Genomic DNA, 57,524 nt, shown 5'->3' with positions numbered 1-57,524 from the left:
CGCCGCCGCCAACCCGGACACGTTCGAGGCCCCCAGCCAGGCGTCGCGGACCGGGTTGCCGTCCAGCGCGCTGGCGAAGTGCCCGGCCACCGGCAGACCGGCACCCGCGTCGATCGCCGCGGCGACGCCCTCGCCGGGCAGGCCGAGCAGCCGCGCGCAGCCGGCCGCCGCGCCCGCGACGCCCCAACTGCCGTGCGGATGCATGCCGGCCCGCAGGGTGGTGGCCCGGCCGAACCGCGCCGCCACCTCGTACGCCGCGAGCAGCGCCGCCATCGTCTCCGGACCGGAGGCACCCAGGTCGGCGGCGAGCGCCAGCACGGCCGGTAGCCCGTGCGCCGCCGGATGGCCCTTGGCGTACTTGTGCCCCTCGTCGAGTTCGAGCCGGGCCAGCGCGGTCGCGTTGAGCCAGGCCGCCGCCTCGACGGTGGTGGTCGCGCCGCCGCCGACCAGCGGCGCGGGCCCGGGCCCGGGGCGCCAGGCGGCGGCCAGGGCCCGCTGCTCGGCCTGCCGGGCGCCGACCACGGTCACCCCGAGCGAGTCGAGCAGCACCAGCCCGAGCCGGCCGCGGACGGCGTCCGGGACGTCGGCCCAGCGCAGCCCGGCGGCCCAGGAGCCGAGCCGGGCCACGGCCGCCACGGTGGAGGTCATGCTAGAGCCCCAGGTACGCGGCGCGGACCCGGTCGTCGCGGGCGAGTTCGGGTCCCGGGCCGTCGAGGACCAGGCTGCCGCTCTCCAGCACGTACGCCCGGTCGGCCAGGTTGAGCGCGTGCGCGGCGTTCTGCTCGACCAGCAGCACCGAGACGCCCCGGTCCCGGATCGCCTTGATCGCGTCGAGCACGGTCCAGGTCAGCTTCGGCGACAGCCCGGTGGACGGCTCGTCGAGCAGCAGCAGCCGGGGACCGGCCATCAGCGCCCGGCCGATGGCGAGCATCTGCTGCTGCCCGCCGCTGAGCGTCTCGGCGGCCTGGGCGCGCCGCTCGGCGAGGATCGGGAACAGGTCGAAGACCTCGCGCAGCGGCTCGTCGAGCGGCTTGCGACCGCGGGTCCAGCCGCCCATGCGCAGGTTCTCCTCGACGCTGAGCGGTCCGAACAGCGCCCGCCCCTCCGGCACCTGGAGCAGGCCCCGGCCGACCAGTTCGCTGGGGCGTACCCCGTCGGCCCGCCGGCCGTCGAACGTGATCGTGCCCGCGGTCGGCTTGACCAGCCCGGAGATGGTCTTGAGCGTGGTGGTCTTGCCGGCGCCGTTGGCACCGACGATCGCCACGATCTCGCCCTCCTCGACCCGCAGGTCGAGCTCGTGCAGGATCTGCAGGCCGTGGTAGCCGGCGCTGACTCCGTCAAGCGTGAGCATGCGGGTCCTCCCCGAGGTACGCCTCGATGACCCGCGGATCGCGGGTCACCTCCTCCGGTGCGCCCGAGGTGAGCACCCGGCCCAGATCGAGCACCAGCACGGAGTCCGACAGCCGCATGACGGCGGCCATGATGTGCTCGACGAAGACCAGCGTCACGCCGTCTTCGGTGCGCAGCCGTTCCAGCAGCTCCATCACCGGGGCCCGCTCGGCGGGCACCAGGCCGGCCAGCACCTCGTCGAGCAGCAGCACGCGGGGTTTGCTGGCCAGCGCCCGGGCCAGCTCCAGCCGCTTGAGGGCCGCGGTGGGCAGACCCTCGGTGGGCGCGTCCCGCCACCGCCCCAGACCGACCTGCTCGATCAGCTCGGCGGCGGCGGTCCGGGCGGTACGCCGGGCGGCGCCGCCGGCCAGCACCGCGACCGTGACGTTCTCCAGCACGGTCATCGAGTAGAACGGCCGCATCAGCTGGAACGTCCGGGTCATGCCCGCGGCGGTCACCCGGTGCGGCGTGTGCCCGGTGATCTCCCGGCCGGCCAGGTGCACCCGGCCGGCGTCCGGCCGCAGCGCGCCCGTGATGAGGTTGAACATCGTGGTCTTGCCGGCCCCGTTGGGGCCGATGACGCCGAGGATGCTGCCCTCGGCGACCTCGAAGCTCACCTCGTCGACCGCGCGGAGCCCTTTGAACGACTTGGAGATGCCGTCGACCCGAAGCAGTGTCATCGCCGGGACCACCTTTGGCGGATCGTGCCGTAGATGCCCTTCGGCAGGAGCAGCACGATGATGATCAACAGGGTGCCGTAGACGATCACGTCGAGGCCGCTGCGCCCCTGCAGGAACTCCAGCGCGGGCGGCGGGTTGCGCAGCATCGTCGCCGTCACGTCGTTGAGCGGGCCCATCACCACGGAGCCGATCACCGGACCCCAGATGGTGGCCACGCCGCCGATCACCGCGGGCAGGATCGCCTGGATCGACACGCTCGACCCGAACGCCAGGTCGGGGTCGATGAACAGGAAGTACTGCACGTAGAAGGCGCCGGCGACCGCAGTGATCGCGGCGGAGAGCGCCATCGTCAGCAGCTTGTAGCGCATCACCGGGATGCCGACCGCGGCCGCCGCGTCCTCGTCGTCACGGGCCGCCTTGGTGAACTGCCCGGCGCGCGAGCGGACGAACTGCACGCTGACCACCAGCGCGACGACGGTGAGCCCGAGCGCGATCCAGAAGTAGTTCGGCGAGGTCGGCTCGAACTGGATCCACCACCACGAGGTGTCCGTGCGCAGCGGCACGTGGTAGCCGACCGCGCGGTTGACGAAGTCGCTGTTGGTCGCCCAGAGCCGGAGCATCTCCGCGAACGCGAAGGTGGCCAGCGCGAAGTAGGCGCCGCGCAGTTTGTAGCGCAGCGCGAGGAAGCCGATCAGCGCGGCGAACGCCGCCGCGATCACCATGCCGGCCAGCATCCCGATCCACGGCGACACCCGGTGCTCGACCAGGAGCCAGGCGCAGGCGTACGCGCCGATGCCGAAGTAGGCCGCGTGACCGAAGCTGAACATGCCGCCGAAGCCGCTCATCATGTTCCAGCCGATGCTCATCAGCGCGAAGATGAGCACCCGCACCGCGACCGAGGCCTGCGCCGCCGGGAGGATCAGCGGCAGCGGCACCAGCAGGACGGCGAGTACCGCGATGGCCACCAGGTGCCGGTTCCACGGCAGCCGGGGCAGCGGCCGGCCGGCCGCCGTCTCCGGCGCCGGCGTGTCGGTGGTGGTCGTCATGCCGACCTCCCGAAGAGTCCCTGCGGGCGCAGGAAGAGCACCAGCACGAAGACGATGAACACCGACAGCAGCGGCGACTGTCCGGGCAGGTAGATGCCGCCGAGCTGCTCGGCCAGCCCGATCACCAGGCCGCCGACCAGCGCGCCGACCACGTTGCCCATGCCACCCAGCACGACCACCACGAAGGCCACGATGTTGAACAGCGAACCGGTGGTGGGCTCGATGGTGACCAGCGGCGCGACCAGCGTGCCGGCCGCGCCGGCGCAGGCGGTGCCGAGCGCGAAGGTCACCGCGTAGATCACCCGGGTGTCGATCCCGACCAGTTGCGCCCCGGTGTCGTTGGCGGCCACCGCGCGGATCGCGGTGCCCAACCGGGTGCGTTGCAGCAGCAGGTAGAGCAGCCCGGCCAGGATCAGCGCGCCGACGAAGGCGAGGATCCGGGACAGGTTGGCCACCGCCTCGAAGATCGGCACGCCGCGATCGCCGGGCAGCGCCACCGAGCGCGGGTTGGCGCCGAAGAAGAGCAGCAGCCCGTTCTCGATGATCAGGGAGATGCCCAGCGTGATCAGCAGCTGGTTCTCCAGCGGCTTGCCCATCGCGCCGGCCAGGATGCCGCGCTGCACCAGCACGCCGAGCAGGAACATCGCCGGCACGCTGGCGGCGAGGGCGACGTACGGATGCAGCCCGGCCTGGGTCAGCCCGAAGGTGAGGAACAGGGCCAGCGCCAGGAAGCTGCCGTGTGCGAAGTTGACGATGTCGAGCACGCCGAAGATCAGCGTGAGGCCCATGGCGATCAGGCCGTAGACGCCGCCGATCAGGACACCGGTGGCCACCGCCTGGACCACGACCACCCCGCTGCCGGAGCGGGCGTAGGCCAGCCCGATGGCGAGCACGACCAGCGCGGCGATCACGCCGATCCGCAGCCACGGCACGGCGCGGGCGGTGGGCGCCCGTACCTCGTCGGGGTCCAGGGTCGCCACGCCGCCGCCGGTGCCGGCGGCGACGTGGCCCTGGTCTGCTGGCGAGGTCACTGGCTCTTGAAGGCGGGGAAGACCGGCTTCGCCTCCGCCTTGTCGGCCGGGAACACCTGCTTCACCACGCCGCCCTGGACCTGCATGAGGATGGGGGTGGCGTTCTCGTTCTCCCCGGTCGGGCCGAACTTGATCGGGCCGTTGCCGGCGATCAGGGTCGGCACCGAGCCGCTGGCGACCGCGTCGCGGACCTTGGTCGGTTCGGCGCTGCCGGCGCGCTCCAGCGCGTCAGCGATCACCTTGACCGAGTCGTAGGCGAGCACCGCGCCGGTGCGGATCTGGTCGTTGTAGCGGTCCTGGTAGAGCTTGGCCAGCGCCTGCATGTCCGGGTTGGTCATGTCGGGGTGGTAGTTGGCGTCGAAGAAGCCCTCGGCCGCCGCGCCCACCTCCTTGGGGAACTGCGGGAGGTCGAACGCGCCGTTGGCGACGCCGTAGACGGCCTTCAGGGCCGGCGGCTTGACGGTCGCGACGGCCTTCGCGGCCAGCACCCCGTCGCGGTAGTAGCCGGCCACCATCAGCACGTCGGCGCCGCTGGCCTTGACCTGGGTGACCTGGGTGGTCAGGTCGGAGACGTTGGCGGCGTCGTAGGCGAGCGCCGGGCCGACCTTGATGCCGGCCTTCTCGGCCTCGGCCTTGAAGGCGTCCCGGATCGCGGTGCCGAACGGGCCCTGCTCGTGCAGCACCGCCACGGTCTTGACCGGCTGGTTGGCCGCCTTGGCCACCTGGTCGAGGAACTGTGCCCCGGCGGTGCCGAGCACCGTGGAGCTGGGCTGCACCCGGAAGGTGAACTTGTAGCCCTGGGAGAGGATCGAGTCGGCGCTGGACACGTCGATCAGCAGCGGCACCTTGTTTCGTTCGGCCACCGTGGACACGTTGGCGGTGACCGCGCTCTGGTAGGTGCCGACCAGGCCGACCACACCGTCCTGGATGAGGCGCTGGGCCTCGCTCTGGCCGACCTCGGGCTTGCCCTGGGTGTCGGCGCTGACCAGCTCCAGCTTCTTGCCGCCCTGCGACTTGATGCCGCCGGCGTTGTTGATGGCCTCGACGGCCAGCTTCGCTCCGTTGTCCATCTGCTGCCCGTCGGCTGCGGCCGCGCCGCTGAGCGGGTGCAGGGAACCGATCTTTATCGTGCCGCCGGACTGCGCGCCACCGCCGTTGTTCGTACCGGCGGGCGCGGATCCGCCGCACCCGGCGAGGGCCAACGGCAGGGCTATGGCGAGGCTCAGGGTCCAGGTCTTCCTCATGTCAGCTCCTGGGGGTGACGGTGTTCCGCCGCACGGAACATCACATGGGGCATGATGCTGGCACCGCCGGTTCACCTGGTCAAGGGTTCGTCGGAGAATCGTTCTCATCCCTGTACAGAGCCACATTGGGGGGTTGACCCCACAGCCCGTCAGTGCTGGAATCGTGTTCCGCTGGCGGAAACATTGCATTGGGAGACGACGACGTGGCAGAAAGTCAGGGCACCGAGGCGGCGAGCCGCGTGGCCGACGTCCTCCTCCTGTTCACCGACGGGCCGGACTTCCTCGGGGTCACCGCGATCGCCCGCAGCCTCGACCTGTCCAAGGCGGTGGTGCACCGGATCCTGCAGACGCTGGTCGAGCGCCGGCTGCTGGTCAGCGATCCGGCCAGCCGCGGCTACCAGCTCGGTCCGGGAGCCGCGGCGCTCGGCGCCCGCGCCCTGCGCGAGTCGCAGCTGCGCACGGTCGCCGTGCCGGTGCTGCGGGAGCTGCAACTGACCACCGGCGAGACGACGACCGTGTCCGCGCGGGTGCACGGCGGCCGGGTCTACCTCGACCAGGTCGAGTCCACCCGGGAGATCAAGATGACCGTCGAGGTGGGCCGCCGGTTCCCGCTGCACGCCGGCAGCTCCAGCACCTGCATCCTGGCCTTCCTGCCCGACACCGAGCGGGAGGCCGTGCTCGCCACCGAACTGCCGTCGCTGACCGGCCGCACGGTGACCGACGCCGACGTGCTCCGCACGCGACTCACCACGATCCGCGAGACCGGGCTCGCCCACTCCGACGGCGAGCGGCAGGAGGGCGCCGGCTCGGTCGCCTCGCCGGTCTTCGGCATCGACGGCACCGTGGTCGGCGCCATCTCGGTCTGCGGCCCGGCGCACCGGGTCGACGCGGCCGCCCGGGAACGCTTCGGTCCGCTGGTCTGGGAAGCGGCCGACCGCATCTCGCGGGCGCTGGGCTGGTCCGGCGGGCTGCCCAAGTGACCCCGCGATCCTGGCTCTACGTGCCGGGCCACCGCCCCGACCGGGTGGCGAAGGCCCTCGCCGCCGGCGCCGACGCGGTCGTCGTCGACCTCGAGGACGCCGTACCGCATGACCAGAAGGCGGCCGCCCGGGCCACCGCGCTGCGGCTGGCCGCCGAGGGCCCCCACGACCGACCGTTGTGGGTACGCGTGAACGACCCGACCGGCCCGTGGGGCGAGGACGACGTCGACGCGCTGGCCGGGCTGGGCCTGACCGGGTTGCGCCTGCCGCGCTGCGAGGACCCGGACGTGGTCCGCGAGGTCGCCACCCGCGCCGGACTGCCGCTGCAACTGCTGCTGGAAAGCGCCGCCGGGCTGGCCCGGGCCGCCGAGCTGGCCACCGCGCACCCGCGGGTCGCCGGGCTGGGGCTGGGCGAGGCCGACCTCTCGGCCGACCTGCGGGTGACCGGCGAGGACGGACTGGCCTGGGCGCGCGGCTGGGTGGTGGTCGCGGCGCGGGCCGCCGGGCTGCCCTCCCCCGTGCAGAGCGTCTACACCGACGTCGCCGACCTCGACGGCCTGCGCGCCAGCACCGAGCGGGCCCGGGCCACCGGCTTCGTCGGCCGGTCGGTGGTGCACCCCCGACAGATCCCGGTCGTACACGAGGTCTTCACGCCGACCGCCGCCGAGGTGGCCGCCGCGCGGGCCGTGGTGGCCGCCGCGGCCCGCGCGGAACAATCCGGCGAGGTGGCCGTGCTCGACGCCGCCGGCCGGTTCGTCGACCCCGCGGTGGTCCGCCGGGCCCGACTCGTCCTCGACCTGACCGACCCGTCCGAACCACCCTCAGGAGGAACGAGTTGACCAACGAGCCGCAGGCCCGCCCGGCGCGCACGGACGATCCCCTACTCGCCGCGGTGACCGCGGGGGTACGGCTCGTCGAGCTCGGGCACCCGCACTTCACGGGCATGCCGTGCTCGCCCAACCACCCCGGCTTCCGGATGAGCCTGATCCGCCGGCACGGCGACATGGTGCGCCCGGACGGCGGCTCGGCGGCCAACGAGATGATCGTGACCGGCGGGCACGTGGGCACGCACGTCGACGCGCTGTCCCACGTCAGCCACGACGGCAGGCTGCACGGCGGCGTGGACGCCGCGGCGGCGCAGACCGGTGGCCGGTTCACCGCACTCGGCGCCGAGCACACGCCCGCGCTGCTCACCCGTGGGGTGCTGCTCGACGTGGCCGCCGTACACGGGGTCGACGTGCTGCCCCCCGGCTACGGCGTGACCGCGGCCGACCTGGCCGCCGCCGCCGAGCGGGCCGGCGCCGAGCCCGGTCCCGGGGACGTCGCGCTGGTCCGCACCGGCTGGGCGCGGCACTTCGACGACGCGACCACCTATCTCGGGCAGACCGCCGGCGTGCCGGGCGCCACCACCGACGCCGCCGAGTGGCTGGCCGCGCGCCGGGTGGTCGCCACCGGTTCGGACACCACGGCGTACGAGCAGATCCGCCCGGGCGCCGGGCACAGCGTCCTGCCCGTGCACCGGGTGCTGCTGGTCGACGCCGGCATCCACATCATCGAGCACCTCAACCTGGAGCAGGCGGCCACCGACGGGCTGACCGCTTTCGTCTTCGTGATGGCGCCGCTGCGCATCGTCGGCGGCACCGGCTCCCCGATCCGCCCCTTCGCGGCGGTGACCCCATGAGCAGCCCGACCGTGGTGCAGCGGCTCGCGGCCGTCGCCGAGGAGGTGCGGCGCGGCGGGCTCCCCGGCGACCTGCGGCAGGATGTGGCCCGCCGGGTGCTCGACCTGATCGGCAACAGCCTCGCCGCCAGCGGGCTGCCGCCCGCCCGGGCGGTCACCGCGTACGTCCGGGCGGCGGGCGGCACGCCGGAGGCGGTGGCGATCGGTACCGGGCTGCGCGTCCCGGCCGCGAACGCGGCCCTGGTCAACGGCACGCTGGCGCACTCGCTCGACTTCGACGACACCCACCTGCCGTCGGTCCTGCACCCCTCCTCGCCGGTGGTGCCGGCCGCGCTGGCGGTGGCCGAGGCGCGCGGCGCGTCCGGGGCCGCGCTGCTCGACGCGGCCGGGATGGGCATCGAGGTCGCGGTCCGGCTCGGCATGGGCGGCTACGACCGGGCGCTGGGCAATTCCGAGTTCTTCGAGCGCGGTCAGCACGCGACCTCGATCTGCGGCGCGGTCGGGGCGGCCGTGGCGGCCGCGATGGTCGGCGGGGCCGACGCCGCGGGCATCGCGCACGCCGCCGGGATCGCCGCGAGCATGGGCGCCGGCCTGCTGGAGGCCAACCGGACCGGCGGCACCGTGAAGCGGGTGCACTGCGGCTGGGCCGCGCACTCCGGGGTGGTGGCCGCCGAACTGGCCCGGCACGGGCTCACCGGGCCGCCGACCGTGGTCGAGGGGCGGTTCGGCTTCCTGCACGCGTTCTGCGGCGAGCGGGCCGACGTCGACGCGGTGGTCGACCGGCTCGGCACGCACTGGGAGCTGCCCGGCATCTTCTTCAAGCCGTACCCGTGCAACCACTTCACGCACGCCGGCATCGACGCGGCGCTGGCCCTGCGCGCGCGGGGCGTCGAGCCGGCCGCGATCGAGTCGATCGAGCTGGGCGTGCCGTCGCCGGTGCTGCGTACGATCGCCGAACCGCCGCAGGACAAGGCGCGGCCGGAGTCCGGCTACCACGCGGCGTTCAGTGGCCCGTACACGGTGGCGGCGGCGCTGCTGGGCGGTGGCGGCCTGGGGCTGGGCCATGACGACTTCACCGACGCGGCGGCGGCGGACGAGGCCCGGCTGGCGCTGGCGGCGAAGGTGCGGTGCGTGGCGGACGCCCGCTGCGACGAGATCTTCCCGAACCAGTTCCCGGCGGTGCTGCGGGTCGTGCTGCGCGACGGCACCCGGCACGAGGAGCGGGTCGACGTCAACCGGGGTGGGCCGGGCAACCCGCTCAGCTCGGCCGAGCTGGCCGCCAAGTTCGCGTCCAACGCCGCCGGGGTGGCCGACCGCGAGGACATCGCGTCCGCCGTGCTGGACCTGGCCGACGCGCCGGACGTGGCCGGCCTGATGGCCCGGGTGCGGGGATGATCGAGCGGCTCGCCGCGACCGCCGCGGCCACCGACTGGGCGGCGGCGCCCGCCGCCGTCCGGGACCGGGTGGTCGACCTGGTCGCGGACACGATCGCGGTCGCCGCGCTGGGCAGCGGGCGGGCCGAGCTCCGCGCGCTGGCCACCGGTTCCGGTGGGTCGGGCGAGTCGACCGTGGTGGGCTCGGCGCGCGGCTGGCCCGCCGCCGACGCCCAGTTCCGCAACGGCAGCGCCATCGCGGCCGACCAGTTGCAGGACGGCCACCGGCCGGCGCGCGGGCATCCCGCGTCGCACGTGGTGCCGGCGGTGCTCGCGCTCGCCGAGGACCGGGACCTGCCGGGCGGGGAGCTGCTGTCGGCGGTGCTGGCCGGCTACGACGTCGGCGTCCGGGTCGGCCGGGCGATGGGCGGCACGCCGAACGGCGTACACGACATCGGCACCTGGGGCCAGGTCGGCGCGGCGGCCGGGGTGGCCCGGCTGCTGGCCCCCGGCGACGCCGCCGCCATGCGCCGCGCGGTCGAACTGGCCGGCTCGGCCGTGCTGCTCAGCGACGCGGCGACCATCTTCACCGGGCGTACCGGGGGGCACGCGTTCCTGGGCGCCTCGGTGCAGCTCGGCGCAAGCCTGGGCGCGGCCGCCGTGGCCGGCCTGGAACCGCTGCCCGGCGCGCTGGACCGGCATCTCGCGCCGGTCGCCGCCCGGGACTGGTCGGGGCTCGGGCCGGACCACGGCCACGAGGTGCTGGGTGGCTACACCAAGGCGCACCCCACCTGCGCCCACCTGCACGGCGTCAACGACGCGGTGGCGGACATCGTCGCGGTGACCGGCCCGCTGCCGGATGTGGAACGCGTCGAGGTGCGTACCTTCGCGCACGCGGCCCGGTTCGCCACGGTCGCCGACGGCGAGCTGGCCGCCCGGTTCAGCGTGCCCACCTCGGTCGCGGTCGCGCTGCTCACCGGCACGCTCGACGAGACCACGCTGACCACGGCGACGGTCTGCTCGGCCCCGGTACGCGACCTGGCCGCCCGGGTCGAGGTGCGGCACGACCCCGAGCTGGACGCCGGCTATCCGGCCGGCCGACCGGCCCGGGTGCGGGTCGTCCGCGCCGACGGCAGCGAGCTGACGGGCGCGGCGGACCTGCCGCGCGGCGACGGGCCCCGGGTCTTCGACCGGGACGCGGTGCGGACCAAGGCCCGGCGGCTGCTCGACCACCGCTTCCCCGGGCACGCCGCGGCGGTGCTCGCCGCGGTCGACGGGCTGGCCAGCGGCGGCACCGCCCGTTCGCTGGGGGCCGCGCTGCGGGCGGCGGCCGCATGATCGTCACCCGGCGCGACGGCGCCCTGCACCTCATCGAACAGGTCGAACACGGCCGGATCGCCGGCGAGCTGGCGGCGGCCTGGGGCAACGACCGGTTCGAGACCCCCACGCCACGTTCGCCGGTACGCACCGCCGCCGCCCGACACGACGAGGGCTGGCGGGCCTGGGACGCCCGGGTCCTCTTCCACGAACTCGACCGCCGACCGCTGCACTTCCTGGAGATCGACGCCACCGAACACGTGCGGCTCTACCGGCAGGGCGTCGAGCGGGTGGCGCTCGGCGACGTGTACGTCGGCGTCCTGGTCGGCATGCACTGGACCGGCCTCTACCGGGGCCGGTGGTCGGCGCCGGGCGCCCGCGGCCGGCTGGACCTCGGCGCCGAGGGCCGGGCCGCGCAGGACACCGCGGTCGACGCCGAGGAGCGGCGGTGGATCGAGGCGAAGCGGCTGGCCTGGACGGACGCCGAGCCGCGGGCCGCGTTCGAGACCCGGCTCTGGCACAACTACGAGCTGCTGCAACTGTGGGACCTGCTCTCGCTCTACCTGTGCGTCATGCCGGCGCAGCCGGCCGCCGAACCCGGGCCGGCCCGGCCCTGGGGTCCGCAGCTGGCCGCCCTGGAGCACCCGGCCGAGGACGTGCTGCTGCCGCCCGTACGCAGGCACCCGTTCGGCCCGGTGGAGCGGATCACCGTGGGCGTACGCCGGCCGGGCGTGCTCTGGCTCGACCCGTACCCGTTCGACCGGCCCGACGTCACGGTCGACGTGGTCAGCGCGGTCGTGCCGGACCGGGCGTACGACCACGCCGGCCTCGCCGCCCGGGTCGGCCGGACGCCGCCCACCGTGACGACCTGGCGCCTCGCGCCGTGGCGCCGATGATGGAGCTGGCCACCGCCCGGGCCGCCGGGTACGCCTTCGTGCACGGCGAGGCCGGCTTCGCCCAGGTGACCACCATCGACGCCGACGGTTTCCCGGTGAGCCGCACGATGACCGCCTTCCTGGAGCCGGACTGGTCGGTCAGCCTGGTGCAGCGGGCCGGCCACCGGCGGCTCGCGCAGTGGCGACGCGACCCGCGCACCCTGGTCACCTGGGTCGGCCCGCCCGCGCCGGGCGCCACCAACGAGCGGCCGCACGTCTTCGACATCGGCCAACTTCCGCCCCGGATGGTGGCCGTGCGCGGGACCGCGTCGACCATGCCCGCGGAGTGGACCGTCGCGGTCTACCGGCGCGAGGTGGCGCGGCAGCGGGCGTCCGGGTTCACCAGGGCTCCCGTGCGCACCGACGACGAAGTGGCCGCCGAGCTGGCGGGGGTGCGGATCGAGCCGGTGCGGGTGCGGCTGGAGGGCTTCGGCGTGGGCGCCGAGTCACATCTGTGGACAGTGAGGAGAGCAACCACATGATCAAGACCATCCTCGGTTACGAGATCGAGGAGGGCGTCAGCCGGGAGGAGTACGAGCGCTGGCTCTTCGAGGTGCACGCGCCGGACCTGCTGACCAACCCGTACCTCGACCGGATCGTCTTCAACAAGGTGCTGCGCCCGGTGCGGCAGGCCTCCGGCGGCACGGCGTCGGTGCCGGAGGGCTACACCTTCTACCGGATCGCCGAGATGCACTACGCCGACGAGGAGGCGTACGCGAACTACCTGCGCTGGTTCGAGGAGCACCCGTTGCCGGCGGAGCGCGGCCCGGCCGGCCGCACGAAGTTCAAGTTCTACCTGGTCACCGAGAGCACCGAGGTGACCCGGGGATGAGCGTCGCCGCCCTGCTGGCCGGGTTCGCCGCGCTACCGCCGCCGGAGGGGTCCCTGGCCGCGTGGGCCGCCCGGGTCGGCACACCGGACGGCGACTTCCCGCTCATCGGCGCCGGCACCCGGGCGGAAACCTACGTGGCGCTGCACTGGAACGGCGAACGGTGCGCGGCGCTCGGTCCGGCGGTCGGGCCGACCCTGGTCGGCCTCGCGGTCGGCGCGACCCGGCGCCGGTCGGTGGCGGACCTGGCGGCGGCCGTCGACGCCGGCCTGGCCGCCGCGGCCGAGCTGTCGGCGCCCACGGTTCCGGTGAGCACCGGTGTGCTGACCGCCACGGTGTGCGCGGCCCGGCTCGCCGGGGTGCCGGACACCGACCTGCCGGCGCTGCTCGACCTCGCGGCGAGCCTCATGCTGATCGGCCCGCCCGGTGTCGCGCCCGGGCACGACCCGGCCGCCGCCTGGCTCGCCCTGCGGGCCTGGGACGCCGGCATAACCGGCATGCCCGGCGGGCTGGCCCACACGCTGGCCGTGGTGGCCGACGGACTCCCCGACCGGGCCGGCGCGGTCGCCGCCGGCCACCCGGTGGGAAGCCGGGAGGTGGCCGCCGAGGTGACCCGGTCCGATCTGGCGGTCGCGGACCTCGTCGAGGCGCTGCCATGATCGTGCTCAACGTGGCCCGGCCGGCCGGCCAGGCCGACCCGGTCGAGCTGGCCGGCGCCGCGCTCGCCGCCGGGCTCGACGGCGTCGCCCTGGCCGACAGCCCACGGCTGTTCCCCGACTGCCTGGTCGAGACCGAGCGGGTGCTCAGCAACACCCCGGCCCGGCTCGCCGGGCCGTGCGTGCTCAGCCTCGGGCTGCGGCACCCGGCCGCGGTGGCCGGCGCCGTGCGTACCCTCGACGCGCACCACCCCGGTCGGGTGCTCACGGTGGTCGGGCGGGGCGAGAGCTCGGTGCGCAACGAAGGGCTGGCACCGCCGTCGCTGCGCGCGTACGAGGCGTCGCTGCGTACCCTGCGCGAGCTGGTGCCGGCGTCGGCGCTGCTGCTCGGCGCCGCCTCCGGGCCGCGCACCATCGCGGCCACCGCGGCCCGGCTCGGCGGCGTGCTGATCGACGCGGGCGCCGATCCGGCCATCGTCGGCAAGGCGGTGGCGCTCGCCCGGTCGGCGCGGCCGGACGTGCCGGTCTGGATGTTCGTCCGCGCGGTGGTCACCGACGACGACGCCGCCGCGGATGCCGCCGCCGCGCCCGTGCTCGGCTCGTGCGCGGCCCGGCTGGTGCAGGCGCCGGACTGGTTCGACGTGCCGGTCGCCCTGCGCACCGGGGTCGCCGCCGTGGCCGACGCACACGACTACCGGCGGCACGGCACCGCCGAGGCCCGCACCGGCCGCGACGTGCCCGCCGGGGCCGACCGGTTCGTCCGCGACCGGTTCGTGGTCACCGGCGAGCGGCAGGCGGTCGCGGCACGGTTCGCCGCGTTCGGTGCGGTCGGCGTCGACGGCGTGGTGCTGGCCGGCGCTCTCGACGGCGTGCTGGACCGCCTCGACGACCTGGGCCGCGCGGTCCGCGACGGCCTGACGAAGGACGGACGATGACCGGAATCGACACCGCGCGGATCGCCGCGTTCGCCCACCAGAGCAGCCTCGACGACCCGCCCGGGGAGGTCGTCGGGTTCGCCCGCGCGCTGCTGCTGGACACCCTGGGCGCGCTGCTCGGCGGCCTGCGCTATCCGGCCGTGCGGGCACTGGGCGAGGCGCTGCGCCCGACGGCCACCGGCGACCTCCCGTTCGGCCGGCTGCTCACCCTCGGCGCCGCCGCGACCTGGCTGGACGCCGACTCGGGCGGGTCGTTCCACCCGCAGGGGCACCGGCTGCCACCGGTGCCGACCGCGCACCCCGCGCCGCACTCGTTGCCGGTGCTGCTGCACGCCGCCGCGGGCGGGATCGACGAACGACGGCTGCTGGAGATCTTCCTGATCGCCAACGAGATCGGCATGCGCTTCGGCGTCGGCACCACCCTGCGGCCCGGCCTGCACCCGCACGGCATCCACGGCCCGATCGCCGCCGCGGTCGCCACCGCCCTGTGGTACGACCTCTCCCCCGCCGCCACCGCGACCGCCATCGAGCTGGCCGGTTCGGTGCCGATGGCCGCGACCCTGGCTGTGCCGATGAACGGCGGCACGGTCCGCAACCTGTGGACCGGGCTGGGCGCCTACCACGGCGCGGCCGCGGCCCGTCGCGCGACCGACGGCGCCACCGGGTCGCCGGCCCTGCTCGGCGAGCTGCTCGACGGCCTGGTCTGCACCGACCTGTCCACCGTCGACCTGACCGCCGGCCTGGGCACCCGTTGGCGGCTGGCCGACAGCTACCTCAAGCCGTACGCCTGCGCGCGCTGGGTGCACCCCGCGCTGGACGCGTTCCGGGCCGCCGTCGCGGGCGTACCGGACCCGGTGCGCGACCGGGGCGGGCTGGCCGCGATCGAGGTCGACACCTTCGCCTTCGCCGCGTCGCTGTCCGCCGCCGAGGTCTCCTCGGACCTGCACGCGCGGTTCTCGGTGCCGGTCAGCCTGGCCACCCTGGCGCTGGACGGCGAACTGGCCGCGGCCGGGTTCCTGCCCGACCGGCTGGCCCGCCCCGAGGTCGGCGCGCTGGCCGCGCTGGTCGAGCTGCGCGAGGAACCGGTCTTCACGGCCGCCCTCCCGGGCGAGCGGCCGACGAGGGTCACGGTCCGCTGGCGGGACGGCGGCACGGCCTCGGCCAGCGTGCGCAACGCCCGGGGCAACCCGGACGACCCGCTGACCATCGACGAGGTGGCCGCCAAGTTCCGGCGCAACGCCGAGGACGTCCTCACCCCGGCGACCGCCGAGGCGGTGGTGACCGGGCTCCTCGACGGTGCCGGCGGCGACACCCTGGCGCGGGTGGCCGCCGAGGTGCTCGGCCCGCGCTGCCCCTGATCCGGGCGGCCGGGCCGGGCACCCGCGGCCAGCCGGTCAGAAGCAGGGCGTCTCGGTGATGAACGGGATGATGCCCCGCGACGGGCTGCGCGCGAACCTGCCGTAGATGCCTCCGCTGTAGGTGATCTCCCCGCCGCCCCAGACCTGCACCTTGTACATGCGTTGCGGGTTCCTGGTGTAGTAGAAGGTCAGGTTGCCGCTGGTCGGGCCGCCGGTGGGATATTCCAGGGTCCGGTGCATGACGGTGTAGCCCTCGGTGCAGTCGATGACGAGGTACCAGAAGATCCCCGACAGCAGCCGCTTGTCGTTGTTCGTGTGCCAGTGGCCGTCGACCTGGATGTAGTCGCCGTTGCGGGTGCCCCGGACGGTGGCGGTCATGTCGTACCGCTGGATGGGGTCGAACTGCCCGTAGTCGGCGAGGATCCAGCTGCTGGTGACCGCGGCGGCCCGGGTGGTGCCGTTGGCCCACTGGGGCAGCGCGGTGACGATGTTCGTCGACGCGCTCTCCCCGGCCGCGTTGATCGCCGTGATCTTGAAGTTGTAGTAGTGGCCGTTGGCGAGGTACCCGGCGGTCATCGAGGTCTTGCTGACCGGGTACGGCAGCTTCTCCCACCAGCCGTTGAGCGAGGCGTCGCGCTGGTAGACGTTGTAGTAGACGCCCGGGGTCGGGCTGGCCGTCCAGCTCAGCTGCACGTCCCCGTCACGGGCCAGGGCCCGCAGGTTGGACGGCGGCTTCGGCAGCGGCGGCATCGGCCGGGCGGTGTCGGTGTTCGACGGCGAACTGGTCCCGGCCAGGTTCGTCGACCGGGCCCGGAACTCGTACGTGGTGCCGTTGTTCAGGTACTTCACCGTGAACGAGCAGCAGGTGCTGACCGGGTACGGCAGGCGAATCCAGGAGCCGCCGACCTTGCGGTACTCGATCCAGTAGTACACGTTGGCCGTGGAACTCCTCGTCCAGCTCACCTTCACCGCGCCGTCGCCCGCGTTGCTGGCCGACAGGTTCGACGGCGGCTGCGGGAAGGGTGGCATCGGCCGGGCCGAGTCGGTGTTCGACGGGTCGCTGTCGCCGGCCACGTTGGTCGCCCGCACCCGGAACTCGTACGTGGTGCCGTTGTTGAGCAGGTTCACCGCGAACGAGCAGCAGGTGCTCACCGGATACGGCAGCCGGGTCCACGAGCCGCCGGACTTGCGGTACTCGATCCAGTAGTACACCCGGGGGGTGGGGCTGGCCGACCAGGTCAGGGTGACCTTGCCGTCGCCGGCGGTGGCCCGCAGGTTGGTCGGCGGCTGCGGGAAGACCGGCATCGGCGTCGCGGCGGCCACGTTGGTCGGGTCACTCTCCCCCGCGGCGCTGCTGGCGGCGATCCGGAACTCGTACCGCTCGCCGTTGGTCAGGTACTCGGCGGTGAAGGTGCAGCAGCCGTCGACCGGGTACGGCATCTTCTGCCAGGACTGGTTGCGGGAGGCGTTGCGGTAGTAGACGACGTACAGCACGCCGGAGGTCGGGCTGGCCGTCCAGGTGAGCCGGACGAAGCTGTCCCCGGCTGTCGCCTTGAGGTTGCTCGGCGGCTGGGGGGCGATGCCGATGGCGGTGGCCCGCGCGGTCGCCGAGGCGGGTCCCTCCCCCGCCACGTTGGTGGCGCTCACCTTGAACTCGTACACGTGGGTGTTGACCAGGTACTGCCAGGTCGCCTCGGTCTGCTCCGTCGGATACTGCGACTTGTGGAAGGTGGCCTCGCCCGCGGTCACGTCCCGCCAGTACACCCAGTAGAGGACGTTCGGGCCGGGCGCGTCCCAGGTGAGCCGGATCTGCAGGCTGCCGGAGGGCACGGCCCGCAGGTTCGTCGGCGCCGTCGGCAGCGCCACCGTGCTGCGGGCCTGCGCCGGGGTCGACGCCGGCCCCTCGCCGGAGAGGTTCTCGGCGGTCACCTTGAACTCGTAGGTGTGCAGGTGGCTGAGGTAGCCCCAGGTCGCGGTGGTCTTGTCGGTGGGGACCTCGGAGCGCTTGAAGGTGGTCTCGCCGGCGGTGACGTCCCGCCAGTAGACCCGGTAGTAGACGTTCGGCCCCGGGGCGTCCCAGGTCAGGGTGATCTCGCCGGTGGACAGCGGCTGGAGGACCAGGTTCGCCGGGCGGCCGGGCAGCGGTGGCATGGGTTTGACCCGGACCACGTTGCTGGGCAGGCTCTCCGAACCCCGCGTCGCGGTCACCTTGAACTCGTACTCGTGGGCGTTGGTGAGGTACTGGGCCGGCATGGTGCAGCAGTCGGACATCGGCAGGGGCAGTTTCTGCCACTCCTCGTTCTCGGTGGCGTCCCGCTGGTAGACCCAGTACCACACGTCCTCGGTGACCGACGGGTCCCAGGTGAGGGTGGCCATGCCGTCGCCGGCCGTGGCGCGCAGGGCCGTCGGGGCGGCCGGCGCGTCGAAGTACGCGGTCGCGGTGGCCGGCGCCGACGCCGGCCCCTCACCGCCGCGGTTGGTCGCGCTGACCTTGAATTCGTACGTGTGGCCGTGGAGGAGGAAACCCGCCTCCATCGCGCAGCACTCGGTGATCGGGAGCGGCAGCTTGGTGAACTCCTCCTCGTCGGCGGTGGTGTCGCGCTGGTAGATCCAGTACCAGACGTCCGGCTGCGGCTCGGTCCAGGTCAGCTTGATGGTGCCGGTGCCCTGGGCGGTCGCGGTCAACCCGCCGGGTGCGGGCGGCGGCGCGACCGTCGACTTCGCGGTGGCCACCTCCGACGGGGGGCTGACCGCCATGGCGTTCACGGCGGCCACGGTGAACTCGTAGGTGTGCCCGACGACGAGGTTGTCGGCGACCGCGCTGGTGCCGCTGTAGATCGTCGGCTCCCGCTCCACCGGCTCGGGCTGCCCGGCGGTGACGTCCCGCTGGGAGACCCGGTAGCTGACCCCGTCGTCGTCGACCGGCTGCCAGGCCAGGTCGATGGTGCCGTCGTCGGCCGGGGTCGCGGTGAGGCCGGTGGGCGCGTCGTTCAGCGGCGACGCCACCCGCAACAACAGGTTCGGCGAACCGGGGCCGGGATCGCGGACCACGTCCTCCTCGGCCTCGCCGAGCAGCGCGGCAGCCACCTGCTCGGGCTGGTATCGCCGGTGTGCCTGCAGCACCAGCGCCGCCGCACCGGCGACGTGCGGCGCCGCCATGGAGGTGCCGCTGTAGGTCTCCACCGCCTCGTCGTCGGCCACGCCGGCGGAATAGATGTCCGCGCCGGGGGCGAACAGGTCGACGCAGCCGCCGACGTTGCTGCCGTGGGGCGCGTCGACCCAGCGTTCGTCGCCGGTGTCGGTGGCCCCCACGGTGATCACCGAGGGAATCCGGGCCGGGATGCGCTGGCACGCGTCGATGGCGTCGTTGCCCGCGGCCGCGACGACCGTCACGCCGGAGTCGACCAGGTCCGTGACGGCGGCCTCGATCCGGCTGGCCGTCGGGCCGCTGCCGGCCGGCATGCTGAGGCTCATGTTGACGACCGCCGGGCGCCGCACGTTCCGGGCCACCCAGTCGAGACCCTGGACGAGGTGCGTCCCGTCGATCCGCGATCCGCACGACACCTGCACGTCGACCACGCCGGCCTGCTTGGCCACCCCGAACTCCCGGCCCGCCGCGGTGCCCGCCACGTGGGTGCCGTGTTCCCGCCGGCAGTCCGGGTCGTTGCGGTTGAACAGCACGCTCGTGCCGAGCGAGACGCGCCCGCCGAAGTCGTGGTGGGTCTCCCGCACGCCGGAGTCGACGACGTAGATCGTGACGCCGTCTCCCGTGCCGGGGTGGACGTACCGGTCGTCCCGGACGCCGTCGATCCGGTCGAGCCCCCAGGGCGGATCCGCCTGCACGCCGCCGCCGTCCAGGGTGCCGGCACGGGACTCCTCGACGACCTCGACCGCCGGGTCGGTGGCGAGTTGCCGGGCCTGGGCGTCGGTCAGGCCGGTCACCGAGAAGCCGCCCAGGATGGCCGAGTAGACCGCGTCCAGCGTGCCGCCGTAGCGGGCGACCAGGCGGCTGGCGACCTCGCCGATGCCGTACTCGCCGGCGGCGGCGTTGTCGCGCAGGTCCACCAGGTAGGAGCCGGTGACGGCGGCGCCGTCCGGCGCGGTCTGGAAGCTGCCCTGCTGGGTCGGGCCGCCCCGGGCGATGACCGGTGCCGGGGCCGAGCGCGCGCTCTCCCCGCTGGCGTTCACGGCGGCGACCGAGTACTCGTACAGGTGGCCGTCGACCAGGCCCGCGTCGGTGAAGGGTGAGGCCGGCAGGTCGTTCGGCAGCCGCACCGGGTGGCTCTGGCCGTAGGAGACGTCACGCCGGTAGACCCGGTAGGCGGTCGCGCCGGCCGACGCGGTCCAGGTGAGCTGGACGTTGCGCTGCTGGTCGGCGGTGACGGTCAGCCCGGCCGGCACCGGCGGCAGGGTCGCCGGGTCCGGCACCGGCCGCGGCCAGTCGACCTCCACGAACCGGGGTCGGTAGAGGCGCGCGTCCGCCTGGTTGTCGCCGGCCGCCAGGCTGTTGACGTTGTACGACACGAGCAGCTTGCCAGGGCGCGCCAACTCGGGGTGCAGCCGGGCGTCGTACACGATGATCTCTCTGCCCGGCTGCGGTTCGGGCGCCCGGAAGAGGTGGACGGGCCCGCTGAAGGGCCCGGTCGGCGACGGCGCGGTGTAGGCGACGGTGTCCGCGTTGAACACGAGATTGCCGTCGACGGTGACCAGGACGTACTGGTTGCCGACCTTCTGCACGCCGAAGGCGGTGGTGGTGCCGGCCATCAGCCGGGCCGCCTCGGACTCCTGGGCCGACCAGCCGGTGCCGGTCCAGAACTGCCACGCCCCGGCCAGGCCGCCGGCCGGCACCTTGGCGAGGTAAGCCGGCTTCACCGGCCCCGAGTCGTTGACCAGCCTGGTGCCGTAGACGTAGGTGGTGTCGCCGTCCTCCAGGATGGCCGAGCCCCAGGCGATCCGGTCGGCCACCGGCAGCGGGGTGAGCGAGCGCAACGTCAGTCCGGGCAGGTCGAACGACGCGAGGGCGGTGCCGGTCAGCTTCAGATCGAGGGGGTTCGGCCCGGACCGCTGGTAGTGGTTGTAGAGCACCCGGAGGGTGGAGCCCTCGACGGTGCCGTCGCCGACCCAGTAGCCGGCGTCCGCGGGATCGCCGTCGCCGCCGGCCCCGACCAGCGACAGCGGTTCCTCGGCGGTGCCGCCGGTCAGCGTCCCGGTGAGCGTGGCGCCGTCCTGCACCACGATCGAGTTGTGGATCATCGGCTGGAAGTCGGGACGCGACCCGTCGGGGTTGACCGCACCGACGAACGTGTCCGAGAAGAGCCACGCCACCCGGCCGTCGGGCAGCGGCACCGAGGCCGTGCTGTCGCCGCCGTTCCACCTGCCGCTGGTGTCGCCGTAACCGCGGAACGCGTCGTTGAGCTGGGTCGCCGACATCCCGCCCGCGGGGACCTCCGCCCTCGCCACGGCGCCCGGCGCGACCAGGAGCGCCACCGCCACGACGATCGCGACGGCGGCACGCCAGGCCGCCGCCGGGGCCAACGGCGCCGGATCGGGCAACGTACCCGGAGAGTATCCACTGTGGTCGGTCGTCACGCTCGCCATCCCTGCATCATGGGCCATCGATATGACGCCGGGGTGTAGGAATCCGGACACCGACCGCAAGGATGTGGACAGCCGCCTCAGCCGACGTCGATCCACGGCCGGGTCAGGTGGGCGGTCGCCAGCACGGCGCCGCGGGCGCGCGCCTGGGCCAGCAACCACTGACGGCTCCGCCGGGCCGCCTCCGGATCCGCCTCGAACCGGTAACCCACCCCGGGGTCGACCAGCTGCACCGCGTGCACCAGCACGTCGCCGGTGACGATGAGCTGGCGACCGCCCCCGTCCACGACCACCGACTGGTGACCCGGCGTGTGGCCGGGCGTCGGCACCACACCGATCCAGCCACCGGCTCCCCGGCCCACGGTGGCCAGGCGGGCGGCGCCGTCCGCCTCGTCGAGCTGGCCGGTCGCGCGCAGCGGATCGACCACGTACGTCATCGCGGCCTCGTCGGCGGTCAGGGCGGCCACCTCCCGCCGCTGCACCACGTAGCGCGCGTTGGGGAACATCGGCGTTCCGTCTGGCGCGACCGACCAACCGAAGTGGTCCTCGTGCAGATGGGTCAGGACGACGGTGTCGACGTCCGCCGGGTCGATGCCGGCCAGGTCGAGTTCGGCGGGCAGCCGGCCCGGCACCGGCGCCCAGCCCGAGGCCGGGCTGTCGGCGGGGCCGACCCCGGCGTCGACCAGCGTCAGCCGGTCCCGCGGTCCCCGGATGGCGAAGCACCGGAAGTCCAGGTGCCACGTCTCCCCCGGACCGAACGCGCCGGGGTCGACCGCCCGGGCCGACTCCCAGTCCTGCGGCGTCGCCTCGGGAAACGCCTGCTGGCGGTCGAGGAAGAACGGCCCCGACGCGTCCAGCAGGGGCGTCACCCGGAACGGGCCGACCGGCCGGGATCCGAGCATCGGTCGGCCGGCGCGGCGTACCTCCCGGGCCCGGGTGGCGGCCCGACCCGCGTCCACCGCGCCCGCCGGGCTGGCGACGCTCAGCGACCCGGCCACCGTCACGGCCGTCGCGGCGAGCAGGAACCGTCTGCGCCCGAACTCTGCGGATGTCTCACTCACTGGTGACTCCCTTCCTCGCAGGTCGCCGGGAGACCGGACCGGTCCGCTCCGGCGGGATCGGCGACGACGCTAGAGCCGGTTTCCGCCAGGTGGGCCCGGCCGGGACGGCGGTGACCCGATCCTGGCGACGGCTGTCCCGATCGCGCCGCCGGTGCGGCCGGACCCGTTTCTAGAATCGGATCGGCGTCGCGCGGCGGGTCCGGGTGGTCCTGGCGCCGGCGCTCGTGCACCACCTGGCGCTCGCACCGGACGCCGGCCTGGTGGGTCGCGCGGCGAACGAGGCGGGGAGGTCTGCGATGCCGGTCGAGGCGCCGAGCGTGGCGATGCTGGCGTACCCGGGCGCGGGCAGCTTCGACTACGTCACGGTCAACGAGATCTTCGGGGTGGACTACTCGCACCGGTTCGGCTCGTGGTACCGGACCAGGACCTGCGCCGCCGCACCCGGACAGGTCGAGCTGGACGGCGGGGTCACCGTGTCCGCCCCGTACGGGCTGGCCGAGGCGGAGACCACCGACCTGCTCGTCGTACCGGGCTGGACGAGGGAACACGAGGTGCCACCCCAGCCGCTGCTGGCCACGCTGCGGCGGGCGCACCGGCGCGGGGCCCGGATCATGTCGATCTGCACCGGGGCGTTCATCCTCGGCCACGCCGGTCTCCTCGACCACCGGCGGGTCACCACCCACTGGGCGACCGCACCGCTGCTGGCCTCGCTCTTCCCCGCCGCGACCGTGGACCCGCGGGCGCTGTTCATCGACGACCGCGGCGTCCTCACCGCCGCCGGCATGTCCGCCGGCATGGACCTCGCCCTGCACGTGGTACGCGGGGACTACGGCGCGGACGCGGCCGCCGCGCTCGCCCGCCGGCTGGTCCTCGCCGGCTACCGCAGCGGCGGGCAGGCCCAGTTCGTCGAAGCGCCGCTCAGCCCCGAACCCGGCGATCCGCTGCCCGAGCTGCTGGACTGGATCCGCGGACACCTGGACCAACCGTTGTCGCTGCGGTCGCTGGGCGAACGGGTGCACATGAGCCCGCGGACCCTGGCGCGGCACTTCCACCGCCTCACCGGGATGAGCGCGCACCAGTGGCTCACCCGGGAGCGGGTGCTCGCCGCCCAACGCATGCTGGAGGCCGGCGACGAGCCGATCGGCCGGATCGCCACCCGGACCGGGATCGGGTCGACCGCCAACCTGCGGCACACCTTCCGCCGAGAACTCGGGATCTCGCCCCAGGCGTACCGCGCCCGCTTCCGGGCTCGCCGGGCGCCGGCCGCCACCTCGTGAGCGCCGGCCCGACGCCGGTGTGCACGCGTCCCGCTCGTCGGACCGGTCCCCTCCGTACCCGGCGGCGGGTGGCGCCGCAGGTCAAGGTGGAGCAGCGTAGAAACTGTCAAGTTGGCGACACTTCGCCGATGGCCACGGTCACGGCCTCGGCTAATACCATAGGCCCATGTCACCAAAGGTCTCGATTGTCGTCACGGACCGCCACCGTGACCCGGGCCCGAGAGCCGGCGCCGACGTGACCTTTCTGCCGCTCGCCGAGGACGATGGCGTCCCGGTCTACCCCGAGTCGACCCCGGCGCTGATCCGGGAACTGGTAGCCGCGGGCCTGGTGGTGGACACCTGGCATCCCGCCGCGGAATGCGATTTCGTTTCGTCGCGCGGCCTGGTGACCGACACCCTGCTTCAGATCGGCGTCGGGATCGGCTCCTCCGCGGGGTGGTACGCCCTGCAGTCGATGCTGCGCCGACGCACCGGTCAGGTCACCGTGCGCGCCGTCGTCGACGACGGTGTCCAGCGGCGGCGGGTGGAGGTGACCGGCGATGCGGCTGACGTCGTCGAGACGCTGGAGACGCTCGACCCGTTCAGGTCGGAGCCCTCCTGATGGCGCTGGCCACGGTGTCCCGCCGAGGCCCCGCCCGCGAGCGATGACATGAGGCCCGTTCGTGAGGCATCGCGGCGCTACTCGCCAGCTGTCGCGGAGGAACGCCGCCGGCTCGTCGGGCAGATCGCGACCGTGATGGAGGCGTCGTCGGTCATCCGTGACCCGAGCAGCCGACAGTTGCTGCTCCAGGAGCTGAGCCACGCGTTGGCCGGCGCCCTGGGCTATCGGGAGCTGAGCCTGCTACGGCCCCAGATCGTCGAGCTGGTGACGGTGTGCGTGGATCGCCCGGGCGGGCTGCGCTGCCTCGTCGAATGCATGGAGCTGCTCGAACCCGGCAGCGACCACACCGTCGCGCTCCTGCGACTGGCCGACGAGTGGCACGCGATCGAGCTGCTCACCGACTACGACATTCCCTGGCTACGGAGCGTGCTGTCCACGGTCGACGTGACCGGGGAACTGCGGCGGTTCGTCGCCGAGACCCGCGCGGCCCCGGCCCCACCCTGGTGCCGGACCGCCTGGGATCTCTTCACGCACCTCGCGTCGGCGAACTCCCATGGTTCGGTGCCGCCGTGGCTGCCGCTGCTGGAGAGGCTGTTGACCGCCGTACCGGAGGCGTCCCTGGACCGGATGCGCGAGTTCGTCGCGCAGTTGGCCCAGGACTGGGGAGTCACCGATCAGGTCGAAGCGTCCCAACCGGATCCTCCGGCGCCCGTCGGCACGGCGTACCTGGTCATCCAGTTCGAGAAATATGGCGGCGACGACGAGACCTACATCGTCTCGCACTGGTACCAGTGGGCGTCCCCGGTGTGGCAGCCGATCCGCGGCGAGGACCGGCACGTCCCGTACGGCGAACTCGAGGCCGCCGTCGACCAGGTCATCAACGAGACCGAACGCCGTTGGGCGGATCAGGCCGGTGCGGTGACCATCGAGTTCGTGCTGCCCTGGCAGCTGATCAACGAACCGGTCGACACCTGGCGCAAGGAACTTCAATCGCTGCTGCCGAGTCCCCTGACGACGGAGTATCCCCTGGTGATCAGGAGCCTGGAGCGCATCCGGGCCAGCCAGTGGCACCGGGTCTGGCGCAGCCGCTGGCAGGGCCTCGCCAGCAACGACAGCGACCGGCAGCTGCTCCACTGCGCGTCGCGGCACCAGGTCGATGTCCAACTCAAGGCGACCCTCAACCGCAAGAGCAGCGTCGCGGTCCTGGTGCTCAGCGAATCCCCGACCGCGAACAGCGACGGTGAACGCCAACTGCTCGTCGGGCTGCGGTCGGGAGTTCCGGCAATCGTCTGGCATCGCAACTCACCATCCACTGAGGACTTGTGCGAGACTGTCGCGTCGATGATCGGCGATCAGACGTCGGGCCGAGGGGTGGTCGAGCTTCCGCACCGTGCCGCGCGTCTCCGGCAGCTGGCGTGGAGTGAGGACCCCAAAGGGCTCGGCCGGCACATGGGACACGGCTTGGTGATTTTGTTCGACGACCCGGATCGGCAGCCAGGAGGAGCAGCCTCCGCGGACGGCGACAGGCGAAAGGTCTTGGCATGAGCGGCACCGACCACGGGACGTGGTTCGCCGCCGGCGGGGCCCGCTGCGGCCGGCGCTCACTGCGGCGCATCTCGAGATCGGCGGGTCCGCGATGAGCCGGCCGGCGCCGGCGGCCACCGCCCCTGGGAGCCGGCAGGCCGAGGGCCTCGGGCTCGAGCCGGCGCACCACGGCCGGGAGCTCATCGTGGTCCTCGACCACGACCCGGTGCTGGATTTCTGGGCCGACGAGGTCTCGACGTTCATCGCGGTGCTGCGGGCCCAACGCGCCTTCGCCTCGGTTGAGGTCAAGCGCCTGGCCGTCGAAGACGGCGTGGTGTGGGTGACCGGCGAGCCCGACGCGGTCAACGCCCCGCCCGCGAGCCTGGTCGGTGCCGCCGGCCAGCGGGTCATCTTCCTGGTGACGCACGGCGGTTCCGACGCCTGGCGGGCCGGGCTCGTCCACCCCGTGCTCGTCTCGTGGGCCGACCGCGCGACCGTTGCCGTGGTCAATCTGCTACCCCAGCAGCGCTGGCGCGAGCGGGGCATGGAAACGACCGAGGTGAAGTGGCGCCTGGACGGCGCGGGATCGGCCACTGCCCGGTCGTCGTGGCAGGTGAGCGGCCCGGACCTGCGTCTCCCGGACGAACGGGACGACGACCCGCTGACGGCGGTGCCGGTCATCGAACGTGGCATGGACTGGTTGCAGCGATGGAGCCGCCTGCTGGCTGAGCCGGCGACGGGCGAGCTGCGGATGCCGGCGCTGCTCCTGCCGCCCGACGGGCCGCCCACCCGCCGTCCGGGCCGGTCGCTCACCGCTCACGACCTCGTCGCCCGATTCCGGGCCGCCGTGTCGCCGGCCGCGTTCACGCTGGCGACCCGACTGGCGGCCGCTCCACTCAACGTCCGCGTGGTTCGCGCCGTGGCGAGGACCATGGTCCGCTCGGGACCGGAGCAGTTGACCGAGGTGCTGACGAGCGACCTGGTGCGGCCGGTTCCGCGGGCGGCGGCGAGCGGCGACACCAGCATCAGGTACGAATTCGTGCACGGCGTACGCGAGCGGCTCCTCACGCTCGGGTACCGCGACCGCACCGTCGAGGTGCAGCACCTGGTGGAGTACGAACTCGCACACGACGTGGAGGCGGTGCGCAACCTGACCCTACGCGTCAAGGATCCGCGGAACGCGTCGTACGAGCGGGTCACGCCGGCCGCCGAGCCGTACCTGCGGGTCGAACTGGCTGTCCACCTCTCACTGGGCGGGCCGAACCTCGTCGCAGCCGCGCGGCTGGGTCAGTCGCTCGGCTCGCCCATCCCACGGCAGGTACGTCGAGTACTGCAGCCACCTTCCGTTATCGCTCACAGGACCATGGAGTCCGGAATGTCTGACAGAGTGAACTCGCCGGACCCGGGGGGCTCGTTCGGCACCGCACCCCAGATCACGCTGGACGCCGAGCGGGGCATCTTCCCGAGCAGGCGACCGACCAACGACCTGCAGCCGGTACAACGGCTCGACGGGCAGTTGCCGGCCATCGTCGGCAACCTGCCGCTGAGAAACACGAACTTCACCGGCCGGCGGGAACTGCTCGACTCCCTGCACCAGCGCCTGAGCGCCGGCACCACCGCGGTGCTGCCGGAGGCGCTGCACGGTGCCGGTGGGGTGGGCAAGTCTCAGCTCGTCATCGAGTACGTCTACCTCCATCAGCAGGACTTCGACCTCATCTGGTGGATCCCGGCCGAGCGACCGGCGCAGATCCAGTCCGCGCTGGTGGAGCTGGCGGCACGCCTGGAGCTGCCGGTCCCGTCCACCGCCAACACGGCGGTGCCGGCGGCGCTGGAGGCACTACGGATCGGCCGCCCGTACTCCAACTGGTTGCTCGTCTTCGACAATGCCGAGGACCCCGACAGCGTCGAGCAGTTCTTCCCCAAGGGCGGTCCGGGCAGCATCGTCGTCACCTCGCGCAACGGGGCGTGGCGGGAGGTCGCGAACAGTCTCCCGGTCGACGTGTTCGAACGGCAGGAGAGCATCGATCTGCTCCGCCGTCGCGGGCCGGACCTGGCCGTCGACGACGCCGACCGACTCGCCGCGGCCCTGGGCGACCTTCCCCTGGCCATCGAGCAGGCAGCGGCCTGGCGCGCCGAGACGCGCATGCCGGCCGACGAATACCTGGAACTCCTCGACGCCAGCCGGCCGGTCCTCGACGAGGAGAGCACCCAGCAGGACTACCCGGAACTCGTCGCCGCGGCGTGGAACGTGTCGCTCAACTGGCTACGCGGCCAGGACCTGCCGGCGCTCCGGCTGCTGCAGATGTGTTCGTTCTTCGCGCCCGAGCCGATCGGCAAGGTACTCCTGTCGAAGCCACGCGCGCTTCGCATCCATCCCGATCTCGATCTCCTCGTCCGCAACCCGGTCCGCCTCAACCGGGCGATCCGCACGATCGGCCGCCTCTCGCTGGCGCGGATCGACCACCGGACGAACTCCTTCCAGATGCACCGCCTGGTCCAACGCGTACTGATCAACCAGATGGATCCGCAGGACCGGGAGGCCCTGCGGCACGGCGCCCACATGCTGCTGGCCGGCAACGACCCCGACCAGCCCGACGACGCTGACCACTGGCCGCGGTACGCCCAGCTGTACCCGCACATCGTCGCCTCCGGAGCGGAGCGGTGCTCGAACGAACTCGTGCGGGACATGGTGCTGAACGAGGCGAGGTATCTCTGGCGTTGGGGCGACCACCTCGCCGCCCGGGAGCTTTCGCAGCGAGCGTGGACGGCCTGGAGAGCGGACGGCGACGAGGCCGACCCCGACAGCCTGCGCATGGCCAGCTGGCTCGGGTTCATGCATTTCGTCGTCGGTGATTACGCCGCCGCCGCCAGCCTGAACGCCCAGACGCTCGAGCTCTACCGGCAGACCCTCGGCGAGGACCAGGAGGAGACCCTGAACGCGCTGGGCGCGGTGGCCGCCGACCACCGGGTGGCCGGTGACTTCGCCGGCGCGCTGGACCGTTCCCTCGTCGTCTACGAACAGGCGAAGCAGATTTTCGGTGAGGAGGAGCCGTTCACGCTGCGCGCCGCGCACAATCTCGCGGTCAGCATGCGGCTGTCCGGCCTGTTCGGTCGGGCGCTCCAGCTCGACGAGCAGTCCTACCAGCGCCGGGTGCAGATCTACGGCACCGACCACCTGGACAGTCTGAGCACCTTCGGCGGCATCAACCTCGACCGGCGGGAACTGGGTGACTACGTCGCGGCGCACGCGAACCAGGAGACCGTCGTCGCCACGGCCCGCCGGATGTTGCGGTACGACGACCACCCGGAAGTCCTGCGGCAGAGCCACATGCTGGCGAGTTTCCGGCGCAAAGCCGGTCACCACCACGACGCCCTCGACCTGTCCAGCGATGTGCTGCGCCGCTTCCGCACCCGTTACGGCGACGACCACCCGGACACGGTGCTCGCCACGCTGACGTTCGCCATCGACCAGCGGCTGACCGGCGACCTCCGCGCCGCCAGGGAGGCGGCGGAGGTGGCGGTGGAAGGGCTGCGCCGGCTGTACGGCGAGGACCACCCGCACACGGCGGGCGCGCAGGTCGACCTGGCGGTGACGCTCCGGCTGCTGGGCGAGTGCGAACAGGCCCGGGAGCTGGACCAGGCGGCGGTGGAGCGGCTGACCAGCCGGCTCGGCGATTCCCATTCGCTGGTGCTGGCCGCCCGGATCAACCTGGCGAGCGACCATTACGACCTCGGCGACGTCGCCGCGGCCCGCGCCCTCGACGCCGACAGCCTCGAGCAGGGTCGTCGGGTGCTCGGTGGCGCTCACCCCACCACGCTCGTGTGCGCGCTGAACCTCGCCATGGATCTACGCGACCTCGGGCGCGACGTGGAGGCGAGCGAACTGTTCGACACGAGCCTCGAGCAACTCCGCCAGACCCTCGGCGCCCGGCACCCAGCGGTCGCGGCCGTCGGCGCCGGCGTACGGGCCAATTGCGACATCGACCCGCTCCCGCTGTAGCGGCAGGCGTTCGATCCGGCGGGTCAGATAGCCGGCCAACCCGCCGGATCGGCGCTGTCGAGCTGCCGATCCCGTAACCCCGCACCAACCCAGCCGGCCAACGCCAGCGGATCGGGGGCAACCGTGGCGGATCCGCGCGACCGCAGGCCCTGGACCACGGCCAGGACGAGTTCCGGGCGGCGCAGCAGCGCCCGCGTCGCCGGATCGGCGGGCTGGTCGACCTGGGCGAGGCCGAGACCGACCCAGCCGTGCACGCTGAGTGGGTCCCGTGTCAGCTCGCCGAGATAACCGGCACGTGCCCGCTCGACATCGCCGGCCACGAGGGCCAGATCGGCCGCGGTTGCGCCGGCCACCCTCTCCCCCACCTCGTCGGGCGTGGCGCCCAACCGGTTGAAGGCATCCGGGTCGAACAGCAAATGTCGGCGCAGGATGGCCCGCGCGTCGAGCAGGCCCACCGGCGGCTCCGCCCGCACCTTCGCGGCGCCGACGGCGAGGAGCGCGTCCGCCGGCGGGGCGCCCTGCTGCCAGGCGGCCGCGAGCGCGTCGTGGTCGGCGGGGTTCAGTTGGATGTTGTGACCCCGCCACATCGCGTGGTGGTCGAGCGCAGTGGCGTGCGCCGCGTCGCGCTCGGCGGCCGGCACGTCGTCGTCCTGGCACGCGTTGAGTTCCGCGTGCAGGGTGTCGACGAACCGCTGACCATGCCCGGTCAGCCGGCCCGACGTTGCGAGCACCCGTAGGACGCCGAGGGCCTGCCGCCGCCACAGCGTGAACTCGAAGTCCGTGGCCGCCCGCTCGCCTGGCGGCGCCTGCTGGCGGTGGACCCGCCAGAACTGGGTGATGCCGGCGAACGCGTACGCACCCTGAAGAAGGCCGGGGAGCGGCCTGGGATCGTCCCGCCAGGGGGCGTAGTAGCGGAGACGGTCGTCTGCCTCGCAGAGGGTGAGCAGGTGGGACAGGGCACCAAGCTTCTGGTGCTGGGACTCGTGCACCAGGGTCACCGCCAGTTGCAGCGGGCCGTCCGGTTGGGAGAGCAGGATGCCGCCGAACGCCTCGGTGCCCGACGCCGACAGCGGTCGGAACCGCTCACGGCGCGGCACCGGCGTCAGGGTCCGTACGATGCCGGAGATCGCCTGGGCGGGACCGGGCTGCTCGCGGACCAGCAGTGCCCAGGCCCGCGCGAGATCCGCACGCCAGTCGGTGATCTCGGACTCCGACAGCGGATGCGGCGGCGAGGGGCCCCGCAGATCGCGGTACAGGTCGCGATCGAGCAGCTCGACCCGGAGGTCGGCGCCGTCCGCGCGGACCTCGATGACGATGGGTTCGTGCCAGTCCCGGTCGCCGGGTCGGCACCGCACGGTCCGGGTGCCGGTCTCCAGCTCGGCCTGCCCACCGCCAGCCCGAACCCGGACGACCTCGACATTCGGCGGGACCGACGCGGCGCCCACGGTAGGCAGCACCGCGGTGCGGTGGCGCGCCGGAATGTCCAGCTCGAAGGAGACGCCGGCCCGAACGGCGCTTGCCGCCGCGAGGGCGTGCAGGTAGCCGACGTCCAGCCACAACGGCACCGGGTCGGGGCGGTCGTTACGCAGCCGACGCAGGGTGTGCGCGGCCCAGCTGCCGACCTGCGGACGGGCCAGAATGTCCTCGGTGATCCCTGGTGCGGCGTCGTATGCCCGGACCAGGAGCTCCCAGGCCTCGCTGACGGGCGCGAGCGGACCGGAAGCGTCGGATCTGGTGGCGCAGCTGTCCAACAGAGCGCGCAGCACGATCAGCCGCCAGCTGCGCTCGGACCGCCAGAGTGCCGCGATGCTCTGTTCGTCTCCGGCCCCGGTGGCCAGGGCCTGGAAGTGTGCGTGTTCGAGGTGGGTCGGACCTAACGGGAGGGAATCAGACGACATGCTCCTCCGAATCCGGTCCGGCGGACCGTATCCGGCTCGGGAAGGAGCCGCTGTAGCCGCTGATGCTGCCCCCCGAATCGGCGATTCTTTCCGATACTCGCGAGATCGCCGCAGTCATGCCGGTGGGGTCAACGGATCGCAGCGTCGCCACGGTCACCGCCGACAAGTCAAGCAACTCAGACTCGATACCGGCGAGGCGTTCCTCCATGTACGGCAACCCCCCAAATGATGACAGTCGATAGCGCCATTATTACTTACCGGTGCAGGCGGCGAAAGCGCCGAGCGACGGGCGCCACAGGCCGAATCCCGCTGACGCCTTCCGATGTGGACGCTCACGGAAACCAGCGTCGTGCGGTCAGGAATACGGCACCAGCCGCGCGGCGGCGTCCTCGACCCGGGTCATCGCGGCGTCGTCGGTGGCGAAGAAACGAACCGCCTCGACGAGTTCGGACAGGGCTCCCGGATACCGCAGACACGTTCGCACAACGCTGATGGCATCGTGCCGCGCCGCGCTGCTGCGCCGGATGGCCGCGTACACCTGGCCACGCAACAGGGTCAGGATCTCCTCGCGGTCGTTCGGTCGCAGGAACTCCGGCACCTCGAGCAGCGCGTCCACCAGGGGGCCCAGCATTGCCGGAGACGGTGACGGGGGCGCCGGCGCCGCGGGCGCCACGGTCCCGGCTTCGGATCGGTGCAGAAGCAGACCCTCGTCCCCGAGGGCGTTGCGGTGCCAGAGATAGGTCGGGGTCTGCGCGGTCAGACCGCTCGCCCGCAGCACGGCGAACCGTTCCCGCAGGGTGGACATGAGCCGCTCGGGTTGGGCGAGCCGACCGGCCTCGCCGTTGTCGAGCAGCCGCAGGACCTCCCGGCTGAACAGTCCGGTGCGCCGCACCCCCAGGTTGGCCGCGACCTGGCCGAGGCCGGCGGCGAACAGGACGTCCTGTCGCCGGCCGGCGATCGGCGTTCCGACGGGGAAGGTCTCGCTGCCGGGCACGGACACGCCCTGCGGTCGATCGTGCAGCTGGCACGCATCGATGATCCACACCTGCTGATCGAATGCCGGCACGAGGTCGGAGGCGAACGTGGCAAGCATCGAGTCGAGGTCGAGGGAAGCGGCGTCGGTGGCGGTGGCATCGGCGTAGTAGAGCCGCCGGCGACGGCCGGTGTCGACATAGCCGTGGCCGCCCCAGATCACGTAGAGGGTCGATGCCTGCCGCGCCGGCAGTTCCCGCAACAGCACCTCACGTACGGTCGCCCGGTCGGCTGGCCGCAGGACGACTCCCGGCGGGACGGCGTCCCGGCCGGGATAGGGCGACGACAGCACGGTCACCTGCCCGGGCGGCACGTCCCGAGCCACAAACCAGCGGGCGAACCGGAGGGCGTCATCGGCCGGCCCGACCAGGCTCCACTCGCGGCCCGCCGCATACTGGTCGATGCCGACCGCAACCACGTGCACATCACGCGGATCGTGGTCGGGGCCCATCGTCCACTCCTCATCCACGTGTGCCTACCCGGGGGCCTACCGGGCCGTTCGCAGGAGCATGTCCGGGATCCCGCGCCCGGCCCCGCCGGCCGTGTTCTCGTCCCAGAGGACGGTGGCGGTTCCGCCTGAGGCTCCCGCAACAGTAGTGAGCGGTGGCCATACCGGCCATCCGCATCGCGTGACCTGCGGCCGCAGTTCGCTCGGCGGCCGCGTTGGCGGCTCCCGCGAGGTCAGCCGACGCCGGGCAGGGCGCAAAACCGCCTTGCGCCGGCATCGCCTCGCGGGCCATAGTCGCTCCATGATCTCCTACCGGAAGGGCGGCGACGCCCTGGCGCGTTGAGCGCCCCCACGCGGCGCGACGACGCCGCGAATCCGCCACAGGCCGTTCGCAGCGGCAACCCGCACGACCTGTGGCAGCAGGCCGTCCGGATCCGCCAGGAATGGCTCGACCACGCCCTGTCCACCGAGCCGGCTGACCGGTCGACCGCCGAGCATTGTCTGACCGCCATCTACGCCCGGGCCTCACGGCCGCGACCCCGGTTCGAATGGGTCGACTCGCCGGACAAGGCGCGCCCCCTGATCACCGGCTGGCCCACCCTCGATCAACTCTCCGAACGCATCCGAACCCCCCGTCCGCGCGGAACACCGCCGCTGGCGAGCGACATCGCCATGGTCGCCGCCCAGCTACGCGGCGCGCTGAGCGCGGGCGTCACGCACCCCGATCCGGAGCTGTCGCCCGTACGCACGGGCAAGACCAAGCAACCATGGCCCGAACTGGCGCCGGTAGCGGCGCTCGACCGCGGCGTGCCGCTCGCTGTCGTGCTGCACCAGGGCGTACGCACGGCCCTGCACCGGAGCCTCGCGCACGGGTACTACCTGCCGGTGCGGGCGGCGCTGGCGGGCGACGGCCCGGTGCCCGTCTGCTGGTACGGGCAGCAGGACGCGTACTGGATCGCCTACTACGACGTGCTGCACCGGCTCGGCCTCGCCCGGTACGGGCCGGACGAGGCGGAACACCTCGACGCCTGGGCTGGCCTGGCCCGCTCCTGTGGCTGGTGGTGGCCCGGCGAGGACGTCTGCGTGGTGGTCGACCGGCCCCGAGAGGTACGCACCGAGCCGGTCCCCGGGGCGGTGCACGACCAGGTCCGGCTCCAACCTCGTGGCGTGCGCTACCGCGACGGCTGGCAACCACTCCTGAGCAGGTGAGCCGAGTCGCCGGACGGGTGCCGCCGTAGCTGTCCGACCGGCACCGCGGTCGGACAGTACGGTGGTGCGGTGCCTTCCACCGCGAGAATGCCGATCACGACCCGTACGGTGCGGCTGCTCATGCCGGTGGCCGCGCTGCTGTTCCTGGGCCTCGCGCTGCTGATCCGCGCTCTCGACGACGGGGCGCTGCGGCAGTACTCGGGCACCGCGCTGTACGCGTCGATGGTCTGGGCCGGGGTGCTGTTCCTGTGGCCGCGGCTGGCGCCGGTGCCGGCCGGGGTGGTCGCCACCGCGTTCTGCTGGATGGTGGAGTGCGCGCAGCTGACCGGAGTGCCGGCCGAGTTGTCGGCACGGAGCCTGGCGGCGAGGCTGGCGCTGGGGGTGCGGTTCGATCCGGTCGACCTGGCCTGGTACCCGGTCGGCGTGGTTCCGCTGCTGCTGCTGCACCACCTGGTGCGCGTCCGGGCCCGTCCCGAGCGGCGGCCGCCGCGGCCCGACGTCGTGCCCGCACCAGCGTCCGTCCCGTCCGACACCCGCCGGTAGCGGCCTGCGGAGCGGGCCGGTCAGACCCGGCGGGTGAGCCGGTTCACGGCCCTGCCTGGTCGGCGAAACCGGGGGCGGCGCCCTCGGCCAGCTTGAGTCGGGTCCAGACGTTCATGTTGATGACGATCCCGATGATCTCGAGGATCTCGTCGGCCGAGAAGTGCTCGGCGAGCGCGGCGTGCCGGGCGCCGACACCGTTGGCGACGGTCGCGTCCGCGACGCGAGTGAGCGCCTCGGTGTAGGCGAGGGCGGCGCGGGCCGCGTCGTCGTGGAAGTCGGTCTCCCACCAGGCGGTCAGGGTATCGATCACCGGTCGGGGGATGCCGGCGTCCCGGGCCGCCTCGTAGTGGAGGTTGAGGCAGTAGGTGCAGTTGTTGATCTGCGACACCCGCAGCCGCAGGAGCTGAGCGAGCCGGCGGTCGACGCGCAGGTCGGCCTGGTAGCCGAAGGCGTCGGCGCCCTGGCGGGCGAGCCGGGTCAGGTCCTCGTTGGCGGAGCTGTCGGCCCGCCGGTTGGTGATGGTCACCTCGCTCACCTCGTTGCTCCCGTCCGCATCGGCAATCCACCAGGGAAAATACCTGGCCCGCGCGCCACTGGCACGGCGCCGGGCCGAGGCGGGCTGCCAGCACCTCGATCAGGCCGCGGCTGGCCAGGCTCCCTCGTTGCACGCCGGCCCGGGAACCTGGTGAGCGGCTCGCTCGATTGAGGATGTTATCGATAACATGCTATCTTTTGCCGCGCGGGCGAAGGGCACGCTCGCGCTCACCGATCCAGCCGGCAAGGCGCGCCGAGGGGCAGGCCACCCACACCGCCTCGCCGGTGGGTGACCAGTCCGGGCGCTCCGCGGGGCCAGCCGACCACACGTGGTCGCCGGTCGACGCCGGTCCGGTCACCTGCCCCTCCTCCATGCCGTCGCGGACGATCCCGGCGCCGACGCACGGCCGCACCGCGCGGGTACGCCGGGCCCGGACCACGAGCACGCCGATCGAAGCGGAACGGGCGTCGCCATGCCCACCGGGCGTCGCCGGGAAAAGCCGCCCGCACCTCGCTGACCCGCCGGTCGACGGAGCGCGTCCCGCCGTCACCGGGGTCGGCCTCGCACCACACCACCGGTACCCCCCGACCAATGGCAAGGAGTCAAGCAGAAATGAAACGGAGACATCTTCTCTCATCCATCTCGGCCGCGGCGGTTCTGCTCGCCGCGACCGCCGGTGGCGCGTGGAGCGCGGGCTTCGGCAGCGCGGCGGAGGCCGCGACGAACGGCACTCTCGCCGCGACCGCGGGCTGCGGCAAGGCGCCGACGCTCACCAGCGGTACGCGCACGATCCAGAGCGGCGGGCAGAACCGGAGCTACATCCTGCGGATCCCGGACGGGTACGACCGGAACAACCCCTACCGGCTGGTCGTGGGCTTCCACTGGCTGAACGGCTCGGCGAACAACGTCGCCTCGGCCGGCTACTACGGGCTCGCGCCGCTGGCGAACAACAGCACGATCTTCGTCGCGCCCCAGGGCATCGACGCCGGCTGGGCCAACACCAACGGGCGGGACCTGACCCTCTTCGACGACATCCTGCGGCAGGTCGAGGGCGACCTCTGCGTCGACACCACCCAGCGCTTCGTGCTCGGCTGGAGCTACGGCGGCGCGATGAGCTATGCCGTGGCGTGCGCCCGGCCCACCGTGGTCCGGGCGGTCGCGGTCCTGTCCGGCGCCAACCTGAGTGGATGCAACGGCGGCACCTCGCCGGTGCCGTACTTCGGCATCCACGGCACCCACGACAGCGTGCTGAACATCTCCATGGGCCGGTCGCTGCGCGACACGTTCGTGCGGAACAACGGCTGCACCGCGCAGAACCCGCCCGAGCCGGGCCTGAACACGCTGCGCCACATCACCACCGTCTACTCGGGCTGCCGGGCCGGCTACCCCGTGCAGTGGGCCGCGTTCGACGGGGACCACACCCCCAGCCCGGTCGACGGATCGTCCAGCCCCAACGACTCCCGGACCTGGACCTCGGGGGAGATCTGGCGATTCTTCACCCAGTTCACCTCCACCCCGCCGCCCACCACCGCTCCCCCGACCACCGCGCCGCCCACCACCGCGCCCCCGACGACCGCGCCGCCGACCACCGCTCCGCCCACCACCGCGCCCCCGACGACCGCACCGCCGGGCAACTGCGCCGCCACCTACCGCACGATCAACACCTGGCCCGGCGGCTACCAGGCTGAGGTCACCGTGGCCAACAACACCGCCAGCACGATCAACGGCTGGACCGTACGGTTGACCCTGGCCAGTGGCCAGGCCATCAGCAGCCTCTGGAACGGCACCAACACGGGCACCACCGGCAACGTCACCGTGCGAAATGCCGACTACAACGGCACGCTGGGCGCGAACACCTCGACCACCTTCGGGTTCACCGCGACCGGGGATGGCGCCACCCCGGCCAGCAACATCACCTGCACCAGTCCCTGACCGGGGCACTACCCAGGGCCCGGTGCCGGCTGGCACCGGGCCCGCAGGGCAGCTGGGCCGGGATAGCCGCGGGACACCGCGCACCGCGCCGACGCCACGCCCGGGTCGCGGCCGCCGGTCCACCGCCGCGACCGTCCGTGCGGCACCGCCCGGGTGGCCTGCGTGCGGCTCAGCACCCGCCCGGCACCGTGCCGGATCAGGCGCCGCGCTCCGCCGGACCCCGGGAAGACCTACGTGACGCGGTAGGCGGTGTAGCGGACCCGGTCGGCCTCGCGGATCGCCGACGCCACGAAGAGGGACTGCTCCAGGACGGCAAGCGCGGGCACCGAGGTCTCCAGCCGTACGCCCAGCCGGAAGTAGTACTCGGCGGGGTCGACCGGGTCGCCGCGGAGCAGCGCTTCGAGGATCTCCGGGCGGCCGCTGCGGACGCCGAAGGTACGGATGTAGACGTGGCCGCCGTCGGCGGTGCGCGCCGAGTAGCGCGTGTCGATCTCGATCCCGCCGTCGGGTCGGACCAGTTGCCAGTCGGCGCCGCCGGGGAGGATGTCCGCCGTGAAGAGGCCGGTGACCTGGCCGCCGACGATCGGCACGACGCGGCGGTGACCGGCCCGGGTCACCCCGTGGTCCTCCAACGCGCCGAGCCGGGCCTCCACGTCGAACGCGGCCTCCAGACCGGGAACCGCCGGCGCCCTCACGGGGTGCCGACCGGGAGGTCGGCGCGGCGGGGGCGGGGATCGGGGTGGCGGCTGTCCCGGTCGGCGCGGTGCGCCGGCCGCCGTGGCGGCGTACTCATGGAGCCTCCTTGGTCCGTGTGAGGGCGTCGCGCAGGCGTTCCAACGCGGGCACCGCGGCGGCGAGGGCCGCCCGGTCCGCCGCGGACAGGGTCGCCGCGGCGCGGGCGATCAGGTCTCCGCTGGCGAGGTCGAAGCGGTCGAACAGGTCGAGGGCCTTCTCGGTGGCGAGGACGTCGACGTGCCGGTGGTTGCCGGGACGGGGGCGGCGCTCGACGAGGCCGTTGCCCTCCATGGCGGTGAGCAGGTTGCTGACCGTCGAGCGGCTCAGGCGGAGTCGTTCGGCGAGCTCGCCGGGACCGGCCACCGTGCCCCGGGGCAGCGCCCGCACGATCTCGATCTGCGCGTCCGGGATCTCCGGCAGGTGCTCGGCGGCCCGGGCGGCGGCGAGCAGCGTACGGCGCAGCGGCGAGATCACCGAGGCCAGTCGCGCCGCGTCCAGCTCGGTCGGGTCCGGGCGGGTCACGGCAGGATGCCCGAGAAGGCCGCCGGCGTCAGGGAGGCCCGTTCGTTGAGGGCGGAGGGCAGGAAGCCGGCCGCCTTCTTGTACCCGGTGGCGATCTCGGTGAGCTCGTCCGGCGGGATGACGTCGTGGATGTGCGCGAACCCGTCCGGCGCGCGCTCGTGGGCGAGCACCATCACCTGTTCCGGGCCCTGCCGCCGGTTGCTCAGCACGAGCGCGGTGGTCGCCGGCCGCCGGTCCGCCTCGTAGGCGTCGAGCGCCTGCCGGAGCGTCGGCGCGCCGGCCAGGTGGAAGGCGAGGGTACGCGCGTCCAGGATCGCCTGCGACGCGCCGTTGGATCCGTTCGGGTACATCGGGTGTGCGGCGTCCCCGAGCAGCGTCGTGTTCCCGTGGGTCCAGCTGTCGATCGGGTCCCGGTCCACCATCGGGTATTCGAGGATCTCGTCGGCGGCGGCCAGCAGTTCCGGCACGTCGAGCCACGGGAACCGCCAGTCCGCGAAGAGCGAGACGACCGGCGCGGGGTCGACCGCCCGGTTCCAGTCCGCGTTCGGCCCGGCGAAACCGGGACCGCGCCGCTCGGCGACCACATTGATCAGGTCGGGACCGATCGGGTACGCGACGAACTTCTGTTCCGCGTCACCTGCCATGATCATGGTGCGTCCGTCCAGGAATCCGGGCGCCCGCGCCGTGCCCCGCCACAGCGTCAGCCCGTTCCAGAGCGGCGCTCCCTCGCCGGGCTGGTACTGCCGCCGCAGCGCGGAATGGATGCCGTCCGCGCCGACGATCAGGTCGGCCGCGACGCCGACCTCCCCCGCCGCCGTCTCGAAGCGCGCGACACCGTCCCGGACGCCGACGAGTCGGTGCCCGGTACGCACCGCGTCGGCCCCCAGCCGTTCCCGCACCACGGTGAGGAGTTCCAGCTGGAACCGGCCGCGGTGCACGGAGAGCTGCGGCCAGCAATATCCGGCGTCGAGCCCGCGCGGCTCGCTCCAGATCAGCTGTCCGTGCCGGTTGTAGTAGGCCAGCGTGCCGGGTGCGGCGCCCAGGCTTTCCACGCGTTCGCCGAGGCCCAGTTCGGTCAGCTCACGGACGGCGTGCGGGAGCAGGTTGATCCCGACGCCGAGCGGGCGCAGCGCGGCGGCACGCTCGTAGACGGCGATCTCGCGGAACCCGGCCCGGTGCAGGCTGAGCGCGGTGGTGAGGCCACCGATACCGGCACCCACGATCACGATCGCCACGCCGTCGCTCCCCTCCGCCGCCGCACAACCAACCGCACAGTTTGGTCACAAAATCGTCGTGCGTCAAGACGTTTCTCAATGGAAAGTACGACGGACCGGCGCCCTCGAATAGCAATGCCACTGGCGATATCTGAATTCTTGACAATCAATCTGTTCTGCCTGACGCTGATCGACGCGGCCGGACGGTCCACGTCACCTCGCCGGCCCCAACTCGTCGGGATGCACCAGCGCTGCGCACGGAAGGGCCCGTCCATGAAGAAGGTCACCGCCCTCGCTGTTCTCGCCAGCATCGCGATCGCCCTGACGGGTTGTACGGATTCCGATGCCACCTCCCCGGCTCCCGGAGCAAGCGGCGACCTGCGGAAGGTCCGGGTGGCGGCGCTGCCCATCAGCGAGACCGCGGCGCTGTGGGGCGGCATCAAGGCGGGCATCTTCCGGGAGCAGGGACTCGACGTGGAGGTGCTGCCCGCGCAGGGCGGCGCACAGGCCATCCCGGCCCTGATCAACGGCGACATCGATTTCGCCATCGGTCAGCCGTTCGGCCCGTTCCGCGCCGATCTGCAGAACCTCGGCGTGGTGATCGTCGGAAACTACGCGTCGTCCTACCCGGACGGTGACGACATCAACGCCGTGGTGGCATCGGCGAAATCCGGCATCACCCGGCCGGCCCAGCTCGCCGGGCGCAAGGTGTCGGTCAACAGCCTGGGCGCCGCCGGCGATGTCACCATCATGGCCGCGGTCGAGAAGGACGGCGGCGACCCGACCAAGGTCAAGTTCGTCGAGGTCGCCTTCCCGGACGCCCCGGCCCAGCTCGCGGCCGGCAACATCGACGCCGCCTGGGTGACCGAGCCGTTCATCACCCAACTGCGCAAGCGCGGCGACGTGCTCGTGGTCGCGCCGTATCAGGCCACGGTCCCGGGACTGGCCACCCTCACCACGATCACGTCGGCCAAGCTGACGAAGTCGGACGCCGCGCTGGTCGCGGATTTCTCGGCGGCGATGAAGAAGACGCTGGCCTGGGCCAAGGATCCGGCCAACGAGGCGAACCTCCGGCAGGCCATCAAGGACAATCTCGAGCTGCCGGATGCGGTCGCGGACTCCGTGCGGCTGCCGGCGTTCGGGTGGGAACTCGACCGGGCGAGCCTGGAGCAACTGGCGGCGCTCGCCCAGAAGTACCACGTGCTCGACCGGCGGCCCGACCTCGACCGCCTCATCCAGCAGCAGTAGCCGGCCGTGCGCAAGGTTCTGCTGGGTGCCGTCGGCCTGCTGGGGTTCCTCGTCGGCTGGCAACTGATCCCGACGCTGGGACTGGTCGACCCGCAGTACCTGCCGTACGTCACGGACGTGATCGGGTGGCTCTTCCATGAGCTGCGGGACCTGGCGTTCTGGCGGCGGCTCTCGTACACCATGACGTCGTGGGCGATCGGCCTGGCGATGGCGACGCTGGCCGCGGTCGTGCTGGGCGCGGCGGTCGGGATGGTGCCGTTCCTGCGGCGGGCGACGCACACGATGGTCGAGTTCCTGCGGCCGGTGCCGTCGGTCGCGCTGATCCCGCTCGCCGTGCTGATGTTCGGCCTGCACCTGCGCGCCGCCCTCGTCATCATCGTCTATGCCGCGTTCTGGCAGGTGTTCGTGCAGGTCATCTACGGTGTCGCCGACATCGACACGGTGGCCCGGGACACCGCGCGCAGTTTCCGCCTCACCCGCCGGGAGCGCCTGCGGTACCTGGTCCTCCCGGCCGCGCTGCCGTACCTGCTGACCGGTCTGCGCCTCGCCGCGGCGGTCGCACTCATCCTGGCCGTCACCGCGGAGATGGTGATCGGCAACCCCGGCCTCGGGCGCATGATCGAGCTCTCCCGCTCCGCCGGGGACGCCGTCGGCCTGTACGGCCTCGTCGTGGTCACCGGGATGCTCGGTCTGCTGGTGAACGTCGTGTTCCGCTTCGTCGAACGCCGCTCGTTGGCCTGGCACCAGTCGATACTCGCGGAGGAGGCCGCCCGATGACCGCCCTCCGCGCAGGAAAGGCCCGGCTGCCCGGCCCGGTCCTGCGGGCCGTCGAGAACGTCCTGTTCGCGCTCGGCCTGCCCGTGCTGACCGTGGTGCTCTGGGGCATCTGGTCGGCCGGATCGACGAACCGGTTCTTCGTCGGCCCGCTCACCATCCTCGACGCGTTCCGGCGGACCTGGATCGGCCCGGCGTTCGTCGACGACGTCCTGCCGAGTTTGTACCGGCTCGCCCTCGGCCTCGTCGCGTCGATCCTCCTCGGCGTCGCCGCCGGCGTCGTCATCGGGCGGCTCCGCCCGCTACGCGAACTCCTCGAGCCGCTGCTGGAGTTCTTCCGGGCGCTGCCGCCGCCGGTGCTGATCCCGGTCATGATGCTGCTGCTCGGCATCACCGACACGATGCGGGTCGTCGTCATCGTGTCCGGCGCGGTCTGGCCGATCCTGTTGAACACGATCGACGGCGTCCGGGCGACCGACAGCGTGATGCTGGAAACCGCCGACTCGTTCCGGATCCCCCGCTGGGAACGGCTGTGGATGCTGGTGCTCCCGGCGGCGAGTCCGCGCATCATGACCGGCGTACGGCAGGCGCTCTCGGTGGCGCTGATCCTCATGGTGATCTCGGAGATGTTCGCCTCGTCCGCCGGCCTCGGATACCGGATCGCCTACTTCCAACGGAACTACCTGGTCGCCGAGATGTGGAGCGGCATCCTCCTGCTCGGCCTCATCGGCGTCCTCCTCGCCGTGGCCTTCGGTCTCGTCGAACGCCGCGTCCTGCGCTGGTACCACGGAATGAAGGAGATCACCCGTGCCTGACGGGAGCCCGCTGCTGAGGGTCGAGCACCTGCGGAAGGTCTACGCCTCCGCCCAGGGCGAGGTCGAGGCGATCGGGGATCTCAGTTTCACCATGGCTCGCGGCGAACTGGTGTGCGTCGTCGGTCCCTCCGGCTGCGGAAAGACCACCCTGCTGAAATGCCTGGCCGGGCTGCTCCGGCCCACCAGCGGCCTGGTCGAGATGGAGGGCTCGCCGGTGACCGGCCCGAGCCCGGCGATGGCCGTGGTCTTCCAGGAGTACGGCCGCAGCCTCTACCCGTGGCTGACGGTCCAGGGCAACGTGGAGCTGCCGCTGCGCCACAAGAAGCTTCCCCGCGCCGAACGCCGCCGGATGGTGGCCGACGCGATCGAGGCGGTCGGCCTGCCCCGGTCCGCGGACAGCCATCCCTGGCAGCTCTCCGGCGGGATGCAGCAACGGGTGGCGATCGCCCGCGCCATCGCGTACCAACCCGAAGTGCTGATCATGGACGAGCCGTTCGCCGCGGTGGACGCGCAGACCCGCGCGGACCTGGAGGACCTCGTACGCGAGCTGCACCTGACCCGGGGGATCTCCACGATCTTCGTGACGCACGACATCGACGAGTCGGTGTACCTGGGCCAGCGGGTCCTGGTGCTGTCCAACTCCCCGACCCGGGTGCAGGAGGACCTGGTGATCGACCTCCCGGCGGAGCGCGATCAGCTCACCAGCCGGGCCCTGCCCCGCTTCACCGAGCTGCGGACCCACGTCTACGCGCAGATCCAGCGGGCCAAGCGCGGGGCGGTTACGGCGCCACCGTCGGCGCCGTGACCGTACGGCCCGGGCGGGGCCGTGCTCAGAAGACGCGCGTCCGGCTCGCCCCGGACCGAAGGCCCGCGATCGGGCCGGCGGCGCCCTCCCGTCCCGGTTGCCGGCGTTCACCCGTGAGGTCGAGGTGCATCCGGGCGGGGCTGCCGTCCGCCTCCTCGAACTCCGCGTCGGCGCACCGCACCCGTTCCAGGTCCCGACCGGTGACCACACCGACGCGCGCCTCGTCGAACGCTTCGGGGAGGTCGGCGACGAGCCAGACCGCGTCGCCCTCGTCGACAACGGCCACTGTCGCGGCGCCCACCATCCGTGGTTCCCGTTCCCCCTCGAACGGCCGGGCCCCGGCGGCGTAGGCGTTCGCGCGGGCGTACACCGGTTGTTTCACGTCGAGGTACTTCTGCTGGTCGCTGGGCGGCTGGTCGTCGAGGCGGGCCAGGTACTCCGCGAACGACGCGGGATGGCCGTCGTATCCGGCGGTGCCGGCCAGCGCCGGTCCCTCGCCCTCCGCGCCCGGCCCGTAGGCCGCGGCCTGGTCACCGCCCAGGAAGAGGTTCCCCACGTACCGGTCGTCGCCGCCGTAGATCACCGCGTACCCGGCGACCTGGGTGCTGTGCGGCCGGTGGTACGGCGTGGCGCGGTCCAGCACCGGCTCCAGCCGCAGCGTGCCGCAGATCAGGTTGTTGACGAAGGCGCCGGGTCGTCGACCTCGGCCCGGCTGGCCACCTCGTAGCCGCTCAACCCGTTCAGGTAGACGTCACCGAGGTGCCGGCGGGGCGCACCCTTCGGGTAGACGATCCAGTCGCCGGTCAGCTCCTCGGCGAACGGGTTGAACGAGCCGAACAGCGAGTTGTCGACCACCGCCCGCCACACCGTGCCGCCGAGTGGCTCCCAGCCGGTGATCCGTTCCGATCCCTTGATCACCACGTGTTCGCCGGGCGCCGCCTGGTAGGTGATGCGGCGGGCGTCGCTGAGACCGCCGTAGCGTGGCTTCACCCACTCGCGGTACTGCCCCGCGTGCACCAGCACGGTGTCACCGGGCTGGGCGACGCCGGCCGCCCGGTTGATCGTCCGGAACGGCCGTTCGGCGCTGCCGTCGGCGCGATCCGAACCGCTGGTCGCCACATGGAATACGGATGCCATCCGGTGGGCCCTTCCTGGCCGAGGGGTCCGATGTCAGGGGTCGATGCCGGGACGGGGCGCCACGGGTCGCCGCGCATAATCATGGACCTGCCGATGTCGTCGAGCCCAGCCCGATCCCGAGCACCGGAGCGTGTCCGTGGTAACCCCGTACGAAATGGAGGACGTGGTCCCCGATCTCGCCGGCTCGGTGCGGCTTCCCCGCCGCCAGGCCGGCAGCTCGCCGCAGGGCCTGGCGATGACCTTGATCGCGGACTACACCGCGCGTACGCGCGCCTGGCTGCCCTCGGCGTCGATCGTCGCGCTGCTCGCGGAGACCGGGGTCAGCACCGCCGGTGCCCGTACGGCCATCAGCCGGCTGGCCCGCCGGGGAGTCCTGGAGAACTGCCGGGACGGGCGGCACAGCTCGTACCGGCTGACCCGGGCGGCAGCCGACGAGCTGCTCAGCGGCGGGGCGTGGATCGCCGGATTCGCCGCCGGCGCCGACTCGTGGGACGGGTGCTGGACGCTGGTCGCCTTCTCCCTGCCCCAGGAGGCGAACGGTCACCGGCGCGCGCTGCGCGACCAGCTGCGCTGGCTGGGCTTCGCGTCGCTCTTCGACGGGCTGTGGGTCTCCCCCGACGCGCTGAACCCGACCGTCGAGACCCGCCTGCGGACCTTCGGCGTCGGTGCGATGAGCATCTTCCGGGCGCGTCACGTGGACCTGGCGAGCCCGAGCAACCGGTCCCCGCTCGAGGCCTGGGACGTGGCCGCCATCGCCCACCAGTACGAGACCTTCATCCAGCGGTGGCAGCCGCTGCTCCCGCGGGTGCGGGCCGGGCGGATCACCGGCGCCCAGGCGGTCGCGACCCGCACCGCGGTGATGGACACCTACCGGCGCTTCCCCGTCCTCGACCCGCAGCTGCCGATCCAGCTCATGCCCCCCGGTTGGCCCCGGGCCCGCGCCCGGGAACTGTTCGTCGCGGTCTACGACGGCCTCGCCGCGCCCGCTCAGGAGCATGTCCGCGCGGTCGTCGCCCGGTTCGCCGACGCACCTGATCCGGGCATCCGCGCGCACACCACCCGGGATCTCAGCGCGACCGCCGGGTAGTGGCCGTTCCGGTCCAGATCGGCAGGTCGATCCGGGACGGGTGGGCGCCGTCGTGGGAGATCTCCTGCTCCGCCCGTACGGTGGTGGTCGCGGTGGCGGCGGGTTCGCCGGTGCCGGGATTGCGGGCGTAGCGCGGGTGCGCTCCGGAGCTGACCTGCACGGCGACGCGGTGGCCGGCGGCGAAGCGGTGGAACGCCGGCCACAGCGGCACGTCCAGCGTCACGAAACCGTCCTCGTCGGGCCGCGGGTCGGTGGCCGCGGTGCCGATGCCGCCGATCCGGCGGATGCCGTCGCACACGCTCATCGAGCGGCCGTCGGGGTGCACGTCGCAGATCCGGATGAACAGGTCCGCGCTGGCGGCCGTCGAGCGGAACCGGACCCGGGCGATCGGCTCCCCGGCGAGGACGACCGCGTGCTCCAGCGGTGGGCTGCGGAAGACGACCACGTCCGGGCGGCGTTCGTGGGCGCTGTTGTCGACCGGCCCGGGGTTCGGGCCCATGCTGGGGCCGCCGAGGGCGGGGGTGGGCCGGTCGGGGTCGTAGCTGTAGCGGGTGACGCCCGCGTCGGGGACGGCCGGGTCGAGCAGCCCGGACGGGTGCAGGTGCCACCGCTGCGCGGCGGTGCCCGGCGGTGGCCACGCGGGCAGGTCGTGCCACTGCTCCGCGCCGGTGAGAAAGGCGCGCACGGGCGCCGGCCGGGTCGCGGGCGCGCCGGCGAAGTGTTCCTTGAGGAACGCGATCGACTCGGCGAGGAACGGGCTCTGCTCGCCGCGGTGGCCCCACGGGCCGACGGTCAGCCGCGGCGGGCGACCGGCCGCGACGAGTTGGGCGTAGTTCCGCAGCTGCCAGGGCAGGAAGATGTCGTACCAGCCGGTGGCCAGGTACACGGGCGCGGTGACGTCGGGCACCGACGCGGTGTGCGACTGCTGGGTCCAGTAGTCGTCGGTGAGCGCCTCGTGGGCCACCCAGTCCTGGTACCAGCGGATCGGGTGGCCGGCCACGGCGGTGTCGCCGCGGGACAGCGGCAGCACGTCGAAAGCCTCGGCCAGCTTCCGGTCCGGCCGCCGCGCGAGCCGCGCCCGGACCAGGGCGCCGCGCACGCCCCGCAGGTCCATCAGGCGTGACCAGCCGAGCGAGCCGCCCAGTGAGAAGGCGCCGTTGGTCCAGGTGATCGGGCCGAAGTCGGCCATCGTAACGTTCAGGCACAGCGCGTCCGGGGCGTTCGCGGGGTCCTCGCGGCACATCCGTCCCGCCACGGCCCACTGGGTGTAGCCGAGGTAGCTCTCCCCGTACGTCGCGACGGTGCCGGTGCACCAGGGCTGGCGGCGTACCCACCGGTGGGTGGCCATGCCGTCGCGCTGCTCGTCGAGCTGGGGTCGGAACCTGCCGCCGGAGCCGCCCGTGCCCCGGCAGCTCTGCACCAGCACGGTGAACCCCTCGCCGGCCAGCGCCTGCGCGTGGGTGAGCGAGCCGTGCCGGCCGTACGGCGAGCGGACCACGATCGTGGGCAGCGGCGGTTCCACCGGGCCGACCGGCAGGTAGAGGTCGGCGATCAGCTCGACGCCGTCGTCCATCGGCACGCGCAGCCTGCGCCGCACGGTGACGGCGTACGGGGGTTCCGTGGCCGGGTCGCGACGGGCACGCCGGAGCCGGCCGGACAGTCGGCGGCGGAGATTTGTCATCACTCATCCTTGGTCCCGGAGATGATCAACGATACGACCGGTCCCTGAACCCGGGTCGCGGCAGGGAATCCGTGCCGGGCGGGCTATGCAGACGCGCGCCCTTGTCGCATGCTGACTCAGCGCCGGCCGCCGAGCCGCGCACGCGCGTCGTGCCCGTACCAGGGAAGGGGTGGAGCGATGGAACCGGTGCCGGCGGAGGGTGACGCCCTCAGCTACCGCAACCCGATTCTCCCGGGCTTCTGGCCCGATCCGAGCATCTGCCGGGCCGGTGACGACTACTACCTGGTGTGTTCCAGCTTCGAGTACACGCCCGGCGTGCCGATCTTCCACAGCCGTGACCTGTGCCGCTGGCGCCAGATCGGCAACGTGCTCGACCGCCCCGGCCAACTCGAGTTGCCCGCCGACACGCCGGCCTCGCGGGGCATCTACGCGCCCACCATCCGCTACCACGACGGCCGGTTCTGGATGGTCACCACGAATGTCACGCTCGGTCGGCACCTGATCGTGACGGCGACCGACCCGGCCGGCCCCTGGTCGGATCCGGTCTACCTGGACCTGCCCCACGTGGACCCGTCCCTGGCCTGGGACGAGGACGGCAACTGCTGGCTGACGGTGTCCGGGGTGGAGTCGTACCGGATCGACCCGCGCACCGGAGAGGTCTTCGAAGGGCCGGTGACGATGTGGTCGGGAACGGGTGGCCAGTATCCCGAGGCACCGCATCTGTACCGGGTCGGCGACTGGTGGTACCTGCTGGTCTCGGAGGGCGGCACGCACACCGGCCACGCGGTGAGCGTCGCCCGCGCCCGCTCGCCGCGCGGGCCGTTCCAGCCCGGGCCGGCCAACCCGATCCTGACGCATCGCGGTACCGACCGGCCGGTGCAGGCGACCGGACATGCCGACCTGGTCGAGGCCGCCGACGGCAGGTGGTGGATGGTGCTGCTGGGCATCCGGCCCAGGGGCCAGTGGCCGCCGTACCACGTCCTGGGGCGGGAGACCTTCCTGGTGCCGGTGCGCTGGGTCGACGGGTGGCCGGTGGTCGACCCGGTCTCGACCGACACCGGCCCGGCGGGGACGAGCGGGTGGGACGACCGGGATGACTTCGACGGCGACCGGCTGGGGGCGCAGTGGATCTCTCCCCGGAACCGGTCGGCCTCGGCGTGGTCGCTGACCGACCGGCCCAGCTGGCTGACCCTGCACGCGACCGGTGCGAGCCTCGACCGGAGCGGCGCCACCATCGTCGGCCGCCGCCAACAGCACCATGACTGCCGGGTCAGCGCCCGCATCGATCCCGGCACCGGCCGATCGGGCCTGACCATCAGGATCGACGAGGCGCATCACTACGAGCTGGAGATCGCGCGCGGGCAGGCCCGGGTCGTCGGCCGGGTCGGGCCGTTTCGTCAGGTGTTCGGGGAGTGCCCGGTGCCCGCCGGGGCGGTGACCGTGGCATTGAGCATCCGGACCGACAACGTGCTGCCCCCGACGGTCACCTCGTCCGACGCCCTGGCGCAGGCGGGCCACGTGGGCGTCCTCGCCGCCGGGAGCGACACGATCAGCTTCGAGGTCGAGACCGAGGCCGGCTGGGCGTGCCTGGCGGAGCTCGACGGGCGCTACCTGTCCACCGAGGTCGCCTCCGGGTTCACCGGCCGGGTCATCGGCATGTACGTCACCGAGGGAACCGCCCGGTTCGACTGGTTCGATTACCGGTCGGCACGTTGACCGGCCGGCGCCTCCGCCCGCCCGCTCACCGGCACGGCGGAGGGCCGGCCACGGTGTCGTCCGCTGACTGGCCGCGGCCCCGCGCGGACAGCGACCCCGCATCGCCGCCGCAGCCGTAGTAGTTGTCAGGGCAGTCGCACCACGCCGGCCTGGATGGGTCCGTTCTCGGCGTAGTACGGACCGGTCACCACGAAGACGAGGCCGGGCTCGCGCCACGATCCGGTGCTCGCCAGCGGCATGGTGTACCGGCTGTAGCCGCCCGGGATCGCGCAGGGCACCCGCTCCCAGCTGTCCGGGTCGCCGAGGTCGCGGTTGAGGAACAGGTCCTGGTCGCTGTTGGCGGTGACCACGATCGTTCCCTTCGGGCCGCCGGAGTCCGACCACGAGACGACCGGGGCGGCCGACGGGACGTAGCCGTCCTGGTCGTGCAGCACGAGGGCGGGTGCCGGGCCGAACGCCTCCGGGTCCTTCGCCAGCTTGTAGTGGACGGCGTAGAAGTTGTCGCCGGTGTTGCCGCCGCCCTCATACGTCATGATCCACAAGCTGTGGTGCACCTGCGCGACGGTGGTCATGCCGGGGCGCTGGCTGTAGTCCGTACCGACGGCGTCGTTGACCACCGGACCCCAGGTGCGCAGGTCCCGGCTGCTCTGATGGGCCAACTTCTGCCCGTACTTCGGGTCCCGCTGATCGGAGTAGTAACAGATGAGCCGGTCCCGGTACAGCAGCAGGAACGGCTCCCATACCGGCGTGTAGCCGTTCTCCGGTACCGGCGCGCCACCCTCGGCGACCGTGCTGAGGAACGTCCAGGTGGCCCCACCGTCGACGCTCGCGTACAGCTGGATCGTCGTGCTGGAGAAGTTGTCCAGCGAGTTGCCGGCACACAGCACCGCACCCTTCGGGAGGCCGGCGAAGGCACGCGGCAGCACGTACAGGAACGGCTGCAGCCACCACCCCGCGGCCTCGTCGGTGCCCGGCACGTTGCTGTGCCGGTGCCAGCTGTGACCGCCGTCGTCGCTGCGGAAGATCGGGAACCCGGGCGCACCGAACTGCTGGAAGGTCGCCAGCAGGGTGTTCGATCCCTCGAGCCGCACGGCGCGGGCGTACGACGCCCCGTTGCCGGGATCCGCCACCACCACCGGCCCGAACGGGCCCGCCCCGCCCGGCCCGCCGGGCGGCCCCGGCGCCGCGAACGCCGGCTCCGACAGGCCCAGCGACAACCCGGCGAGCGCGAGCGCGCCCTGCCCCAGCAGCGCCCGGCGCGACAGGTGAGGGCCCCGGACCGGCCCTCCCGGTCCAGCGGCGGACGGGCTCAGGTGGGCTCGGATGTCATCGCGCACAGTTACCTCCCAGTGGGCGACACGACGTACTGGAGCGAACTGACCGGCGGTGCCGGACCCGGAAACGGCGGTGACACCTCATCCCTTGAACGCGCCCTCCATGATTCCCTGCACCAGCCGCCGCCCGACGAAGACGAACAGCACCAGCAGGGGAATGGTGGCCAGGAATGAGCCGGACATGGCCAGGCCCAGGTCGATGTCCCGGTTCTGCTGCAGCGCCTTGATGGCGATCTGGACGGTGTAGTTCTCCGGCGACTTCAACACGATGAACGGCCACAGGAAGTCGTTCCACGCGTAGACGAAGGTGAACAGCCCCAGCACGAATGCCGCCGGGCGGACCAGCGGGAAGGCGATCCGCCAGAAGATCTGCCAGGTGGTCGCGCCGTCCACGCGCGCCGCGTGCATCAGCTCGTCGTCGATGCTGCTGCCGATGTGCTGGCGCATCCAGAAGATGCCGAACGCGCTGACCAACCCCGGCACGATCACCGCCTGCAGGGTGTCCACCCAGTTGAACTCGGAGATGATCAGGTACTGCGGGACGATGGCCAACTGCGCCGGCACCGTCATGGTCAGCACGACGATGAGGAACAGCGTGTTGCGGCCCGGGAAGGACAGCTTGGCGAAGGCGAAGCCGGCCAACGCGCAGAGCACCGCCTGGCCCACGGCGACCGTGCTGGCGACGATGAGGCTGTTCAGCAGGGACTGCACGAACGGCACGATGGTGAAGACCAGCTTCGCCAGGTGCAGGAAGTTGCCGCCGGGTGTGAGGTGCGGCGGCAGAGTCGTCGCGGTGGCGGTGTCCGTTGTCGCCACCACGAACATCCAGTAGAGCGGAAAGACACTGACGAGTGCCATGAGGGTGAGCAGTGCGTACACCGCCATCGGGACGCGGTTGGCGTGGCGCCGCCGGACCCGCGCGGGTGTGGCGGTCGAGGGTGCGGGCTTCATGGGCGCTCCGAGCGGATGCGGGTGGCCAGCAGGTAGTTGAACGCGGAGAAGGCCACCACGATGACGAAGAGTGCGACCCCGACCGCCGCGCCGTAGCCGAAGTGGAACTGCCCGAAGGACTGCTCGTACAGGTACAGCGTGACGGTCTGGCACTGCCGGGCCGCCCCGCAGGTCAGTCCACCCACCGGGTTGACCAGCAGCGGCTCGGTGAACACCTGCAGCCCACCGATGGTCGACGTCACCACGGTGAACGCGATGATCGGCCGCAGCGAGGGGATGCTGACGTGCAGGAACTGCTTCCAGCCGTTCGCGCCGTCGGCTGCGGCGGCCTCGTACAACTCCCGGGGCACCGACTGGAGCGAGGCGAGGTACAGCAGGGTGTTGTACCCGGTCCAGCGCCAGGCGATCATCGTGGCGATCATGATGTGGCTGCCCCACAGCGACGCGGTGAAGTCGATGTGGTCGAAGCCCAGCAGCTCGAGGAACCAGTTGATCATGCCGTAGTCCCGGTCGAACATCTGCGCGAAGACGATGGTCGTGGCCGCCACCGAGGTGACGTAGGGAACGAGCACCGACATCCGGAACAACGTGGCCAGCCGCAGCCGCGCATGGTTGAGCAGGTGCGCCAGGCCGAGCGCCAGGAGCAACTGCGGCACCGTCGACAGCACCCAGATGCTGAACGTGTTGCGCAGCGCGCCCCAGAAGCGCGGGTCGTGCACGAGTTCGGTGAAGTTCTCCAGCCCCACGAAGCGGTGCTCGCCGATGGGATTCCAGTCGAACAGCGAGATGTAGAAGGTGAACAGCAACGGGAAGAGGCCGAAGATCAGGAAGAGCACGAAGAACGGCGAGATGTACGCGTACGGCGCCAGCCGCTCCCGTACGCTCTGTTGGACCCGCCGCTTTCGGCCGGGTGTCCGGAGGTCCGGTGCGGCGGCGGCCGGGCTGAGCATGGTGGTCAAGGCGTCACCTTCCCGAGACGCCGCAGCCGGGCGACACCCGGCTGCGGCATCAGTCGTCCGTCAGCCGCGTACCGCGTTCTTGACATTGGTCAGCGCGGTGTCCCAGGCCTTGGCCGGGTCCACCTTGCCCTGTTCGACGCTGGTGAGCGTGTTGAGGAACTCGGTGCCGACCGGGCCGTCCTGCGGACCGAAGTAGAACGGCTTGATCCCCAGCACCGACTGCGTGTAGATCTTGCCGATCGGCGCGTTGCTGAAGAACGGGTCGGTCTTGCCGACCAGCTGCGGGTCGGTGTAGACCGACGGCGTGGTGGGCAACGATCCCTGCATCAGGAAGTGACCAAGCTGACCCTTCGGCGACTGCATCTCGGAGATGTAGTTCCACGCCGCCTTCGCGTTCTTGGCCCGCTTGGGGATGGCGAGGAAGCTGCCACCCCAGTTCCCCGAACCACCCGGGATGGTGGCGATGTCCCACTTGCCGTTGGTCTCGGGCGCGTTCGTCTTCATCTGGCTGAGCATCCAGGACGGCGAGCACACCACCGCGTAGTCACCCTTCTTCATGGCCGCGGTCCAGCCGGTCGAGAACGACCCCTGCTTGGCGGAGATGCCCGCGCCGAAGGCCTTCAGCGTTATGTCGAACGCCGCCTTGACCTGCTCGTTGTCGTAGTCCAGCTGGCGGTCGGCGCTGTAGTAGCGCTGGCTGCCCTGGTTGACCGCCTGGAAAAAGACGCTGGTCGGGGTGTTGTCCACGAACGGCTTGCCGGTCTTCTGGACGTACTGCTTGCCGACGTTGATGAACTCGTCCCAGGTCGGCCAGAGCTTGGCGACCTCTTCCCGGTCGGTGGGCAGGCCGGCCGCCTTGAACAGGTCGGTACGGTAGGCGACCGCCAGGCCACCGACGTCGGTCGGCACGCCGATGATCTTGCCGTCCTTGGTCGTCGACTGTGCCATCACCCAGTCGAGGTAGTTGCCCTTGATGTCGTTGGCGCCCAGCGTGGTGAGGTCGACGAAGTTGTCCGGAGACTGCATGAACTTCGGCAGGTCGTCAGCCTGGATCAGCACCAGGTCGGGCACCTTGCCACCGGCCAGCGCGGTGGTGAGCGCCTGGGCGGTCTCGGTCGTGCTGCCCACCTCGGTGAGCTTGATGTGCACATCCGGGTGCGCCTTGGTGTAGACGTCGACGTCGTCCTTCTGGTGGATGTTGGCAAACGACCAGAACTCGAAGGTCTTCGAATCGGACGAGTTGGAGTCGCCGCCCGATCCCCCGCAACCGGCGACGAGGAGCGCGACGGTGGCGAAGATGGTTGCGGTAATCCGGACGCGTTTCAACGGCCCTCCATACGGTGGTCGTGAGCCGCCGCGGTCCGGGTGACCACGGCGGATCAGGGTGGCGGTCCTACCCGCGGTGGGCACCGCGGACAGGCGCTGACGAGTCGCCGCGGCGGCGGGTCAGCGGTGGCCCCATCGTTGGCGGGATCGCCGATCGGCGCTGTGGAAATTATCGAGACTTTTACATGCCACGATTTCGTGCGCTGAGGCTACTAAGTGCCACGTCATCCGTCAACGATCCTGCTGCCAGCGGGACCACGGGCCGACAGCGCAGCTTCCTTACCGGACGGTGCCGAAAGTTTCGGCCTCCACTGCCCGGGCGGAGGGGGTCGCCGCGGTACGTTCCGGGCTGGCATGCTCGGCCTCGCCGCCGTCCCGGGCGGCCCATCGGGCAGGAGCGCGAGATGCGGGTGCTGCGGGAGCTGAGGTTCCAGGCCGCGGCCCAATGCTGGCAGGAGGCGCTGCCGGTGGGCAACGGCCGGCTGGGCGCCATGGTGCACGGCCGATTCCCGGACGAACGGATCAGCCTCAACGAGGACACCTTCTGGTCCGGCCCGGGTGAGACGGCACCGCCCGACGTGCCGCCCGGACTGCTCGAGGAGGTACGCGACCTGGTCCGGGCCGGACGGTCGGTGGCGGCGGGAGCGCTGCTGCGCGGCACGCAGGGTGCCGACGCCGAGGCGTACCAACCGGTCGGTGACCTGCGGATCAGCCACCTGGGTCCGGACGGCCCGGCCGGCGCGACCTACGCGCGCTGGCTGGACCTGCGCGACGGCGTCGCGGTGGTCGAGCGCGGCCCGGTCCGGCAGGAGGTGTTCGCGAGCGTCGGGCACCAGGTCCTGGCCGTGCGGCTGTCCACCACGGACCCGGACGGCCTCCGGCTGGACCTGCGGTGGGCCACGCCGCAGCCCCGGGCGGAGATGCGGGGGTACGGGTCGGCTGGGCTGGCACTGGTGCTGACCGCACCGCGCCACGTGGTGCCCTGGCCGCGCACCGACGGGGTGGTGCCGGGCGACGCCGACAGCCCGGCGATGCGTGCCGCCGCCCTGTGTACGGCCACGGTCGAGGGCGACGCGGCTGCCGTGCGGATCGAGGAGCGGCCCGACGGGCCGGTGCTCGCGGTACGGGCGGCCACCGCGGTGACGGTGTTCGTCGCGATCCGCACCGGCTTCACGACCTGGGACACCCCACCCGGCCGCGACGTCGAGGCGTGCCTCGCCCGCTGCGCCACGGAGGTGCGGGCGGCGGGCGCGGCCGGGTGGGCGGCGCTGCGCGCGGCCCACGTGGCCGAGCACCGGACGCTGATGGACCGGGTGCGCCTGGTCCTCGACGCCACCGCGCCGGAGCTGCCCACCGACGTCCGGCTGGCCCGCCGCGCCGCCGGCGACCCGGACGAGCAGCTGTGCGTGCTGGCCTTCGCCTTCGGCCGGTACCTGCTCGCCGCCGCGTCCCGCCCGGGAAGCCAGCCCGCCACCCTGCAGGGCATCTGGAACGACCAGGTGGCGCCGCCGTGGAACTGCCAGTACACGGTGAACATCAACACCCAGATGAACTACTGGCCGGCGGAGACCACGGCGTTGGCCGAGTGCCACCAGCCACTGCTGCGCCTGGTCACCGACCTCGCGGTGGCCGGCCGCGGCACCGCCCGCGAGATCTACCGGGCACGCGGCTGGACCTGCCACCACAACACCGACCTGTGGCGCATCACCGTGCCGGTGGGCAAGGGGCACGGCGACCCGAAGTGGGCGCAGTGGCCGTTGGCCGGGGCCTGGCTGTCCCTGCACCTGGCCGAGCACTGGCGCTTCGGCCGGGACCTCGGCTTCCTGGCCGAGGTGGTGCTGCCGGTCGCGCTGGACGCGGCACGCTTCGTACGGGACCTGCTCGTCGATGCCCCGGACGGTCACCTGGTGACCTCACCGTCGACCAGCCCGGAGAACGAGTTCGGCACCGGCGACGGCCCGGCCAGCGTCGACGCGGGTACGGCGATGGACCTGACGCTGGCCCGCGAGCTGTTCGAGTTCGTCCTGGAGGCCCAGGCGGCGCTGGAGGCCGCCGGGCTGCCGCTCGGCGACGCGGCGGTGGCCGGCCGGCACGAGGTACGCGCCGCGCTGGCCCGGCTCGCGCCGCTGCGGGTCGGCTCGCGCGGACAGCTCCTGGAGTGGTCGGCCGAGTACCCGGAGGTCGAGCCGCACCACCGGCACCTGTCCCACCTGGTCGGCCTCTACCCGGGGCAGACGGTCGCCCGCGACCCCCGGCTGCGGGCGGCGGCGCGCAGGTCGCTCACCGAACGCGGTGACGCCGGCACCGGATGGTCGATCGCCTGGAAGATCGGCCTGTGGGCCCGGCTCGGTGACGGCGACGCCGCGCACCGGCTGCTCGGCGCGTACCTGACCCCGGCCGGCGGCGAGCACCAGGGCGGGGTGTACCCCTCGCTGCTCTGCGCCCACCCGCCGTTCCAGATCGACGGGAACTTCGGCGTCACCGCGGCGATCGCGGAACTGCTCGTGCAGAGCCACCTCGTGCAGGACGGCGCCCCCGTCATCGAGCTGCTGCCGGCCCTGCCCACCGCGTGGGCCACCGGCTCGGTGGCCGGCCTGCGGGCCCGGGGCGCGGTCACCGTCGCGGAACTCGCCTGGGTGGACGGGGCCGTGGTGGCCGCGACGCTGGTGGCCACCGCGGACACCACCGTCGAAGCCCGGTGGCGCGACCGGGCCGGGAGCCGGCACACCCGCCGGCTCACCCTCGCCGCCGGGGAACGCACGACCCTCGCCTAGTGCCGTCGTCCGAGGTGCGGGTGGGTGACGGTCAGGCCAGGTCCAGCGCCACCGTCAGGTACGCGTGCGCGGGCAGCTCGACCGCCAGGCCGCGCGGGTGCTCGGTGATCCCGGCGGGCTCGCGGCCGGTGGCCGCGCCCTTCGCCGACCAGCCCCGGGTCATCGTGTAGTAGTGCAGCGAGACGGCCTGGAACGGCCAGGCGCGGGAGTCGGGCGCCGCCAGGTCGTCGAAGGAGCGCAGCAGCGTCTCGGTCCAGTGGTAGTCGTCGCCGTTCGCGCCCGCGGCGATCCGGTAGACCGTGTTGTCGCCGTGGTCTCGGACGTAGGTGGCGTACTGGCGGGCCAGCGAGGCGAACTGCTCGACGCGCAGGTTGCCGCCGCAGCCCCACGCCTCGTTGCCCAGCCCCCAGAACGGAACCCGCCAGGGCTCGTCGCGCCCGTTCGCCCGGCGCAGGGCGGCCATCGGCGAGTCGTCACCGCGGGTCAGGTACTCGATCCACTCGGACATCTCCCGCACGCTGCCCGAGCCGACATTGCCGGAGACGTACGGCTCCGCGCCCAGCAGCTCGCACAGCGCCATGAACTCGTGCGTGCCGAAGGAGCTGTCCTCGACCACGTCGTCCCAGTGAGAGTTCACCATCCGGGGGCGCCGCTCGCGCGAGCCGATCCCGTCGCGCCAGTGGTAGTCGTCGGCGAAGCCATACATCGATGGCCTTGATTCCATGCGGCGTAGCTGCTACCGTCCGGCGCCATGACGGTGTCGAGACGGATGGCTCTGGCCGGAGTGGCCGTCAGCGCGACGGTACTCGCGGTGCTGACCCCGGTACTGGCCGGCAGCGCAGCAACCATTCCCTGGTCGGCGGGCGGATGCAGCGCTACGGCACACATCGACTCGGCGTGGGGCAGCGGGACGACCGGCGGCGAGATCGTCACCGTCACCGTCGTCAACACGTCGGCGACGGCCGCCACGACCTGGACGGTGAGCTGGACGCTCGGGAGCGGGCAGCGAATCGTGTCGGCGTGGGGCGCGACGGCCTCCACGTCGGGCAGCACGGCGACCGCGGTCAACGCGGGGTACAACGGGGCGCTGGGACCGGGCGCGTCGACGACGTTCGGCATGCAGCTCGCGGGCACCGGTCCGGCGCCGACACTCAGCTGCGGCAACGACGCCGCGCCGCCGGCATCCGGGTCGCCGAGCGTGACGCCGCCGGCCGGTGCCGACGTGACGATCACGACCGCCGACAACGGGACCACCGTCACCGTCTTCGCCGGACAGGCACTCGGCGTCGTGCTGCCCGCCGACTACCGGCCGCCCACCGTCTCCGGCGTGGCGCTGGC

The 57,524-nt window shown here is 72.7% G+C and carries 49 protein-coding genes and 1 pseudogene (2 of these 50 cut by a window edge); 27 read left to right on the top strand and 23 right to left on the bottom strand.

What is annotated here, in order from left to right:
- The 6 genes in view from AB0I11_RS04280 to AB0I11_RS04255 are tightly spaced (at most 1 nt apart) and all read right to left on the bottom strand, a layout consistent with a single transcriptional unit that may run on beyond the window.
- On the bottom strand, positions 1-648 hold the start of the coding sequence (locus tag AB0I11_RS04280; protein WP_357312764.1) for an MmgE/PrpD family protein. It extends 687 nt beyond the left edge of the window; only the first 648 of its 1,335 coding nucleotides appear in the window; it begins with the start codon at positions 646-648; the stop codon falls past the left edge of the window.
- A 1-nt stretch (position 649) separates the two neighbouring features.
- Positions 650-1,351, bottom strand: coding sequence for an ABC transporter ATP-binding protein (locus AB0I11_RS04275; RefSeq protein WP_357312761.1), 702 nt, complete (start codon positions 1,349-1,351; stop codon positions 650-652).
- Complete coding sequence (locus AB0I11_RS04270; protein ID WP_357312756.1) at positions 1,338-2,069, bottom strand: ABC transporter ATP-binding protein; 732 nt, start codon at positions 2,067-2,069, stop codon at positions 1,338-1,340. Before AB0I11_RS04270 ends, AB0I11_RS04275 begins: the two co-directional genes overlap by 14 nt.
- A complete protein-coding gene (locus tag AB0I11_RS04265; protein ID WP_357312753.1) occupies positions 2,066-3,115 on the bottom strand; it encodes a branched-chain amino acid ABC transporter permease in 1,050 nt (349 codons plus the stop codon). Before AB0I11_RS04265 ends, AB0I11_RS04270 begins: the two co-directional genes overlap by 4 nt.
- Entirely contained in the window at positions 3,112-4,146 is a 1,035-nt protein-coding gene (locus tag AB0I11_RS04260; RefSeq protein ID WP_357312750.1) for a branched-chain amino acid ABC transporter permease, read from the bottom strand. Before AB0I11_RS04260 ends, AB0I11_RS04265 begins: the two co-directional genes overlap by 4 nt.
- Positions 4,143-5,390, bottom strand: a complete 1,248-nt coding sequence (locus AB0I11_RS04255; RefSeq protein ID WP_357312745.1) for an ABC transporter substrate-binding protein — start codon at positions 5,388-5,390, stop codon at positions 4,143-4,145. Before AB0I11_RS04255 ends, AB0I11_RS04260 begins: the two co-directional genes overlap by 4 nt.
- Before the next feature lie 203 nt (positions 5,391-5,593).
- Between AB0I11_RS04255 and AB0I11_RS04250 the strand changes: the two genes are divergently transcribed.
- The 11 genes from AB0I11_RS04250 to AB0I11_RS04200 are packed head-to-tail and all read left to right on the top strand — an operon-like array spanning position 5,594 to position 15,453.
- Positions 5,594-6,370 (top strand): IclR family transcriptional regulator, encoded by a 777-nt coding sequence (locus AB0I11_RS04250; RefSeq protein WP_357312742.1) that lies wholly within the window; start codon positions 5,594-5,596, stop codon positions 6,368-6,370.
- The gene (locus AB0I11_RS04245; RefSeq protein ID WP_357312738.1) at positions 6,367-7,209 is read left to right on the top strand and encodes a CoA ester lyase; all 843 of its coding nucleotides are present in this window, start codon (positions 6,367-6,369) and stop codon (positions 7,207-7,209) included. The genes AB0I11_RS04250 and AB0I11_RS04245 overlap by 4 nt, the downstream gene beginning before the upstream one ends.
- Entirely contained in the window at positions 7,206-8,051 is an 846-nt protein-coding gene (locus AB0I11_RS04240) for a cyclase family protein (protein WP_357312735.1), read from the top strand. The genes AB0I11_RS04245 and AB0I11_RS04240 overlap by 4 nt, the downstream gene beginning before the upstream one ends.
- Positions 8,048-9,445: an MmgE/PrpD family protein gene (locus AB0I11_RS04235; protein ID WP_357312730.1), complete on the top strand. Its 1,398-nt coding sequence runs from the start codon at positions 8,048-8,050 to the stop codon at positions 9,443-9,445. The genes AB0I11_RS04240 and AB0I11_RS04235 overlap by 4 nt, the downstream gene beginning before the upstream one ends.
- Positions 9,442-10,761, top strand: a complete 1,320-nt coding sequence (locus AB0I11_RS04230; RefSeq protein ID WP_357312727.1) for an MmgE/PrpD family protein — start codon at positions 9,442-9,444, stop codon at positions 10,759-10,761. Before AB0I11_RS04235 ends, AB0I11_RS04230 begins: the two co-directional genes overlap by 4 nt.
- Positions 10,758-11,636, top strand: a complete 879-nt coding sequence (locus tag AB0I11_RS04225; RefSeq protein WP_357312721.1) for a DUF3891 family protein — start codon at positions 10,758-10,760, stop codon at positions 11,634-11,636. Before AB0I11_RS04230 ends, AB0I11_RS04225 begins: the two co-directional genes overlap by 4 nt.
- Positions 11,633-12,157, top strand: coding sequence for a hypothetical protein (locus tag AB0I11_RS04220; RefSeq protein ID WP_357312718.1), 525 nt, complete (start codon positions 11,633-11,635; stop codon positions 12,155-12,157). The genes AB0I11_RS04225 and AB0I11_RS04220 overlap by 4 nt, the downstream gene beginning before the upstream one ends.
- Positions 12,154-12,507 (top strand): hypothetical protein, encoded by a 354-nt coding sequence (locus AB0I11_RS04215; RefSeq protein WP_357312714.1) that lies wholly within the window; start codon positions 12,154-12,156, stop codon positions 12,505-12,507. The genes AB0I11_RS04220 and AB0I11_RS04215 overlap by 4 nt, the downstream gene beginning before the upstream one ends.
- Positions 12,504-13,163: a hypothetical protein gene (locus AB0I11_RS04210; RefSeq protein WP_357312711.1), complete on the top strand. Its 660-nt coding sequence runs from the start codon at positions 12,504-12,506 to the stop codon at positions 13,161-13,163. The genes AB0I11_RS04215 and AB0I11_RS04210 overlap by 4 nt, the downstream gene beginning before the upstream one ends.
- Positions 13,160-14,095: an LLM class flavin-dependent oxidoreductase gene (locus AB0I11_RS04205; protein ID WP_357312708.1), complete on the top strand. Its 936-nt coding sequence runs from the start codon at positions 13,160-13,162 to the stop codon at positions 14,093-14,095. The genes AB0I11_RS04210 and AB0I11_RS04205 overlap by 4 nt, the downstream gene beginning before the upstream one ends.
- Positions 14,092-15,453, top strand: coding sequence for an MmgE/PrpD family protein (locus AB0I11_RS04200; RefSeq protein ID WP_357312705.1), 1,362 nt, complete (start codon positions 14,092-14,094; stop codon positions 15,451-15,453). The genes AB0I11_RS04205 and AB0I11_RS04200 overlap by 4 nt, the downstream gene beginning before the upstream one ends.
- Before the next feature lie 36 nt (positions 15,454-15,489).
- Here AB0I11_RS04200 and AB0I11_RS04195 read toward each other — a convergent pair whose 3' ends face one another.
- Together AB0I11_RS04195 and AB0I11_RS04190 are read right to left on the bottom strand one after the other, a co-directional pair.
- Positions 15,490-21,051 (bottom strand): fibronectin type III domain-containing protein, encoded by a 5,562-nt coding sequence (locus tag AB0I11_RS04195; RefSeq protein ID WP_357312701.1) that lies wholly within the window; start codon positions 21,049-21,051, stop codon positions 15,490-15,492.
- A 77-nt stretch (positions 21,052-21,128) separates the two neighbouring features.
- Complete coding sequence (locus AB0I11_RS04190; protein WP_357312697.1) at positions 21,129-22,109, bottom strand: MBL fold metallo-hydrolase; 981 nt, start codon at positions 22,107-22,109, stop codon at positions 21,129-21,131.
- A gap of 203 nt (positions 22,110-22,312) precedes the next feature.
- Between AB0I11_RS04190 and AB0I11_RS04185 the strand changes: the two genes are divergently transcribed.
- The 4 genes from AB0I11_RS04185 to fxsT all read left to right on the top strand — a co-directional run bounded on the left by AB0I11_RS04185 (position 22,313) and on the right by fxsT (position 29,511).
- A complete protein-coding gene (locus AB0I11_RS04185; protein ID WP_357312691.1) occupies positions 22,313-23,386 on the top strand; it encodes a helix-turn-helix domain-containing protein in 1,074 nt (357 codons plus the stop codon).
- Between the two features lie 235 nt (positions 23,387-23,621).
- Positions 23,622-23,987, top strand: a complete 366-nt coding sequence (locus AB0I11_RS04180) for a hypothetical protein (protein WP_357312687.1) — start codon at positions 23,622-23,624, stop codon at positions 23,985-23,987.
- A 48-nt stretch (positions 23,988-24,035) separates the two neighbouring features.
- Positions 24,036-25,532 carry a hypothetical protein gene (locus AB0I11_RS04175; RefSeq protein ID WP_357312683.1) on the top strand — a complete coding sequence of 499 codons (1,497 nt, stop codon included), beginning with the start codon at positions 24,036-24,038 and terminating at the stop codon, positions 25,530-25,532.
- Between the two features lie 91 nt (positions 25,533-25,623).
- Positions 25,624-29,511, top strand: coding sequence for an FxSxx-COOH system tetratricopeptide repeat protein (gene fxsT / locus AB0I11_RS04170; protein WP_357312680.1), 3,888 nt, complete (start codon positions 25,624-25,626; stop codon positions 29,509-29,511).
- A gap of 23 nt (positions 29,512-29,534) precedes the next feature.
- Here fxsT and AB0I11_RS04165 read toward each other — a convergent pair whose 3' ends face one another.
- The 3 genes from AB0I11_RS04165 to AB0I11_RS04155 form a co-directional block, all read right to left on the bottom strand.
- Positions 29,535-31,409, bottom strand: a complete 1,875-nt coding sequence (locus AB0I11_RS04165; RefSeq protein WP_357312675.1) for an HEXXH motif domain-containing protein — start codon at positions 31,407-31,409, stop codon at positions 29,535-29,537.
- Positions 31,399-31,617, bottom strand: coding sequence for a hypothetical protein (locus tag AB0I11_RS04160; protein ID WP_357312672.1), 219 nt, complete (start codon positions 31,615-31,617; stop codon positions 31,399-31,401). The genes AB0I11_RS04165 and AB0I11_RS04160 overlap by 11 nt, the downstream gene beginning before the upstream one ends.
- A gap of 147 nt (positions 31,618-31,764) precedes the next feature.
- The gene (locus AB0I11_RS04155; protein WP_357312669.1) at positions 31,765-32,892 is read right to left on the bottom strand and encodes a hypothetical protein; all 1,128 of its coding nucleotides are present in this window, start codon (positions 32,890-32,892) and stop codon (positions 31,765-31,767) included.
- Between the two features lie 336 nt (positions 32,893-33,228).
- On the opposite strand from AB0I11_RS04155, the gene AB0I11_RS04150 reads away from it, so the two are divergent.
- Complete coding sequence (locus AB0I11_RS04150; RefSeq protein ID WP_357312666.1) at positions 33,229-34,098, top strand: DUF6745 domain-containing protein; 870 nt, start codon at positions 33,229-33,231, stop codon at positions 34,096-34,098.
- Positions 34,099-34,167: 69 nt separating this feature from the next.
- Positions 34,168-34,641 (top strand): DUF2809 domain-containing protein, encoded by a 474-nt coding sequence (locus AB0I11_RS04145; protein WP_357312662.1) that lies wholly within the window; start codon positions 34,168-34,170, stop codon positions 34,639-34,641.
- A gap of 43 nt (positions 34,642-34,684) precedes the next feature.
- Here AB0I11_RS04145 and AB0I11_RS04140 read toward each other — a convergent pair whose 3' ends face one another.
- Positions 34,685-35,176 (bottom strand): carboxymuconolactone decarboxylase family protein, encoded by a 492-nt coding sequence (locus AB0I11_RS04140; protein WP_357312659.1) that lies wholly within the window; start codon positions 35,174-35,176, stop codon positions 34,685-34,687.
- Between the two features lie 612 nt (positions 35,177-35,788).
- Between AB0I11_RS04140 and AB0I11_RS04135 the strand changes: the two genes are divergently transcribed.
- Positions 35,789-37,108: a cellulose binding domain-containing protein gene (locus tag AB0I11_RS04135; RefSeq protein ID WP_357312654.1), complete on the top strand. Its 1,320-nt coding sequence runs from the start codon at positions 35,789-35,791 to the stop codon at positions 37,106-37,108.
- A gap of 230 nt (positions 37,109-37,338) precedes the next feature.
- Here the strand turns inward: AB0I11_RS04135 and AB0I11_RS04130 are convergent, their stop codons facing one another.
- The 3 genes from AB0I11_RS04130 to AB0I11_RS04120 all read right to left on the bottom strand — a co-directional run bounded on the left by AB0I11_RS04130 (position 37,339) and on the right by AB0I11_RS04120 (position 39,600).
- Positions 37,339-37,803, bottom strand: a complete 465-nt coding sequence (locus tag AB0I11_RS04130; protein ID WP_357312650.1) for a DUF3237 family protein — start codon at positions 37,801-37,803, stop codon at positions 37,339-37,341.
- A 94-nt stretch (positions 37,804-37,897) separates the two neighbouring features.
- On the bottom strand, positions 37,898-38,365 hold the full coding sequence (locus tag AB0I11_RS04125; protein WP_357312646.1) for a MarR family transcriptional regulator: 468 nt from the start codon (positions 38,363-38,365) through the stop codon (positions 37,898-37,900).
- A complete protein-coding gene (locus AB0I11_RS04120; protein WP_357312641.1) occupies positions 38,362-39,600 on the bottom strand; it encodes a flavin-dependent oxidoreductase in 1,239 nt (412 codons plus the stop codon). Before AB0I11_RS04120 ends, AB0I11_RS04125 begins: the two co-directional genes overlap by 4 nt.
- Before the next feature lie 114 nt (positions 39,601-39,714).
- On the opposite strand from AB0I11_RS04120, the gene AB0I11_RS04115 reads away from it, so the two are divergent.
- Genes AB0I11_RS04115 through AB0I11_RS04100 form a run of 4 tightly spaced genes read left to right on the top strand, consistent with a single transcriptional unit; the run spans position 39,715 to position 43,221 of the window.
- Positions 39,715-40,827 carry an ABC transporter substrate-binding protein gene (locus AB0I11_RS04115; RefSeq protein WP_357312638.1) on the top strand — a complete coding sequence of 371 codons (1,113 nt, stop codon included), beginning with the start codon at positions 39,715-39,717 and terminating at the stop codon, positions 40,825-40,827.
- Positions 40,828-40,833: 6 nt separating this feature from the next.
- Entirely contained in the window at positions 40,834-41,604 is a 771-nt protein-coding gene (locus AB0I11_RS04110) for an ABC transporter permease (RefSeq protein ID WP_357312633.1), read from the top strand.
- Complete coding sequence (locus AB0I11_RS04105) at positions 41,601-42,416, top strand: ABC transporter permease subunit (RefSeq protein WP_357312627.1); 816 nt, start codon at positions 41,601-41,603, stop codon at positions 42,414-42,416. The genes AB0I11_RS04110 and AB0I11_RS04105 overlap by 4 nt, the downstream gene beginning before the upstream one ends.
- Complete coding sequence (locus tag AB0I11_RS04100) at positions 42,409-43,221, top strand: ABC transporter ATP-binding protein (RefSeq protein ID WP_357312622.1); 813 nt, start codon at positions 42,409-42,411, stop codon at positions 43,219-43,221. Before AB0I11_RS04105 ends, AB0I11_RS04100 begins: the two co-directional genes overlap by 8 nt.
- A gap of 25 nt (positions 43,222-43,246) precedes the next feature.
- On the opposite strand, the gene AB0I11_RS04095 is transcribed toward AB0I11_RS04100, so the two are convergent.
- Complete coding sequence (locus AB0I11_RS04095) at positions 43,247-43,864, bottom strand: hypothetical protein (RefSeq protein WP_357312616.1); 618 nt, start codon at positions 43,862-43,864, stop codon at positions 43,247-43,249.
- Between the two features lie 26 nt (positions 43,865-43,890).
- A complete protein-coding gene (locus tag AB0I11_RS04090; RefSeq protein ID WP_357312612.1) occupies positions 43,891-44,358 on the bottom strand; it encodes a DUF1565 domain-containing protein in 468 nt (155 codons plus the stop codon).
- 130 nt (positions 44,359-44,488) lie between these two features.
- Here AB0I11_RS04090 and AB0I11_RS04085 point away from each other — a divergent pair, with 130 nt between their 5' ends.
- The gene (locus AB0I11_RS04085; protein WP_357312609.1) at positions 44,489-45,445 is read left to right on the top strand and encodes a PaaX family transcriptional regulator C-terminal domain-containing protein; all 957 of its coding nucleotides are present in this window, start codon (positions 44,489-44,491) and stop codon (positions 45,443-45,445) included.
- Here the strand turns inward: AB0I11_RS04085 and AB0I11_RS04080 are convergent.
- On the bottom strand, positions 45,426-47,126 hold the full coding sequence (locus AB0I11_RS04080) for a CocE/NonD family hydrolase (protein ID WP_357312604.1): 1,701 nt from the start codon (positions 47,124-47,126) through the stop codon (positions 45,426-45,428). The genes AB0I11_RS04085 and AB0I11_RS04080 overlap by 20 nt on opposite strands.
- Positions 47,127-47,303: 177 nt before the next feature.
- Between AB0I11_RS04080 and AB0I11_RS04075 the strand changes: the two genes are divergently transcribed.
- Positions 47,304-48,842, top strand: coding sequence for a glycoside hydrolase family 43 protein (locus AB0I11_RS04075; protein WP_357312597.1), 1,539 nt, complete (start codon positions 47,304-47,306; stop codon positions 48,840-48,842).
- 125 nt (positions 48,843-48,967) lie between these two features.
- Here AB0I11_RS04075 and AB0I11_RS04070 read toward each other — a convergent pair whose 3' ends face one another.
- The 4 genes from AB0I11_RS04070 to AB0I11_RS04055 form a co-directional block, all read right to left on the bottom strand.
- Positions 48,968-50,179: a sialidase family protein gene (locus AB0I11_RS04070; protein ID WP_357312594.1), complete on the bottom strand. Its 1,212-nt coding sequence runs from the start codon at positions 50,177-50,179 to the stop codon at positions 48,968-48,970.
- Between the two features lie 78 nt (positions 50,180-50,257).
- A complete protein-coding gene (locus AB0I11_RS04065; RefSeq protein WP_357312590.1) occupies positions 50,258-51,061 on the bottom strand; it encodes a carbohydrate ABC transporter permease in 804 nt (267 codons plus the stop codon).
- A 62-nt stretch (positions 51,062-51,123) separates the two neighbouring features.
- Positions 51,124-52,077 carry a sugar ABC transporter permease gene (locus AB0I11_RS04060; protein WP_357313484.1) on the bottom strand — a complete coding sequence of 318 codons (954 nt, stop codon included), beginning with the start codon at positions 52,075-52,077 and terminating at the stop codon, positions 51,124-51,126.
- A gap of 69 nt (positions 52,078-52,146) precedes the next feature.
- Positions 52,147-53,412, bottom strand: coding sequence for an extracellular solute-binding protein (locus tag AB0I11_RS04055; RefSeq protein ID WP_357312586.1), 1,266 nt, complete (start codon positions 53,410-53,412; stop codon positions 52,147-52,149).
- A gap of 404 nt (positions 53,413-53,816) precedes the next feature.
- Here AB0I11_RS04055 and AB0I11_RS04050 point away from each other — a divergent pair, with 404 nt between their 5' ends.
- The gene (locus AB0I11_RS04050; RefSeq protein WP_357312583.1) at positions 53,817-56,186 is read left to right on the top strand and encodes a glycoside hydrolase family 95 protein; all 2,370 of its coding nucleotides are present in this window, start codon (positions 53,817-53,819) and stop codon (positions 56,184-56,186) included.
- Positions 56,187-56,217: 31 nt separating this feature from the next.
- Here AB0I11_RS04050 and AB0I11_RS04045 read toward each other — a convergent pair whose 3' ends face one another.
- The gene (locus AB0I11_RS04045; protein WP_357312578.1) at positions 56,218-56,910 is read right to left on the bottom strand and encodes a hypothetical protein; all 693 of its coding nucleotides are present in this window, start codon (positions 56,908-56,910) and stop codon (positions 56,218-56,220) included.
- A gap of 27 nt (positions 56,911-56,937) precedes the next feature.
- Here AB0I11_RS04045 and AB0I11_RS04040 point away from each other — a divergent pair.
- Together AB0I11_RS04040 and AB0I11_RS04035 are read left to right on the top strand one after the other, a co-directional pair.
- Positions 56,938-57,270: pseudogene (locus AB0I11_RS04040) on the top strand (cellulose binding domain-containing protein); the annotation flags it as partial.
- A 138-nt stretch (positions 57,271-57,408) separates the two neighbouring features.
- Positions 57,409-57,524: the beginning of a hypothetical protein gene (locus AB0I11_RS04035; protein WP_357313506.1), read on the top strand. Its footprint extends 496 nt past the window's final position; the window shows 116 of its 612 coding nt (coding positions 1-116); the start codon lies at positions 57,409-57,411; its stop codon lies off the right edge, out of view.

The sequence above is a fragment of the Micromonospora sp. NPDC050495 genome (assembly GCF_040655175.1).
Taxonomy (GTDB): Bacteria; Actinomycetota; Actinomycetes; order Mycobacteriales; family Micromonosporaceae; genus Micromonospora.
This window is presented reverse-complemented; position numbering and strand designations above follow the sequence as displayed.

What these genes read in the sequence shown, in the direction of transcription:
- AB0I11_RS04275 (WP_357312761.1), bottom strand. Translation starts at nt 1,351, where the DNA reads ATGCTCACGCTTGACGGAGTCAGCGCCGGCTACCACGGCCTGCAGATC.
- AB0I11_RS04270 (WP_357312756.1), bottom strand. Translation starts at nt 2,069, where the DNA reads ATGACACTGCTTCGGGTCGACGGCATCTCCAAGTCGTTCAAAGGGCTC.
- AB0I11_RS04265 (WP_357312753.1), bottom strand. Translation starts at nt 3,115, where the DNA reads ATGACGACCACCACCGACACGCCGGCGCCGGAGACGGCGGCCGGCCGG.
- AB0I11_RS04255 (WP_357312745.1), bottom strand. Translation starts at nt 5,390, where the DNA reads ATGAGGAAGACCTGGACCCTGAGCCTCGCCATAGCCCTGCCGTTGGCC.
- AB0I11_RS04235 (WP_357312730.1), top strand. Translation starts at nt 8,048, where the DNA reads ATGAGCAGCCCGACCGTGGTGCAGCGGCTCGCGGCCGTCGCCGAGGAG.
- AB0I11_RS04230 (WP_357312727.1), top strand. Translation starts at nt 9,442, where the DNA reads ATGATCGAGCGGCTCGCCGCGACCGCCGCGGCCACCGACTGGGCGGCG.
- AB0I11_RS04225 (WP_357312721.1), top strand. Translation starts at nt 10,758, where the DNA reads ATGATCGTCACCCGGCGCGACGGCGCCCTGCACCTCATCGAACAGGTC.
- AB0I11_RS04220 (WP_357312718.1), top strand. Translation starts at nt 11,633, where the DNA reads ATGATGGAGCTGGCCACCGCCCGGGCCGCCGGGTACGCCTTCGTGCAC.
- AB0I11_RS04215 (WP_357312714.1), top strand. Translation starts at nt 12,154, where the DNA reads ATGATCAAGACCATCCTCGGTTACGAGATCGAGGAGGGCGTCAGCCGG.
- AB0I11_RS04210 (WP_357312711.1), top strand. Translation starts at nt 12,504, where the DNA reads ATGAGCGTCGCCGCCCTGCTGGCCGGGTTCGCCGCGCTACCGCCGCCG.
- AB0I11_RS04205 (WP_357312708.1), top strand. Translation starts at nt 13,160, where the DNA reads ATGATCGTGCTCAACGTGGCCCGGCCGGCCGGCCAGGCCGACCCGGTC.
- AB0I11_RS04200 (WP_357312705.1), top strand. Translation starts at nt 14,092, where the DNA reads ATGACCGGAATCGACACCGCGCGGATCGCCGCGTTCGCCCACCAGAGC.
- AB0I11_RS04195 (WP_357312701.1), bottom strand. Translation starts at nt 21,051, where the DNA reads ATGGCGAGCGTGACGACCGACCACAGTGGATACTCTCCGGGTACGTTG.
- AB0I11_RS04175 (WP_357312683.1), top strand. Translation starts at nt 24,036, where the DNA reads ATGAGGCCCGTTCGTGAGGCATCGCGGCGCTACTCGCCAGCTGTCGCG.
- fxsT (WP_357312680.1), top strand. Translation starts at nt 25,624, where the DNA reads ATGAGCCGGCCGGCGCCGGCGGCCACCGCCCCTGGGAGCCGGCAGGCC.
- AB0I11_RS04165 (WP_357312675.1), bottom strand. Translation starts at nt 31,409, where the DNA reads ATGTCGTCTGATTCCCTCCCGTTAGGTCCGACCCACCTCGAACACGCA.
- AB0I11_RS04160 (WP_357312672.1), bottom strand. Translation starts at nt 31,617, where the DNA reads ATGGAGGAACGCCTCGCCGGTATCGAGTCTGAGTTGCTTGACTTGTCG.
- AB0I11_RS04155 (WP_357312669.1), bottom strand. Translation starts at nt 32,892, where the DNA reads ATGGGCCCCGACCACGATCCGCGTGATGTGCACGTGGTTGCGGTCGGC.
- AB0I11_RS04135 (WP_357312654.1), top strand. Translation starts at nt 35,789, where the DNA reads ATGAAACGGAGACATCTTCTCTCATCCATCTCGGCCGCGGCGGTTCTG.
- AB0I11_RS04115 (WP_357312638.1), top strand. Translation starts at nt 39,715, where the DNA reads ATGCCACTGGCGATATCTGAATTCTTGACAATCAATCTGTTCTGCCTG.
- AB0I11_RS04105 (WP_357312627.1), top strand. Translation starts at nt 41,601, where the DNA reads ATGACCGCCCTCCGCGCAGGAAAGGCCCGGCTGCCCGGCCCGGTCCTG.
- AB0I11_RS04090 (WP_357312612.1), bottom strand. Translation starts at nt 44,358, where the DNA reads ATGGCATCCGTATTCCATGTGGCGACCAGCGGTTCGGATCGCGCCGAC.
- AB0I11_RS04080 (WP_357312604.1), bottom strand. Translation starts at nt 47,126, where the DNA reads ATGACAAATCTCCGCCGCCGACTGTCCGGCCGGCTCCGGCGTGCCCGT.
- AB0I11_RS04075 (WP_357312597.1), top strand. Translation starts at nt 47,304, where the DNA reads ATGGAACCGGTGCCGGCGGAGGGTGACGCCCTCAGCTACCGCAACCCG.
- AB0I11_RS04065 (WP_357312590.1), bottom strand. Translation starts at nt 51,061, where the DNA reads ATGGCGGTGTACGCACTGCTCACCCTCATGGCACTCGTCAGTGTCTTT.
- AB0I11_RS04060 (WP_357313484.1), bottom strand. Translation starts at nt 52,077, where the DNA reads ATGCTCAGCCCGGCCGCCGCCGCACCGGACCTCCGGACACCCGGCCGA.
- AB0I11_RS04050 (WP_357312583.1), top strand. Translation starts at nt 53,817, where the DNA reads ATGCGGGTGCTGCGGGAGCTGAGGTTCCAGGCCGCGGCCCAATGCTGG.
- AB0I11_RS04045 (WP_357312578.1), bottom strand. Translation starts at nt 56,910, where the DNA reads ATGGAATCAAGGCCATCGATGTATGGCTTCGCCGACGACTACCACTGG.